The 56,105-nt window shown below is 59.4% G+C and carries 58 protein-coding genes, 1 tRNA gene, 3 pseudogenes and 1 riboswitch (2 of these 63 only partly in view); of the genes and pseudogenes, 29 read left to right on the top strand and 33 right to left on the bottom strand.

Annotated features, from left to right (window positions below):
* Positions 1-291 carry the final stretch of an IS66 family transposase gene (locus HB633_RS20090; protein WP_255581024.1) on the top strand. The gene continues 1,290 nt to the left of window position 1, outside the view, so 291 of the gene's 1,581 nt are visible here — the last part of the coding sequence; its start codon lies beyond the left edge, outside the window; it ends in the stop codon at positions 289-291.
* On the opposite strand, the gene HB633_RS20085 is transcribed toward HB633_RS20090, so the two are convergent.
* The 10 genes and pseudogenes from HB633_RS20085 to mutL all read right to left on the bottom strand — a co-directional run bounded on the left by HB633_RS20085 (position 224) and on the right by mutL (position 12,535).
* The gene (locus HB633_RS20085; protein WP_213779931.1) at positions 224-1,768 is read right to left on the bottom strand and encodes an IS66 family transposase; all 1,545 of its coding nucleotides are present in this window, start codon (positions 1,766-1,768) and stop codon (positions 224-226) included. The two genes, HB633_RS20090 and HB633_RS20085, sit on opposite strands and share 68 nt — an antisense overlap.
* Before the next feature lie 39 nt (positions 1,769-1,807).
* Entirely contained in the window at positions 1,808-2,152 is a 345-nt protein-coding gene (tnpB, locus tag HB633_RS20080; RefSeq protein ID WP_062173719.1) for an IS66 family insertion sequence element accessory protein TnpB, read from the bottom strand.
* Positions 2,149-2,331: an IS66 family insertion sequence element accessory protein TnpB gene (locus HB633_RS31150; RefSeq protein ID WP_254074197.1), complete on the bottom strand. Its 183-nt coding sequence runs from the start codon at positions 2,329-2,331 to the stop codon at positions 2,149-2,151. Before HB633_RS31150 ends, tnpB begins: the two co-directional genes overlap by 4 nt.
* Before the next feature lie 33 nt (positions 2,332-2,364).
* Positions 2,365-2,556: pseudogene (locus HB633_RS31145) on the bottom strand (transposase); the annotation flags it as partial.
* 883 nt (positions 2,557-3,439) lie between these two features.
* Positions 3,440-4,363, bottom strand: coding sequence for an alpha/beta fold hydrolase (locus tag HB633_RS20070; protein WP_213779929.1), 924 nt, complete (start codon positions 4,361-4,363; stop codon positions 3,440-3,442).
* A 470-nt stretch (positions 4,364-4,833) separates the two neighbouring features.
* Positions 4,834-6,246: pseudogene (gene rpsA, locus HB633_RS20065) on the bottom strand (30S ribosomal protein S1); the annotation flags it as partial.
* 625 nt (positions 6,247-6,871) lie between these two features.
* Complete coding sequence (locus HB633_RS20060) at positions 6,872-7,498, bottom strand: tyrosine-type recombinase/integrase (RefSeq protein ID WP_213779928.1); 627 nt, start codon at positions 7,496-7,498, stop codon at positions 6,872-6,874.
* Between the two features lie 238 nt (positions 7,499-7,736).
* Positions 7,737-8,873 carry a hypothetical protein gene (locus HB633_RS20055; RefSeq protein WP_213779927.1) on the bottom strand — a complete coding sequence of 379 codons (1,137 nt, stop codon included), beginning with the start codon at positions 8,871-8,873 and terminating at the stop codon, positions 7,737-7,739.
* Positions 8,874-9,608: 735 nt separating this feature from the next.
* Positions 9,609-10,559, bottom strand: coding sequence for a tRNA (adenosine(37)-N6)-dimethylallyltransferase MiaA (gene miaA, locus HB633_RS20050; protein ID WP_213779926.1), 951 nt, complete (start codon positions 10,557-10,559; stop codon positions 9,609-9,611).
* Positions 10,556-12,535, bottom strand: coding sequence for a DNA mismatch repair endonuclease MutL (mutL, locus tag HB633_RS20045; protein WP_213779925.1), 1,980 nt, complete (start codon positions 12,533-12,535; stop codon positions 10,556-10,558). Before mutL ends, miaA begins: the two co-directional genes overlap by 4 nt.
* Before the next feature lie 246 nt (positions 12,536-12,781).
* Here mutL and HB633_RS20040 point away from each other — a divergent pair, with 246 nt between their 5' ends.
* The 4 genes from HB633_RS20040 to HB633_RS20025 all read left to right on the top strand — a co-directional run bounded on the left by HB633_RS20040 (position 12,782) and on the right by HB633_RS20025 (position 15,794).
* Positions 12,782-13,441: a VTT domain-containing protein gene (locus tag HB633_RS20040; protein ID WP_213779924.1), complete on the top strand. Its 660-nt coding sequence runs from the start codon at positions 12,782-12,784 to the stop codon at positions 13,439-13,441.
* A gap of 401 nt (positions 13,442-13,842) precedes the next feature.
* The gene (locus HB633_RS20035) at positions 13,843-14,784 is read left to right on the top strand and encodes a peptidoglycan DD-metalloendopeptidase family protein (RefSeq protein WP_213779923.1); all 942 of its coding nucleotides are present in this window, start codon (positions 13,843-13,845) and stop codon (positions 14,782-14,784) included.
* A gap of 30 nt (positions 14,785-14,814) precedes the next feature.
* On the top strand, positions 14,815-15,369 hold the full coding sequence (bamE, locus tag HB633_RS20030; protein WP_213779922.1) for an outer membrane protein assembly factor BamE: 555 nt from the start codon (positions 14,815-14,817) through the stop codon (positions 15,367-15,369).
* Between the two features lie 26 nt (positions 15,370-15,395).
* Complete coding sequence (locus tag HB633_RS20025; RefSeq protein ID WP_213779921.1) at positions 15,396-15,794, top strand: hypothetical protein; 399 nt, start codon at positions 15,396-15,398, stop codon at positions 15,792-15,794.
* A gap of 18 nt (positions 15,795-15,812) precedes the next feature.
* On the opposite strand, the gene HB633_RS20020 is transcribed toward HB633_RS20025, so the two are convergent.
* Positions 15,813-16,535: a FadR/GntR family transcriptional regulator gene (locus tag HB633_RS20020; protein ID WP_213779920.1), complete on the bottom strand. Its 723-nt coding sequence runs from the start codon at positions 16,533-16,535 to the stop codon at positions 15,813-15,815.
* Between the two features lie 235 nt (positions 16,536-16,770).
* Here HB633_RS20020 and HB633_RS20015 point away from each other — a divergent pair, with 235 nt between their 5' ends.
* The 4 genes from HB633_RS20015 (at position 16,771) to HB633_RS20000 (ending at position 21,327) form a co-directional block, all read left to right on the top strand.
* Positions 16,771-18,096: an MFS transporter gene (locus tag HB633_RS20015; RefSeq protein WP_213779919.1), complete on the top strand. Its 1,326-nt coding sequence runs from the start codon at positions 16,771-16,773 to the stop codon at positions 18,094-18,096.
* On the top strand, positions 18,068-19,807 hold the full coding sequence (locus HB633_RS20010) for a GMC family oxidoreductase N-terminal domain-containing protein (RefSeq protein ID WP_213779918.1): 1,740 nt from the start codon (positions 18,068-18,070) through the stop codon (positions 19,805-19,807). Before HB633_RS20015 ends, HB633_RS20010 begins: the two co-directional genes overlap by 29 nt.
* Positions 19,804-20,889, top strand: a complete 1,086-nt coding sequence (locus HB633_RS20005) for a M24 family metallopeptidase (protein ID WP_213779917.1) — start codon at positions 19,804-19,806, stop codon at positions 20,887-20,889. Before HB633_RS20010 ends, HB633_RS20005 begins: the two co-directional genes overlap by 4 nt.
* Positions 20,890-21,003: 114 nt before the next feature.
* Positions 21,004-21,327, top strand: coding sequence for a DUF4148 domain-containing protein (locus HB633_RS20000; RefSeq protein ID WP_213779916.1), 324 nt, complete (start codon positions 21,004-21,006; stop codon positions 21,325-21,327).
* 46 nt (positions 21,328-21,373) lie between these two features.
* Here the strand turns inward: HB633_RS20000 and HB633_RS19995 are convergent, their stop codons facing one another.
* The 4 genes from HB633_RS19995 to HB633_RS19980 form a co-directional block, all read right to left on the bottom strand.
* Entirely contained in the window at positions 21,374-21,808 is a 435-nt protein-coding gene (locus HB633_RS19995) for a DUF3293 domain-containing protein (protein WP_213779915.1), read from the bottom strand.
* Positions 21,805-22,272 (bottom strand): Lrp/AsnC ligand binding domain-containing protein, encoded by a 468-nt coding sequence (locus tag HB633_RS19990; protein WP_213780020.1) that lies wholly within the window; start codon positions 22,270-22,272, stop codon positions 21,805-21,807. The genes HB633_RS19995 and HB633_RS19990 overlap by 4 nt, the downstream gene beginning before the upstream one ends.
* Before the next feature lie 33 nt (positions 22,273-22,305).
* On the bottom strand, positions 22,306-23,250 hold the full coding sequence (locus HB633_RS19985) for a glyoxylate/hydroxypyruvate reductase A (RefSeq protein ID WP_213779914.1): 945 nt from the start codon (positions 23,248-23,250) through the stop codon (positions 22,306-22,308).
* Positions 23,251-23,369: 119 nt separating this feature from the next.
* Positions 23,370-23,969: an amino acid synthesis family protein gene (locus HB633_RS19980; protein WP_213779913.1), complete on the bottom strand. Its 600-nt coding sequence runs from the start codon at positions 23,967-23,969 to the stop codon at positions 23,370-23,372.
* A gap of 144 nt (positions 23,970-24,113) precedes the next feature.
* On the opposite strand from HB633_RS19980, the gene HB633_RS19975 reads away from it, so the two are divergent.
* From HB633_RS19975 to proX, 9 genes are all read left to right on the top strand, one after another.
* Positions 24,114-25,943 (top strand): helix-turn-helix domain-containing protein, encoded by a 1,830-nt coding sequence (locus HB633_RS19975; RefSeq protein WP_213779912.1) that lies wholly within the window; start codon positions 24,114-24,116, stop codon positions 25,941-25,943.
* A gap of 92 nt (positions 25,944-26,035) precedes the next feature.
* Complete coding sequence (locus HB633_RS19970) at positions 26,036-27,016, top strand: flavin reductase family protein (protein WP_213779911.1); 981 nt, start codon at positions 26,036-26,038, stop codon at positions 27,014-27,016.
* A gap of 17 nt (positions 27,017-27,033) precedes the next feature.
* A complete protein-coding gene (locus tag HB633_RS19965; protein ID WP_213779910.1) occupies positions 27,034-28,545 on the top strand; it encodes an aldehyde dehydrogenase in 1,512 nt (503 codons plus the stop codon).
* Positions 28,546-28,616: 71 nt separating this feature from the next.
* A complete protein-coding gene (locus HB633_RS19960) occupies positions 28,617-29,711 on the top strand; it encodes an LLM class flavin-dependent oxidoreductase (RefSeq protein WP_213779909.1) in 1,095 nt (364 codons plus the stop codon).
* 3 nt (positions 29,712-29,714) lie between these two features.
* Positions 29,715-30,539 carry an alpha/beta hydrolase gene (locus HB633_RS19955; protein ID WP_213779908.1) on the top strand — a complete coding sequence of 275 codons (825 nt, stop codon included), beginning with the start codon at positions 29,715-29,717 and terminating at the stop codon, positions 30,537-30,539.
* The gene (locus HB633_RS19950; protein ID WP_213779907.1) at positions 30,536-30,892 is read left to right on the top strand and encodes an NIPSNAP family protein; all 357 of its coding nucleotides are present in this window, start codon (positions 30,536-30,538) and stop codon (positions 30,890-30,892) included. Before HB633_RS19955 ends, HB633_RS19950 begins: the two co-directional genes overlap by 4 nt.
* Complete coding sequence (locus HB633_RS19945; RefSeq protein WP_213779906.1) at positions 30,889-32,082, top strand: glycine betaine/L-proline ABC transporter ATP-binding protein; 1,194 nt, start codon at positions 30,889-30,891, stop codon at positions 32,080-32,082. Before HB633_RS19950 ends, HB633_RS19945 begins: the two co-directional genes overlap by 4 nt.
* Positions 32,075-33,004, top strand: coding sequence for a proline/glycine betaine ABC transporter permease (locus HB633_RS19940; protein ID WP_213779905.1), 930 nt, complete (start codon positions 32,075-32,077; stop codon positions 33,002-33,004). The genes HB633_RS19945 and HB633_RS19940 overlap by 8 nt, the downstream gene beginning before the upstream one ends.
* An 85-nt stretch (positions 33,005-33,089) precedes the next feature.
* Positions 33,090-34,127 (top strand): glycine betaine/L-proline ABC transporter substrate-binding protein ProX, encoded by a 1,038-nt coding sequence (gene proX, locus HB633_RS19935; RefSeq protein WP_213779904.1) that lies wholly within the window; start codon positions 33,090-33,092, stop codon positions 34,125-34,127.
* A gap of 82 nt (positions 34,128-34,209) precedes the next feature.
* Here proX and HB633_RS19930 read toward each other — a convergent pair whose 3' ends face one another.
* The 11 genes from HB633_RS19930 to HB633_RS30965 all read right to left on the bottom strand — a co-directional run bounded on the left by HB633_RS19930 (position 34,210) and on the right by HB633_RS30965 (position 42,412).
* The gene (locus tag HB633_RS19930; RefSeq protein ID WP_213779903.1) at positions 34,210-35,139 is read right to left on the bottom strand and encodes an MBL fold metallo-hydrolase; all 930 of its coding nucleotides are present in this window, start codon (positions 35,137-35,139) and stop codon (positions 34,210-34,212) included.
* 345 nt (positions 35,140-35,484) lie between these two features.
* A tRNA-Lys gene (locus HB633_RS19925) sits at positions 35,485-35,560 on the bottom strand.
* A gap of 204 nt (positions 35,561-35,764) precedes the next feature.
* Positions 35,765-36,514 (bottom strand): tol-pal system protein YbgF, encoded by a 750-nt coding sequence (ybgF, locus tag HB633_RS19920; RefSeq protein ID WP_075360017.1) that lies wholly within the window; start codon positions 36,512-36,514, stop codon positions 35,765-35,767.
* Positions 36,515-36,541: 27 nt separating this feature from the next.
* Positions 36,542-37,048: a peptidoglycan-associated lipoprotein Pal gene (pal, locus tag HB633_RS19915; RefSeq protein WP_047845194.1), complete on the bottom strand. Its 507-nt coding sequence runs from the start codon at positions 37,046-37,048 to the stop codon at positions 36,542-36,544.
* A gap of 44 nt (positions 37,049-37,092) precedes the next feature.
* Positions 37,093-38,388, bottom strand: a complete 1,296-nt coding sequence (gene tolB, locus HB633_RS19910) for a Tol-Pal system beta propeller repeat protein TolB (protein ID WP_213779902.1) — start codon at positions 38,386-38,388, stop codon at positions 37,093-37,095.
* Positions 38,389-38,523: 135 nt separating this feature from the next.
* On the bottom strand, positions 38,524-39,618 hold the full coding sequence (tolA, locus tag HB633_RS19905) for a cell envelope integrity protein TolA (RefSeq protein WP_213780019.1): 1,095 nt from the start codon (positions 39,616-39,618) through the stop codon (positions 38,524-38,526).
* Positions 39,618-40,064 carry a protein TolR gene (tolR, locus tag HB633_RS19900; protein ID WP_056354979.1) on the bottom strand — a complete coding sequence of 149 codons (447 nt, stop codon included), beginning with the start codon at positions 40,062-40,064 and terminating at the stop codon, positions 39,618-39,620. Before tolR ends, tolA begins: the two co-directional genes overlap by 1 nt.
* Before the next feature lie 10 nt (positions 40,065-40,074).
* Positions 40,075-40,752, bottom strand: coding sequence for a protein TolQ (gene tolQ, locus HB633_RS19895; RefSeq protein ID WP_056354982.1), 678 nt, complete (start codon positions 40,750-40,752; stop codon positions 40,075-40,077).
* A gap of 180 nt (positions 40,753-40,932) precedes the next feature.
* Positions 40,933-41,415 carry a tol-pal system-associated acyl-CoA thioesterase gene (gene ybgC, locus HB633_RS19890; protein ID WP_255581023.1) on the bottom strand — a complete coding sequence of 161 codons (483 nt, stop codon included), beginning with the start codon at positions 41,413-41,415 and terminating at the stop codon, positions 40,933-40,935.
* Positions 41,416-41,537: 122 nt separating this feature from the next.
* Complete coding sequence (gene ydfG, locus HB633_RS19885) at positions 41,538-42,284, bottom strand: bifunctional NADP-dependent 3-hydroxy acid dehydrogenase/3-hydroxypropionate dehydrogenase YdfG (RefSeq protein WP_213779900.1); 747 nt, start codon at positions 42,282-42,284, stop codon at positions 41,538-41,540.
* The gene (locus HB633_RS30965; protein ID WP_255581022.1) at positions 42,281-42,412 is read right to left on the bottom strand and encodes a hypothetical protein; all 132 of its coding nucleotides are present in this window, start codon (positions 42,410-42,412) and stop codon (positions 42,281-42,283) included. The genes ydfG and HB633_RS30965 overlap by 4 nt, the downstream gene beginning before the upstream one ends.
* 167 nt (positions 42,413-42,579) lie before the next feature.
* Positions 42,580-42,679, top strand: a riboswitch (ZMP/ZTP riboswitch).
* Between the two features lie 160 nt (positions 42,680-42,839).
* Here HB633_RS30965 and glyA point away from each other — a divergent pair.
* The 7 genes and pseudogenes from glyA (at position 42,840) to HB633_RS19850 (ending at position 47,434) form a co-directional block, all read left to right on the top strand.
* Complete coding sequence (gene glyA / locus HB633_RS19880) at positions 42,840-44,087, top strand: serine hydroxymethyltransferase (RefSeq protein WP_213779899.1); 1,248 nt, start codon at positions 42,840-42,842, stop codon at positions 44,085-44,087.
* A gap of 3 nt (positions 44,088-44,090) precedes the next feature.
* Positions 44,091-44,573 (top strand): transcriptional regulator NrdR, encoded by a 483-nt coding sequence (gene nrdR / locus HB633_RS19875; protein WP_213779898.1) that lies wholly within the window; start codon positions 44,091-44,093, stop codon positions 44,571-44,573.
* Between the two features lie 154 nt (positions 44,574-44,727).
* A pseudogene (locus tag HB633_RS19870) lies at positions 44,728-45,278 on the top strand (GspH/FimT family pseudopilin).
* Positions 45,275-45,682, top strand: a complete 408-nt coding sequence (locus tag HB633_RS19865) for a prepilin-type N-terminal cleavage/methylation domain-containing protein (protein WP_213779897.1) — start codon at positions 45,275-45,277, stop codon at positions 45,680-45,682. The pseudogene HB633_RS19870 and the gene HB633_RS19865 overlap by 4 nt, the downstream one beginning before the upstream one ends.
* A complete protein-coding gene (locus HB633_RS19860; RefSeq protein WP_218626806.1) occupies positions 45,679-46,464 on the top strand; it encodes a PilW family protein in 786 nt (261 codons plus the stop codon). Before HB633_RS19865 ends, HB633_RS19860 begins: the two co-directional genes overlap by 4 nt.
* Positions 46,461-46,997 carry a hypothetical protein gene (locus tag HB633_RS19855; protein WP_213779896.1) on the top strand — a complete coding sequence of 179 codons (537 nt, stop codon included), beginning with the start codon at positions 46,461-46,463 and terminating at the stop codon, positions 46,995-46,997. Before HB633_RS19860 ends, HB633_RS19855 begins: the two co-directional genes overlap by 4 nt.
* Positions 46,994-47,434 carry a type IV pilin protein gene (locus HB633_RS19850; protein ID WP_213779895.1) on the top strand — a complete coding sequence of 147 codons (441 nt, stop codon included), beginning with the start codon at positions 46,994-46,996 and terminating at the stop codon, positions 47,432-47,434. The genes HB633_RS19855 and HB633_RS19850 overlap by 4 nt, the downstream gene beginning before the upstream one ends.
* A 29-nt stretch (positions 47,435-47,463) precedes the next feature.
* Here HB633_RS19850 and HB633_RS19845 read toward each other — a convergent pair whose 3' ends face one another.
* From HB633_RS19845 to HB633_RS19835, 3 genes are all read right to left on the bottom strand, one after another.
* Entirely contained in the window at positions 47,464-47,979 is a 516-nt protein-coding gene (locus tag HB633_RS19845) for a DUF3318 domain-containing protein (protein WP_213779894.1), read from the bottom strand.
* 75 nt (positions 47,980-48,054) lie between these two features.
* Complete coding sequence (locus HB633_RS19840; protein ID WP_213779893.1) at positions 48,055-48,435, bottom strand: phage holin family protein; 381 nt, start codon at positions 48,433-48,435, stop codon at positions 48,055-48,057.
* A 196-nt stretch (positions 48,436-48,631) separates the two neighbouring features.
* Positions 48,632-48,934: a DUF883 family protein gene (locus HB633_RS19835; RefSeq protein ID WP_056355014.1), complete on the bottom strand. Its 303-nt coding sequence runs from the start codon at positions 48,932-48,934 to the stop codon at positions 48,632-48,634.
* A 401-nt stretch (positions 48,935-49,335) separates the two neighbouring features.
* Between HB633_RS19835 and HB633_RS19830 the strand changes: the two genes are divergently transcribed.
* On the top strand, positions 49,336-49,974 hold the full coding sequence (locus tag HB633_RS19830) for a peroxiredoxin (RefSeq protein WP_213779892.1): 639 nt from the start codon (positions 49,336-49,338) through the stop codon (positions 49,972-49,974).
* Between the two features lie 74 nt (positions 49,975-50,048).
* Here the strand turns inward: HB633_RS19830 and HB633_RS19825 are convergent, their stop codons facing one another.
* On the bottom strand, positions 50,049-51,239 hold the full coding sequence (locus HB633_RS19825) for an acyl-CoA dehydrogenase (protein WP_213779891.1): 1,191 nt from the start codon (positions 51,237-51,239) through the stop codon (positions 50,049-50,051).
* A gap of 97 nt (positions 51,240-51,336) precedes the next feature.
* Here HB633_RS19825 and HB633_RS19820 point away from each other — a divergent pair, with 97 nt between their 5' ends.
* Both HB633_RS19820 and HB633_RS19815 read left to right on the top strand, forming a co-directional pair.
* Positions 51,337-52,143: an IclR family transcriptional regulator gene (locus HB633_RS19820; protein WP_213779890.1), complete on the top strand. Its 807-nt coding sequence runs from the start codon at positions 51,337-51,339 to the stop codon at positions 52,141-52,143.
* Positions 52,144-52,238: 95 nt separating this feature from the next.
* Positions 52,239-52,727, top strand: coding sequence for an Lrp/AsnC family transcriptional regulator (locus HB633_RS19815; RefSeq protein WP_047845177.1), 489 nt, complete (start codon positions 52,239-52,241; stop codon positions 52,725-52,727).
* Between the two features lie 15 nt (positions 52,728-52,742).
* On the opposite strand, the gene HB633_RS19810 is transcribed toward HB633_RS19815, so the two are convergent.
* Positions 52,743-53,252, bottom strand: coding sequence for a flavin reductase family protein (locus tag HB633_RS19810; RefSeq protein ID WP_213779889.1), 510 nt, complete (start codon positions 53,250-53,252; stop codon positions 52,743-52,745).
* Between the two features lie 201 nt (positions 53,253-53,453).
* Between HB633_RS19810 and msrA the strand changes: the two genes are divergently transcribed.
* Positions 53,454-54,014, top strand: coding sequence for a peptide-methionine (S)-S-oxide reductase MsrA (msrA, locus tag HB633_RS19805; protein ID WP_213779888.1), 561 nt, complete (start codon positions 53,454-53,456; stop codon positions 54,012-54,014).
* Positions 54,015-54,067: 53 nt separating this feature from the next.
* On the opposite strand, the gene HB633_RS19800 is transcribed toward msrA, so the two are convergent.
* Together HB633_RS19800 and HB633_RS19795 are read right to left on the bottom strand one after the other, a co-directional pair.
* On the bottom strand, positions 54,068-55,204 hold the full coding sequence (locus HB633_RS19800; RefSeq protein ID WP_255581039.1) for a DUF72 domain-containing protein: 1,137 nt from the start codon (positions 55,202-55,204) through the stop codon (positions 54,068-54,070).
* On the bottom strand, positions 55,201-56,105 hold the 3' portion of the coding sequence (locus HB633_RS19795; RefSeq protein ID WP_213779886.1) for a cyclopropane-fatty-acyl-phospholipid synthase family protein. 310 nt of this gene lie beyond the right edge of the window; 905 of the gene's 1,215 nt are visible here — the last part of the coding sequence; its start codon lies off the right edge, out of view; the stop codon is at positions 55,201-55,203. The genes HB633_RS19800 and HB633_RS19795 overlap by 4 nt, the downstream gene beginning before the upstream one ends.

Raw genomic sequence — 56,105 nt, 5'->3', positions numbered from 1 at the left:
GACAACAACCGAATCGAAAACCTGATCAGACCCTGGGCGATCGGAAGGGCGAACTGGTTATTTGCAGGTTCCCTACGCGCTGGTCAACGAGCCGCTGCCATCATGAGTCTGGTGCGTTCCGCACAGCTCAATGGGCACGACCCATACGCATACTTAAAAGACGTCCTCACGCGGCTGCGTAAGCGTCTCGTGGGGGCCCTTCAGATTTTCGTAGACGAGCGGATCAGTTTGATGCCGGTGGGAACGAGGGCAGAAGTCTGGCGATGTTCCAAGGCAGTAGTTCGTCGATGACGTTGATTTTGTGGTCTGCGATGCGCGTCAGCACGTAGTCAAGATAAGCACGTGGATTGACGCCATTGAGCTTGCACGAGCCGAGCAATGAATACATCGCCGCGGCCCGTTCTCCTCCACTGTCGGAGCCGGCGAACATGTAGTTGCGCCTGCCGAGCGCCACACAGCGCAATGCATTTTCCGCAAGTACATTGCTGATTTCTGCCTGTCCATCGTCGCAGAACAACGTGAGCGCATCCCAGCGGTTCAAAGAGTAGTTAATCGCTTCGACCAGCGGTGCTTTCGCCCAAATCGTGGCAAGTTTTTCTCGCATCAACTTTTCGAGAGTCACGAGCAGCGGTTTGCTCTTTTCCAGGCGCACGCGCAATCGTTCATCCGAAGGCTTGCCGCGGATCTCAGCCTCAATACCGTATAGCTCGCCGATCCTGTCAAGCAATTGCGTGGTGGTTTCCGACGGCGTTTTCTCATGGACGTCAAAGACATACCGCCGAGCATGATCCCAACAAGCGGCCGGATGGATTTTCCCATCGAGGTACAGATCAGCATAGCCCGCATACGCGTCCGCCTGAAGGATGCCCTCAAATTTAGCAAGATGAGTTTGTGGGTGGATGCCTTTGCGGTCCGGTGAGTAAGCGAACCAGACGGCGGCCGGTTCTATGGAAGCCGAACGGCGGTCATCGCGAACGTAGACCCAGAGCCGACCCGTGCGGGTTTTCTTGTTGCCCGGCGCGAGCACCGGGATCGGTGTGTCATCCGCGTGGATCTTGGTGGCCGCCATAACATAGACGCGCAGCGCTTCGGTCAGCGGCCTGCAGAGTTCTTCGCACTGTCCAACCCAGCGCGCTGTGGTGGCGCGATCAAGGCGTACGCCTTCGCGCGCAGCGATCCCCGTTTGGCGATACAAGGGAATGTGGTCGGCGTACTTCGAGACCAGGATGTCAGCAAGCAAGCTCGGATGCGCCATGCTGCGCTCAATCGGCAGCCCCGGCATCGGCGGCTGTTCGATGTGACCGCAACTGGGGCAGGCCATCTTGCGTCGAATCGTGCGGATTACCTTAAACATAGCGGTGACGCGCGCCAACTGCTCGGACACGTCTTCGCCAAGCGCGCGCATGGCGCTGCCGCACTTGGGGCATGTCGGATCGGGTTCGAGCACGCGATCTTCGCGTGGCAGATGGGGTGGCAGAGCTTCCTTGGGCGCCTGCACGGAGATGCCCGAACTTGGAGATCGCGCGCGCGCCCGGCGAACGTCGGCGGCGCCTTGCCCAGTTGCCAGATCCTCTAGCTGTGTCTCGAGTTGATCCAACTGCCGATCCAACTGCTCGGATTTACGGCCAAAGTGCATCCGTTTGAGCTTGTCGATCTGAACCTTCAGGCGTTCAATCTCGCGATCCCGATCGGCAATTGATGCGAAGGCCTCGCTTAGCAAGGCCTGCAGGGTGACAACATCATCGGGGAGATCGGCGTCGCTCGGCATACGCCGCAGTTTACGAGTATCCCGTGCGGTTTACAACCGCTACGCCATCAATAATGCCGCTGTGCGACGAGGCTGGCGCCAATCGATCCCTTCGAGGACCATGGATAGCTGGGCGCTCGTCAAATGGATCTTGCCGCCATCAGCCTGTGGCCAGATGAAACGGCCATTTGTGAGGCGCTTCGCGAGCAGCCAGACCCCGTCATCAGTCGCCCATAGAATCTTGATCAAATCGCCACGGCGCCCACGAAAGATGAACACGTCGCCGCTCAGCGGATTTTCACCGAGCGCTGTCTGCACCTTGGCAGCTAACCCCGGGAATCCAGAGCGCATGTCGGTGATACCTGCTGCAATCCACACTCGCGTACCCGCCGGCAGGCCGATCACGATCTCAGACTCGCCAGCACAGCTCGAAGCGTCTCGACATCGACCGCGCCATCCACTTTGACCATTGCACGGCCAATTCGTACTTCGATCGTGCCGCCCGGTGATGTCGCCTTCGCCTTATCCGGTTCGATCAACGCCTCTGGCGCAACCACGCTCGCTACGTCTGTCACCACGCTCACGGGAATAAGCCCGCTAACCTTGCCCTGCTGTTTAACTCTATGTTCTCGTCGCCATCTGAACAGCAGGTTAGCGTTCAAGCCGTTCTCACGAGCAAGACTTGAAACCGACACACCGGGCTCACAGGCCGCATCGACCATTCGGCGCCGAAACTCCGGACTATGATTCGGGCAGCCTTTACGACTGCCCGAGTGCGATTTTTCTAATGTCAAATTAGTTCCCACCATTCAAGTAGTGGGAACCACTTTGGCGTCTCAAGGTAGCAAGATCAAGTGCGGCCCTCGCGCGACGCTTACGCGGCTGCCAACACAGCGGGCCGATAAGATCGCCGAATTGCTTCCGCATAACTGGGTACCACCTGTCCCCTGATTGAGCTCACCCTGACTTTGCCGGGCGCTTACGACGATCTGAACGCAGATGCTGAATGGCCGTAATTGGCCGATAGCACCAGTTCGATGAACGTGCCCCCGTGAGATCGTTTGAATTCTCAGGAGCAGCTTTCCGACGGTTTGTGTGAACGTGTACCGTCGGCCACTTTCTGCCGTTCGCCTGAGCCATGAAGTGGTCACTCGAACGGCTGGTCCATTTCGAAACCCGCCCGATGCTCGCCGCGCGCTTGTCGGCAGAAGCGGACATTGGAAGGCGGGCTGAATCCTGCGTCGGTGATGTGGGGGATTGCTGACGCAGACTGCGGCAAGCCGCTGGACGACGGCATTCTACATCGTGCATCTCACAGTTCCGACCCGAAGCGGTCTCAGTGACCGCATACCCTGAACGGCTAGCCTCTAGCTGTTGGTGGTCGATGTGTCGGGAACGGTAGCGTGCCGCTGTTTTGGAAGCACTCTGTTTCTAACACTGACGAAGAAATTTTGGCATTGTTGCAACAATGACGAAGCTAATGAATAGGACAAAGAAGAAAAGATTTCACGCTAACAATACTCGCCAACCCGGCGGTCTCCGACGTCATGTGGATGAGCGAGGTCGCAAGCGCGGTCAGACACGTATAACGGAAATTATTGCATTTTGTCGAACCGCTTGCAGGTTTTCACGAAAACTAAGCGCTTCTTGGTAGGGCTTAAAGCGCACCCAAGCGTGAAGATCTGGGATCATTCAGATTTGCGTTCCCAACGCGTCCGCACCTTGCTTAAGCCACCCCATCATTTTTATACTTAAATCCTGATTATTAATCAAATTGGAATGGTTTATTTGGGAAAATTCCGGATAATCGCAATAATGTTGATTATTGGGCAAGCAGTGCATGAAACCTACGGCCTGAAGAGAACTACTCGTCTCTGAGACTAGGCCATCGTTCTGTCCGGGACTTAGGAGTCGCTGAATTTTGGAATTCCAAGCACTGTTAAAAAGTCGATTATTGCCGAATTCGAGCCACTGCTTTCCTCCGGAGATTGTAAGAACTGGAATTTCACATGCTGCTGGATTTTCTAACTGAAGTCGGTCGAGGAGCATAGGCGCTGGATCTTTGCTAGTCAGCTCTTGTGCAGACAGGCACGCTTTTGCGGTCATTCCGGGCACTGCTTCCGTGACAAATTCACTCCACCTCAGGAAATAGTCGAGAATTTCACTGTTTCCTAAGGTACCACTGTGCGGAGTGCCAAGTGTGACCACGCGATTTATATACTGGCACGCGCCATTCCGATAGGTAAAGGCCCGCGCCACAAGACCGCCCATACTATGACACACAAAACTAAATTTCTTGCGCCCCAAAATTCCTTCTGCGCACATTTCAGATTTTGAAAGATTATTGATGCCTGCAATAAGAGAGTGCAACGTTTCTGCCGCCTTCTCAATTCCACGATAAGAATTATAATTAAATATAAAAGAATTAAATCCATTATCATCAAAATACTCTGCTAGGCCATTTAAATATGATCCATGCGCCGTGAACCCGTGAACAAAAATCACGTTATCGGCGTGATCAAAATCGGCCCCTTTGGCACGTAATCCCGTGCTAAATTTTATCAATTCATCGCCTACTCGCAAATGTCGCAGGGCTGGTGACTTATCTTCGCTCATAAACTTTCTACACCTACTAGAGTTACTTGCGATTCCACTACTTCTGTGTACGCGTCGTCAGCTTGATCTGCGTCGGGATCGATCAGTTCGAGACCATCTTTGATTTTCACGCGAACTCCATTCGGGGATTGACTAATAATTTCTCCCACGCTTCGAATCGCGCCACTAGCGTAAATGCCCAGAACCCCGACCATCGGTCTGACCTCTGACTCATAGGCCCAAGGCATTTCCCAGTAAGCACAAGCGACTTCACCTAACCGGTCGACGAAATCGTCAAGGGTCGAACACGGATCAGTTCGAAGAACAACACTTAGGCCAGTCGTGCATACACGTCCAGCGAAAGAGGATCCGTATTTCGCGAGAAGCGTCCGTAAATCGCTTACATCAATCGCGCAACCAGTCGCCCGTATTTCGACTCCCGTGGTCCGCCAAATCTTGGACGAGGCATCCAGCGACGGCGCATCCGGGGCGTAGCCTTGCTCGGAATGGCGAGCAGAGACTTTGCCCCGACGGTACTCCGATTTGCTTCCCGTTTGCAGACTGGACTGGCTCATCCCCAGCGAAATGCGTTCTTTCTCGACGTCGATGCCGAGAACGATCGCCTCTACTTCGTCGCCCTTCTTGTACTTGCGAACCGCTTCTTCGCCCGTTTCGCTCCACGACAGGTCCGAGAGGTGAACCAGACCGTCGATGCCGCCCGGCAAACCAATGAACACGCCGAAGTCGGTGACCGACTTGATCGCGCCTTCCAGCTTGTCGCCCTTCTTGAAGTTGCGGCTGAAGTCGTCCCATGGGTTCGGCTTGCACTGCTTCATGCCGAGGCTGATACGGCGGCGGTCTTCGTCGATTTCGAGAACCATGACTTCGACTTCGTCGCCGAGTTGCACAACCTTCGACGGTGCAACGTTCTTGTTCGCCCAGTCCATTTCCGACCCGTGAACCAGGCCTTCGATGCCCGATTCCACTTCGACGAATGCGCCGTAGTCGGTGATGTTGGTGACCTTACCGAACAGGCGCGTGCCCGACGGGTAACGGCGGGAAATGCCTTCCCACGGGTCGTCGCCGAGTTGCTTGATACCAAGCGAAACGCGGTTCTTTTCTTGGTCGAACTTGAGAATCTTCGCGGTAACTTCCTGGCCAACCGACAGAACTTCGCTCGGGTGACGCACACGACGCCATGCGATGTCCGTGATGTGCAGCAGGCCGTCGATACCGCCGAGGTCCACGAATGCGCCATAGTCCGTGATGTTTTTGACCACGCCTTCCACAATCGCGCCTTCCTTCAGCGTCTCGAGCAGCTTTGCGCGCTCTTCGCCTTGGGTTGATTCGATCACGGCGCGGCGCGACAGCACAACGTGGTTACGCTTACGGTCGAGCTTGATGACGCGGAATTCCAGCGTCTTGCCTTCATACGGGGTCGTGTCCTTGACCGGACGCGTGTCGACCAACGAACCCGGCAGGAACGCGCGGATGCCGTTGACCATGACGGTCATCCCGCCCTTGACCCTGCCCGTGATCGTGCCGGTGACGAGTTCGTTGTTGTCGAGAGCCTTTTCCAGCGACAACCGCGAAGCCAGGCGCTTCGCTTTGTCACGCGACAGGATGGTGTCGCCATAGCCGTTTTCCATTGCCTCGATAGCGACGGAGACGAAGTCGCCTGCCTGGACTTCTACCTCGCCCGCGTCGTTCAGGAACTCTTCGAGCGGGACGTAGGATTCGGACTTGAAACCAGCGTTGACGACCACGAAGTTGTGGTCAACACGCACGACTTCGACGGAGATCACTTTGCCGGCGCGCATGTCTTGCTTGGTCAGCGACTCTTCGAACCGCGACGCGAAAGATTCTGTGCTTACACCTGGACCGATGCGGGTATAGATGGTCATATTTATTCTCGCGGCCGCAAATCACGCTCCAAACTCCCAACTCGTTTTCGGAGGAAAGTTCCGTGCGCGGGTAGAAATTTAGTGTACCACTCCTGTTTCGGCACCTCGATTTGCCTGGGTTATCGAAAATGAAATTCAATAGTTAAATTATACCGATGCTATCCGTCCGTCGGCGAGTCTGTACCAGTGGTCGTCACTCTCGAAACCTGCTCTGTCCCGGATGTGCCAAAAAACGTCGCCGATGGTTTTGGGCGTGTCAGATTACCGATCGCAAAGGGGCTCAGCCCGTCCCAATCACAGCAATGGCCGAAAGTCCGCTCGACTTTGCAAATAGCCGTTGATGTCTTGATATTTCGACAGTCGCTCAGGGTCGAGAGTGTGAGTTCGCTGATGCAGGAAGCTGGCGTCCGACTGCGCGATGCCGCCATCGTCAGCAATCCGCCACATTGCTGACGTAGAACCCGGTCCATCCCAGTGCCAGCTCGGGCCGATCAAGCAACGTTCGTCATCGCGAATTGGATGGCCGCTTCCTGCGTGGAAGCGACGTCTGAATGTCCGAGCGACGCCGCGGGCGAATGACGCTTCATGGCCGGTCAGCGTCCGATTGCCGACCGGCCTCCCGTCGTTAAACGTCGGTTTGCTCGGCCATCTCGAGCGCGTCGTCAACCTCGATGCCGAGATTACGGACGGTACTTTCCAGCTTCGTATGACCAAGCAGCAGCTGAACACCCCTCATATTTTTCGTACGTCGGTAAATCAACGACGCTTTTGTGCGATGCATCGTGTGCGTCCCGTAGGCCGTGTCGTCAAGCCCGGTCGATTTGATCCACCGATGGACGATGCGCGCGTACTGACGTATCGAAAGATGCGGCGAAGCATGGATGCGGCCCGGAAACAGAAAATCGGATGGACACAGGGCTGCCGTTTTGATCCAACTTTCCACGCTGTCGCGGGTCTGCTCGGTGATTTCAAATTGCACCGGTCGCTGAGTTTTTTGCTGCATGACTGTAGCCCGTGGCGCCACCCGGTTGCCTAAGCAGACATCACGCACGCGCAACTTGGTCAGATCGCATGCCCGCAACTTGCTGTCGATTGCGAGATTGAACATCGCAAGATCACGGGTCTTCGCTCCCAGTTGCAGCCGAATCCGAATGGCCCAAATTTCCTTTAGCTTCAGCGGCGCCTTCTGCCCAGTAAGTTTGTCCTTATTCCACGGGACGCGCGTCGGGGCGTTGCTGGCATTTGCTTCCATGACGACTCTCCTTCAGGTGAAGGGAGGGTTAGTGTGCGCCGACTGTCCCGGGGGCGAGACCCGACCCACAAGCGACGTTTGATTTACCCCATACCGATCACACAAAGTCGAATGCGATTGAGTATCGGACGACACAACATTCAATCACCCTAGCGCTACCTTTTAAAGGAAGTTACGAGCTCCGAACGCTCGACGTTCCGAGGCGAGGCGAATGTTCGTAGATATGACCATGCCTGTCCTACAAGCCATACGTAGTATTTGGATAAAGCGATCGACTTTCAAGATCAAGAGGTGGCGGGCCGTCGTCGAGCAAATCGCTCTCCCCAACGTAACCGGGGTTTTTCACTGTAAAAAATTGCGCCTCTCCTGCCCCTATAAAAATCTGTCCGTCAATGAGTTGTATTTGTGCGGGCCGGTGCATATGCAATAGGATGCCAGCTAATTTTCCAGAATACTTCTTCTTTTTTATAACGCTCTCTGCAATCGAAATTGTTTTGCGCTCGGTTGCATTCGAAATTCGATATGCGCTTACGATCAGAAGGCCTCCTTCGGAATGGATAAGCTGCCTGCTGACCGTGCGCAATTGAGTTTCTATGCACCGTGTAACGTCGCTGGCTGATGGATCAATGGTAGGGCCTTGAAGGATCCGGGGTGCCTTAATCTCAAGCGATAGCTGCCTCTCCGTAGTAAGGCTGACGTACATGTCTGGAGTCGCGTGAGTATTCAGAGATGCGTTTAACAAGCCGACGTGATTTCCTGCTTGGCGTAATCCCAGCAAAGCAGAAAAAAGCGCATTAGTATGCATGAATTCGTTGCACAACCATTTGGGAAAATAGGCGAAGAAAGGATGATGTTCCCATGCGTCTAATTTATCAATGAAGTTGTGCACGATCGAACATGCGAGCGTATCCAACGAATTGGGCATTAAATCTATCGATCCTGTTCTATAGATGCCCTCAAGACGCACTATTGCCCATGCTGGCGGGCACTCGTGAAAATTACTTGTATTTTTCGCGCTAAACGCTCTGCGAACACTCCCAACTTGTCGGGAAAAATTGTGCGCGGTAAGGAGGTCAACACGCTGGATAAGAGCAGATAAGTCGTCGAAGTTCCGTGGAAATGCTACACCATCGCTTGGTCGCGGCGTATGAACAAAATTTTTGCTTTCCGCCGCATTGAAGGAGACGATGCAGGCCCCGCTGGGCAATGCGATGCCTTCCGTCCCCATCGCGTAAACCCCGGGATAGAGCCGAATCAAGTAGAGGGGGACAGGAGTCTCATCCGGAAGATTTGAAAATGAGTAGACGTTATTGCAAACTCCGCATCGAATGTCGATGTCGATTATGGTCTGATCGTCGACGCCGACCACCAGCAAGTTAGCGCACGTAGTGCAGCGTATAGCACTTGAGCCCGCTCCCCTGACTACGGGGTGACGACCCGACTGCACTAGAATGCAACGATCATTTGTCATATCTCGTCTTAGATTTTATAAGTTGTAATGCGGTTGAAATCTAAATAATGCGACCAAAGATACCCCTGTTTAAACTCCCGTTGCAAATCGAAGGTGCCGCTTCTAAGCTAAATTCAAAAAGCTCGTATGAAGAGGTAGCGATGCAACAGTTCGGACGTGGCTCCAAAGCGCTTCTAATTTAGGAATCCGGGGATTCAACCTGAGATGAATATACTTTATGACTTTATCTGTGGGCATCGCCACAGCGCCCCACTTTTCCATCCATCCTAGGTTTATTCATCCCCGTAAAAAGCGAAAGTCGGCGATTATAGCCACGACCATAAAAATCGCCTGCTGGCTGAAAGCGTGTGGAAACTGTTTTTTTTCGGTGGATGCGAGCGCCGGCAGCCTGACCAATCGAGCTTGGTAGGTCAGGTCGCGTTAACGTAATGTCTGGGCGCAAAAGCCCCTCAGGGCCTCAGCTTCCGTCATCTTTATGGCCTTCATCGTCCTGGCAACCCAACAATAACCGGCAAGGGAGCCAAACAAAGAGATTGTCGGCGATCTAGCTGGCGACAGCGACGGTCTCTTCCTGGCCGATAAGCGCCAATCGACCCGTCGGGTGGCTCCCGCAAGCGCGTCTTGAACCGTCGTGAAAAATTAGGACCGAGCGACCCGCTCAATCTCCCCCACCGCCATCTCCATCGCATCCTCCCGCGCACAATCCACCACCCGTCTCCGCTCAATCCCTCTTAACCAAGTCAACTGCCTCTTACACAACTGCCTGGTCGCAAAAACGCCTTTATCCCGCATCGTAAAGTAATCAACCACCCCATCCAAATACTCCCAAACCTGCCGATACCCCACGCATCGCATCGAAGGCATCGTCGGCGATAAATCACCTCTTGCCCGGAGCCTTTCCACCTCATCGATAAACCCACCCTCAAGCATCGCATCAAACCGCTTCTCAATCCGCTTATGCAGCACGCTTCTATCCGATGGTTCCAGCGCGATCGGCACAAACTCCGGCTCACCTTCCTGGCTCTTCTTCGGGTCTTTCAATATCGCCGATAAAGCCCTGCCGCTCAGCATAAAAACTTCCATCGCGCGCTGAATCCGCTGCGAGTCATTCGGCGCCAACCTTGCCGCAGTCTCCGGATCAACCACCGCCAATCGCGCATGCAAAGCGGGCCATCCATCGCGCGCGGCTTCTTCATCGAGCGCCGCGCGCACTTCCGGATTCGCCTCAGGCAATTCATTCAACCCGCGCGTCAATGCCATGTAATACAGCATCGTCCCGCCGACCAATAACGGAATCCGCCCACGCGCTTCAATCTCACCAACCAGCCTCAAAGCATCATTCCGAAACTGCGCGGCAGAATAAGCCTCGGTTGGATCGATAATATCGATCAAGTGATGCGGCGCAATCGCACGTTCTTCTTCGGTTGGCTTTGCAGTACCAATATCCATCCCGCGATAAACCAGCGCCGAGTCCACGCTAATAATCTCGACAGGAAACCGCTGCGCGAACGCGAGCGCCGCAGCGGTCTTCCCCGATGCCGTCGGCCCCAGCAAACAAGCCACGCGATGCACATCCCGCCGCGCGCTCATTGCCCGCGCATGAAAAGTCGATCGAGATCGCCGAGCGTCAATTGAAACCACGTCGGCCGGCCGTGATTGCATTGATCGCCGCGCTCGGTGGCTTCCATCTGACGCAGCAGGCCGTTCATCTCATCGAGTGTCAGCCGACGATTCGCGCGCACCGCGTGATGGCAAGCCAGCGTGCCGAGCAATTCATGCTGACGTTCGGTGAGAACGCGCGAGCCGCCATAAGCCTGCAAATCGGCGATAACAGCCCGAGCCAGCGACTGCAAATCGGCATCCTTTAATAACGCAGGAACAGCACGAATCGCAATCGATCCCGGCGACAGGATCGCGAGATCGAAGCCGAGCGCATCGAGCACTTCGCGTCCTTCTTCGACAACGCCCATCTCGACGGCGTCGACGGTCATCGTCACCGGGATCAGCAGCGGCTGAACGGCAATCGCCCGATCGGCGAGCGAGTTCTTGAACTGCTCATAAAGAATGCGCTCGTGGGCCGCATGCATATCCACGATGATCAAGCCCTGCGCGTTCTGCGCCAGCACATAGATGCCGTGAATCTGGCCGAGCGCGAAGCCGAGCGGCTGTTCATCCAAAGCCATATTCGGCGCGCCGGGCATTTCGGCGTACACGGGCGGCCTTGCCTCAGTAGGCGAATATCGCTCGGACGACGCCATCGAAGTCGTCCCGTCAGCCGTCCCCGCGCCGGTATCCCTTCGCCCGAACAACGCATCGTAAAGCGCCAACGGCTGCGCTACGGGCAGATTCCCCTGCGTCATCCGCGATTGCCGCAACCAGTTCGTGCCGTTTTCCGCTCTCGGCGCTGCCTGAGCTTCACCCGATCCCGCAAAAGGCCGCGCGCTAAACGATGCAACGCCGGTCGGCTGCAATTGCGCGGCATGCCCACCCGCAGTAGTTTCCGGCGACGCCCCCGCATTGCGCGCCAACGCCCGCTGCACGGCATGAAACACGTATTGATGAATCGAACGCGAATCGCGAAAACGCACCTCGATCTTCGATGGATGCACGTTCACGTCCACGGATTCAGGTGGCAAATCCAGAAACAGCACATACGACGGATACCGGTTCCCGTGCAGCACATCCTCATATGCGGCGCGCACGGCATGCGTGAGCAACTTGTCGCGCGCGAAGCGCCCGTTGACGAAGAAATATTGCTGATCGGCGCGGCCGCGGCTCGCGGTCGGCAAACCCGCGCAGCCATACACGGCGAGCGGTCCGGCGCGTTCATCGAGGGGAAGATGGGCCGTCGCGAAAACCTCGCCGAGAATCTTGGCGACGCGCGTGGCCGGATCTGACGCGTTCCAGTGCTCGACGGCCTTGCCGTTATGAATCACGGATATGGCCACATCCGGCCGCGCGAGCGCCACGCGCCGAATGACTTCCAGGCAATGCCCGAGTTCGGTCTGCTCACTTTTGAGGAACTTGCGGCGTGCGGGCGTGTTGAAGTACAGCTCGCGCACTTCCATGGTCGTACCGATGGTCCCGGCCGCCGGCGAGATCGCGCCAGTCTGGGCATCGATGCGCGTCGCATGCGGGCACGAGGCCGTGCGGCTGGTGATGAACAACTCGGAAACCGATGCGATCGATGCAATCGCCTCCCCGCGAAACCCGAGCGACGCCACCGCTTCCAGTTCGGCCAGCGAGCGGATCTTGCTGGTCGCGTGGCGCAACAACGCGAGCGGAAGTTCGCCGGGAGGAATGCCGCAGCCATCGTCCACGATCACGATCCGCTTCACGCCGCCTTCGTCGAGCGTGATCCGCAGGCTCGTCGCGCCGGCATCGAGCGCGTTTTCGAGCAATTCCTTCACCACGGACGCGGGGCGTTCGACCACTTCGCCGGCCGCGATCTGGCTGATCAACTGGTCGTGCAGGGGCTGAATCGCGCGCTGAAAGCGCGTCGTGGCGGGTGCGGACGACGTTGCGTCGGAGAAAACCGCGTCGGATGAATCGATGAGATCGGTCATGCCCAAATTATAAAGCCTCACGCCCGTGAACGATTTCAGGGCCAGACAGTCTCCATATGGCTTCGCGCCGCGAATCGGCCCGTACGCAAAAAAGCGCGCCGATTCACGCCAAAACCCGTAACCAAACGCGCCGTTGGTGAATTTTCGGGCAATGAGTTCGGTATCATGGCGCGACTGTTTTTTACGTAACGATGCCACCACGCGTGCACGTTGCCACCGCCAAATCCATCTTGATCGAGGCCCCATTTGGATACGCTGCTGTCATTCCTGAGTCTTATCCTCCACATCGACAAGTCGCTCGGCGTGTTTATCCAGCATTACGGCGGCTGGGTTTACGCAATCCTCTTCCTGATCGTGTTCTGTGAAACCGGGCTCGTGGTGTTTCCATTTTTGCCCGGCGACTCGCTGTTGTTCATCGGCGGCGCATTTGCGGCGAGCGGCTCGATGGACCTCGTTGCGCTGATCGTCCTGCTGCTGGTCGCGGCGGTTCTCGGGAACACGGTGAATTACTGGATCGGACGCGCAATCGGCCCCAAGGTTTTCGATACCAACATCCCCATCCTCGAACGATTCCTCGATCGCGAAGCGCTGCGCAAGACGCACGGCTTTTACGAACGTCACGGCGGCAAGACCATCGTGCTTGCGCGCTTCGTGCCGATCGTGCGGACGTTTGCGCCGTTCGTGGCGGGGGCGTCGGCCATGAACCATTCGCGCTTTCAGTTCTTCAACATTCTCGGCGCGCTGATCTGGGTTTTGCTGCTCGTGCTGCTGGGCTACTTCTTCGGCAATATCCCGTTCATCCGCCAATATCTGAATGTGATTGCGATCATCGGCGTGTGCGCCGCGATTGTTCCGATTGCGCTCGGCGCGCTCTGGAAAATGATGCGTCGCAAAGCCAAACCGTAAGCGTCGCCGCCGACCGCAATGCGCTCTTTCGCCGCAAAAACGTAAAAGGTTAGAATGCCGAATTGTCAGATCGATGTATCGAATATCGAGATGAACAATCCGGGTGTTTCATGAACAAACGTTAAATGTTTTATGCTGGCGAAGGTTGGCGAGGCAGGTTGCAAATGTTGGAACGAACGAGTCATACAACGGGATCGGCGCGCAATGACAATTGGCGCCGTCTCAAGCTGGCGGTGTTGGTGCTGGGTGTTTCGGCGCTGCTCGCGGGCTGCGGGATTTTTGGCTGCGGTGGCAGCGCAACGAACGGCGGGGCTTTCGGCGGATGCGGCGCCGGCATGCGGTTCTAGGCGCCCAAGCGCAGCCCGGATATATCGATAACAGTAGTCAGGGAAACGGCAAGCATGGCGGTATTGCGTTCAGGTAATTCGAGATTGGCAGCAGGCGGCCGGGGGAGCGTGGTCGGGGCGCTCGTTTCCATCGGCGTGGTGGTGCTGGTGGCCGGCTGTTCGTCGGCTATCACGCCGGCGCCCATTGTCGACCGGTCCACGGGCGGCGCGTCCGCGCCCGCGTCCATTCCTACAACCACGCCCGTCGCCGGGCCGGCTGCCGTTGCGCCGCCGGTTCAGCCGGAGGCCGGGCCAGGGTTTTATCGCGTGAAACCGGGCGATACGCTTTATGGCATCGCTCGAGCGCAAAAGCAGAAACCCGCCGACCTGATCAAGTGGAACAACCTGCCGGAAAGCAAGCAGGTGAATATCGACCAGTTGTTGCGCGTGGCGCCCCCGGGCAGCACGCCGGCAAGCACTGATGACTGGAGCAAGTCAGCTGCAGCAGCCAATTCCACGAAGTCGGGGCCGCCGATCATTGGCGGAGCATCGACGGCGGCGCCGGCCACGACGGCCACGACGGCCAGCAGCGCCGCAACGGCCAAGGAAGAAGCAGCCGATACCAGCACGCCTTCCGTCAACGCCAAGGGCGCATGGCTCGCGTGGCCGGCAGAAGGCAGCGTGATCACGAAGTTCGGGGAAAGCGGCAGCAAGGGTATCGATATTGGCGGGAAGGTGGGCGAGCCTGTGAAAGCCGCCGCCGCCGGTCGCGTGGTCTATGCGGGCAACGGTTTGCGCGCGTACGGCAACATGATCATCGTCAAGCACAGCAGCGACTACCTGACGGCGTACGCGCACAACAGCAAGTTGCTGGTCAAGGAAGGCGATACGGTGCGCCAGGGCACGCCGATTGCCGAAATGGGGACGGGGCCGACCAACAAGCCGCTGCTGCACTTCGAGTTGCGCAAGTCGGGGCAGGCGGTCGATCCGGTGCCATCGCTGAAAAAGGCGGGATGATCAACGGGGCGCATTGAGAGGTCGGCGCATATGAAAAGACTCATGCTTGCCGCCACGTGCGCGGCGGCCGTGCTGCTTGGTGGCTGCAACGAGAGCCAAAGCGAGGACGCCATGAACAAGTTGAAGTCGCTGTTCAACGCCGTCAAGCCGGACACGTTGTTGCTGAAGGACCTGACGCCTGGCGTGACCACCGAGGCGCAGATCCGCGACCAGATGGGCGAACCCGAAACCGCGCGCAACTTCACGGACGGTTCCAAACGCCTGGAATATCCTCGCGGGCCGGCAGGCACGACGACCTATTTCGTCGATATCGATACAGCCGGCAAGTTCGTATCCGTCACGCAGGTGCTGACGGCGCAGAACATCGCGAAGATCCGGCCGGGCATGACGCAGGACGAAGTGCGCCGGATTCTGGGCAAGCCGACCACCATTGCCGAATATCCGCTCAAGAAAGAGCGCGTGTGGAGCTGGCATTGGGAGGAGGGCGGCGTGACGCGCGACGCCATGTTCAATGCCCATTTTGGTCCGGACGGCATTGTGACCACCACCTCGCGATCCGAGGCGCTGGGCGGCGGCGCGCATTGAGAATTCCAAGAGCTCAAGTCAATCCCATGCACACTGAAAAATCAAAACACGCGCTCGAGCGCGAGGAATTGATGGCGCTGGCGGCGAGCTATCGGACGCAACGGGCGGCGTCGATGTCCGACTCGGCCGAGGGCTGGCAATGCGGGCGTGGCCACGCGTGGGACAGCACCTTGAGCGCGGCGCAGAACGTGCGCTGCATGAACTGCGCATCACAACGGCGCGAGCAACGTACCGAGCGGCTGAGGACGCTGGCGGCGGAGCGTGGTGGGAAGTTGGTATCGGCGGGTTATGTCGATGCCAGCACGGCGCTGGAATGGGAATGCGCGTTCGGCCATAGCTGGCAGGCACTGCCGGATCACGTGGCCCGGCGCTGGTGCGAAGAGTGTGCGAGCAAGCGCGTGTACGATCGTTCCGCGGCTTATTGATTTTTGCGGGACAAGGTCCTAGTACGCCGTATCCAGCGATACCCCCAAATGCTGGCGAAATACTTCCAGATGGTCATGCATCGCAGCGCGCGCCGCTTTGGCGTCCTGTTTTTCGATAGCCCGCAAAATCTTCTGATGTCCTTTCCAGGAACGTTCCGGCGCGCCCGGTAGCTCCTCGGTCAAAACATATCCGTCGCGAATTACTTCGCGAACCGGATCGAGCATTGTTCGCAAGAGGCGATTGTTCGCCGCTTCGCCAATGACGTCGTGAAACTCCACATCGAGTTCGGTGTAGGGACCGTGTTGATCGAGCACCTCGCCCATCTGCGCGACAAGCGCCTTCATCCGCTCGAGTTGCTCCGCGGTTCTGCGAGACGCGGCAAGCGCCGCGAGCTCTTCTTCCGCGCAGCGCTGCACCTCCAGCACCTCCCCAAGCATGTGCTGCCCACGCGGCGATGCAACGTGCGCGAACAGCACCATCGGATCGAGATAATGCCAGCGCGATTCGGGCAGCACAGTCATGCCCGAGCCGTGCTTGACCGCGATCAGGCGGCGGCTGACCAGCAGCTTGATGGCGTCGCGAATGGTCACGCGGCTCACGCCGAACTGCTTTTCCAGATGCGGTTCGGTGGGCAATGCCGAGCCCGGCGGATAAACGCCGTCGATGATGAGCTGGATCATCTCGGCGCCCACGCGTTCGCTGAGGGTCGAGCGTTTGATCGTGATGGGCGTTGCCGTCATGGTGAAAGTCTTGTGAAAAAAGCTTGCGGCGGCAGCCCTCGAAGGGGTTTCGAAGCCTCGCCGCATAGCCAATTTTAAACGATGCAACCCCTTCGAACCGTCTTGTGCAAGACCTGCACGAGTCATGGTAAACGATCATAAAGTCATATTATGACTTTATGAATTGTTGAATTATCATGCTTGGACCGACCGGCATTCAGCCGGCAATCATCGATACGACGAAGGAGACAAGGCCATGATGGAGACCGCGAGCACGCTGCAAAGGCGCACGGGCGTCGAGCGCTGGGGCATTCCCGCCGCGCTTTTCTGGGGCTATATCGCGGTGTTGATCTTCATGATCGGCGACGGCGTCGAGTCGAATTACCTCGCGCCGTATTTCACGCGCAATGGTTTCAGCATCGATTCGGCGGCGACCATCATCGCGTTCTACGGGGTGACCGTGACCGTGGGTTCATGGCTTGCGGGATCGCTTTCCACGTTGCTCGGGCCGCGCAAGGTCATGCTCGCGGGGGGCGCGATCTGGGTGATCTTCGAAGTGCTGTTTCTTGCGTTCGCGCTGCCATCGAAGAGTTTCTTGCTGATTGCGCTCACGTACGGATTGCGCGGTATCGCCTATCCAATGTTCGCGTACGCCTTCCTCGTCTGGATCCAGGCGGCCGCCCCGAGCGACCTCAAGGGCGCCGCGACCGGCTGGTTCTGGCTCGCGTTTACCGGCGGGTTGCCGACGCTCGGGTCGCTGGTCGCGGTTGTATCGATAGGCATGATCGGCGAGTACCCCACGTTCTGGCTTTCGCTCGGGCTGGTCGCGTGCGGCGTGCTGATCGCGGCGTTTGCAATACGCGAACCACGCGGGCGGGCGCCGTTTCTCGATGAGGCACACAGCGGGAAAAGCACCGGACGCATTCTGCTTGGCGGTATAGACATTCTCTGGCGGCGTCCGCGCATTGCCGCCGCAGCGCTGGTGCGCACCATCAACACAGCGCCTTACTTCGGCTTCTTCACCTTTCTGCCGTTCTTCTTCACCGAAAAAATCGGCTTCACGCAGCAGCAATACCTTTTGCTGATCACGATCATGGGTCTCGTCGGCATGAGCTTCAATCCGATCGTCGGACGGATAAGCGACCGGCTCGGCTGGCGGCGCGTGCTGACGTTCTTCGGGGGGATCGGCTCGGCCATCAGCATGTTGCTCATGTACTTCGTGCCGCAATACACCGGCCACAATTTCGCAATCGCCGTGGTCTGCGCGTGCCTCTACGGCATCACGCTGTGCGGTTATGTCCCGGCGGCGGCGCTGATGTCATCGCTTGCGGGACGCGAGGACAAGGGCAATGCCATGGCCATCTATTGCCTGAGCGCGGGGGTATCGACGTTTATCGGGCCGGTGCTTTATCGGGTGCTTAACAGCGCTGTCGGCATGGACGGCGTGGTGTGGACGTATGCCGTGCTGTATGTGATCAGTGCGCTGGTCTCGTGGTTCTTCCTGGTGTCGCCGGAAGATCCGGGCGAGTTGCGCGGCGCCTCGAACCGGCGCGATGCGCTCGAACGCACAAACGCTGCCTGAGCGCGAACGGTTCACGTTGAATCATCGATACAAGGACACAGGACATTCAATGCAGCATTACGACTACATCATCGTGGGCGCGGGGAGTTCGGCTTGCGTGGCGGCCGCGCGGCTCGTGCAAGAGGGCGGCGCACGCGTGCTGATGATCGAGGCGGGTCCGCGCGAATCCAGCCGCTTGCTCGGCGTGCCGGCGGGCTACATGAAGTTCCTCGCGCGAGACACGTATCTCACGATGCACAGCACCAAAGCGCAACCGCAACTCGACGGACGCGCGCCGATCGTGCCACAAGCCAAAGTGCTCGGCGGCGGCAGCGTGGTCAATGCGATGGTGTACATGCGCGGTCAGGCGGCCGATTACGATCGCTGGGACGCAGCGACGCGCGCGCCGGGGAAGGCTTCTATCGACTGGTCGTATGCCGCGATGCTGCCGCATTTCACCGCGCAGGAAGACAACGATCACCTCGCGGGTCCGTTTCATGGCGTAGGCGGCCCGTTGAAGATTTCCCACCTCGGCCATACGAGCCCGCTCAGCCGCGCCTACGTCAAGACAATGCAAGGCCTCGGCGTTCCGTACACGCCCGACTTCAACGGCGCGAACCAGTTCGGCGTGGGGTTCATGCAGCACACCATCGACTGGCGAACGCGCCAGCGTTGCAGCGCAATCGATGCATTCCTGCGGCCGGTGATGAACGACCCGCGCCTGACGATCCTGACGAACGCGCGCGTGACGCGAGTCTTGCTGGAAGGCGGCCGGGCGACGGGCGTTGAATATGTACATCGGAACCGCACGCAGACGGCGCGCGCCGATCGTGAAATCGTGCTCGCCGCGGGCGCGTATCAAACGCCCAAGCTGCTGATGCTTTCGGGCATCGGGCCGCGCGATGAACTCGAGCGCCACGGCATCGTGGTTCAGGTTGCGCTGGAGGGCGTTGGGAAGAACCTCCAGGATCACTATGAAGTGCCGGTGGTCGCGACGACCAAGGGCGCGTTCGGATATTACGGTCAGGATCGCGGCTGGCCGATGATCAAGGCCAGTCTGCAGTATCTGATGTTCAGGTCGGGACCGGCATCGACTACCGGGGTCGAGACCTGTGCGTTCTTCGATCCCGCCGGCAACAACGACGAACCGACTATCCAGATGTTCTGCGTGCCGACCATCTATCTTGATCGCGATGTGATGGGAACCGCACCCGGGCACGGTGTCACGATCAACGCGCTGCTGTTGCGGCCGCGTGCGCGCGGGTCGGTGAGGCTGGCATCGAATGATCCGGCGGCGGCGCCCGTGGTCGATACCGGCATCTTCAATCATCCGGATGATCTGCGCGTATCCATGTCTGGCTTCCGGTTCGCGCGCCAGGTGCTGGCAAGCCAGCCACTTGCCGATATGGTCGAGCGCGAGATCTTTCCGGGCCCCGAGGTAACAAGCGACGAAGCTATTGCCGCGCATTGCAAGCGCACCGTCAAGACCGGCTATCACCCGGTTGGGACGTGTCGCATGGGCCGCGACGATGATCCGCTTGCGGTGCTTTCGTCGGATCTGAAAGTGCGCGGCGTCGAAGGATTGCGTGTGATCGATGCATCGATGATGCCCACCATAGTCAGCGGCAACACGAACGCAGCGGTGATGGCCGTCGCGGATCGCGCTGCCGACTTGATGATGAACACATTGCGCATGACTGAACGTGGCACAGCCGTGCGAGACGCCGCATGACGAAACTTCAGACGCTGAAAAATGCGCTCGATGATTGGGATCTCGATGCCGTCCTGCTCAATCGTCGCGACTCGCTCGCATGGCTTACCGATGGCGCCAGCTTTCATGTGGTCGAGCGCTCGGAGCTGGCCGTCGCGCATTTGCTCGTGACGCGGGACGCAGATACGCAACCTGTGTTGCTTGCGCCGGACAACGAAATGCCGCGTTTCATCGATGAAGAGGTGATGCCGTTCGAGTGCCGCTACGTGACCCATCCCTGGTACGAGAACGGCGACGCGCAACTCGCGGCATTGTTGAAGGACAAGCACGTTGGCAGCGATACACCACGTCCATACGCGCTCGATGCGTTCTCGAAACTCGTTGCATTGCGCTCGGTGCTGACGTCTGCCGAGCAACTACGTTATGAGGAGTTGGGACGTGATGCTGCGAACATCGTGGAGAATATTTGTTCGCGTGTTGAGCCGGGATGGACAGAACGGCGAATCGAAGCCGAGCTTTTTGCTGCATGCGTTGCGCAAGCGATTCGACCGGTGTGCGTGTTGATTGCGGCGGATGATCGTATCGATAAATACCGGCATCCTTTGCCGCTTGCCAACGCCGTGCGCCGCCGCGTGATGGTCGTGCTCGGCGCGGAACGCCACGGCTTGAACGTCAGCCTGACGCGCATGGTGCATTTCGGCGCCGTGCCGGAGACGCTCGATCGTGCGCGTGAATCCACGCTTGAGATTCATGCAGACTTGCTCGATGCGACGCGGGCCGGGCAGTCGTACGAGCGGTTCTTCATCGATATGAAAAATGCCTATGCGCGAGCCGGTCACCCCGACGCCTGGCGCGCGCATCATCAGGGTGGTCCGACGGGTTATGCGTGCCGGGAAGCGATCATCACGCCATCGAGCGAGGGTGCAATGTCCAATGATCAGGCCTTTGCTTGGAATCCGGGTTTGCGCGGCGCGAAAAGCGAAGAGACGGTATTGCTGACGGCATCGGGCGTGCGCTGCCTTACGCGTGGCGACAACTGGCCCGTGCGCGTGATCTGTCGAAACGATGCCGAATTTGTCCTTTCGGATTGGCTCGTGAAGTAACGCTTTCAAACGCCACACAACGTCGCGGCAAAACTATTTTCAAATTCTCTGGAATAGACCGGGAAAAAATGGGTTCGCCCTATTACCAACCCGTTAAACACTCTGGAGTCGAAAATGAAAAAGATTGCCCTGTTCGTGATGTCCGCCGCTGTTCTCGTGTCGTCGAGCGCTTTTGCTCAAGGCCTGACCCGCGCCGAAGTTCAACAGCAACTGGTTACTGCCGAGCAAGACGGTTCGCGCCTTGTCAGCAACGCGTCGTACCCCGATGTCGCCCGGATCTATTCGAATCAAGTCGCCCAACAAGACGGCGCCAACGCATACGGCGGCGTGGCTGCGGGAACGAGCGCGAGTTCATCGCGGATTGCCAATGTTGGCGGTTCGAGCCACGAAACGTGTGTCGGCCCGGTCAGCTTTTGCAACCTGTATGCAGGATCGTAATGAATCGATGGACGGACGGCTTGCTGATCAAGCGTGAGCCGTCTGTTTATCGAAGAAGGATAAGTTGCGGCACTGCGTCGTCGCCACACCAGACGATTGCGTTTTGCCTGTAACGCGTGCCAAGTTCTTTTGCGTCGTCCAGTGAAACGCCAAGTACCAGAAAGCTCGGTTCGCCCGGCCATTCCCCCGATGGATGTTGTCCCATGCCATCGATGAACTTGAAGTGTTCCTTCTTGAGTTGATCGGCAAGCGTTGCTTGATGACGGGCGTTTTCAGCGTCATCGGCTTGAACACCCAGTGGATTTACCGCCGTGATAAATACGCTGCAATCCACGTCATGTGCGCGATGCAAATCAGCAAGCAACGCACTACGCACGCCAATGCATAACGTAATCGGCACATCGCCAAAGACGCGATACTCAGTCTCCTCGTAAGCGCGAATCGTATCGGCGCTGATCGACGAATGGGCTTTCACGTTCATTCCCAATCGGGCACGCTGTCGGGCATGCTTTTCACGACCTTCGTGACGATGTACGTAAAGTACTTCTCGATCCCGATCTCATCGGTAAGCAGCGAATCAATGAACCGCTGATAGTGATCGATATCGCGCGACACCACATGCAACATGTAGTCCACGCCACCGCCCGTGGCATAACACAACGCGACTTCGGGCGCGGCCAGCACGCGTTCCTCGAAGCGTCGCATGTCCTGCGCGGTGTGTTTGGCGAGCGTCACTTCGACCACGATCCGGCTTGCCTTGATCGCGCCGACCCAGTCGAGTTCCGCGCGATACCCCTTGATCACGCCGCTTTCCTCCAGCTTGCGCACGCGTTCCCACGCTGGCGATATCGACAGGTTCACTTCTTCCGCGAGCCGCGATTTGGTGATGCGGCCATCGCGCGCGAGGATGCGCAGGATGGCGATGTCATAGCGGTCTAGTTTGATCACCGGGCCCGTCTGGTTTTGTCGGTCAGTCGGTCAATAACCCCGCGCGGTATCGACGCTGCCAGGGACCTTTCCGGTTAGCCGGAACTGCGCGATGTTCCCCGCGATAACCTTGGCTGCCGTATCGAAATCCGTCGGTGCCGAGATGTGGGGGAGCACGCTCACACCCGGATGGTGCCAGAAGCGCGAATCGGGTGGCAACGGTTCTGTGTCGAAGACATCGAGGACCGCGTGCGAGAGATGGCCGTCATCGAGCGCGGCGAGCAGGTCTTCCGTCACCACGACCGGGCCGCGCGCGAAGTTGATGAGGGCGGCGCCGGGTTTCATCGCGTGAAGGCGATTAGCGTTGAGCAAGCCGCGCGTTTCCGGCGTCAACGGCACGAGGCACACGACGATATCGCTGAAACCAAGCATCTCGATGAGGCCATCGCTGCCCGAAAACGTCCGCACGTACGGAAGCGTTTTTGCCGACCGGCTCCATCCGGCGACGTTAAATCCCGCGTCGTTCAAGCGTAACGCTGCGGCGGCGCCGAGCGAACCGAGACCTAGTATTCCGACGGTAAGCGAAGACGGCTTGCGATACGCGAGTTGATTCCAGACGTGTTCGCGTTGCTGCCGTACGTACGCCGGCATGTCGCGCTGCAAATAGTAGGTCCATGCGAGGACGGCTTCGGCCATGGTCCGCGACATTTCGGGATCGATCATGCGAACGATCGGGGGACCATTCGCGGGAAGGCTTGCGACAAGTTGCTCCACGCCAGCCCAGAGGCTTTGTACCCAGACCAGACCGGGAAGCGCGGCGACATGTGCCGGATCGGGATTTGCGACGATCGCGATGCGAACGCGCGCGCGTTGTTCCCCGGTGAGATCGCGGAACAACGCGATGGATTCGCCGGGCATCGCAGACGAAAGCGCGGACAGGTAACTGACTTCGTAATCGGCGCGAATATTGGCGATCAGCGCGATGGGATCAGACATGAAAATTCCGGCGGCAGAAGACGAAACTCGGGCAAGTCCAGACGCCATGAGCGCCAGGATTTGCCCGAGACCAACGAAACGCGCGAGAACCCGGAAAGCAGGGCCCCAAAGACCTCAATTCAAACCGCCGCTTTCTCCGCTTCCATCTCGGCCATATCCTGAAAGCGATCGGCAATCCGCGGATGCGCGCGCCCGCCATCGGCAGCGCCAATGGCGATCAAAATCTCGTCCGGCCCCGGCGCGTCGGATACCTGGAAAGTCGCGGTAATGAAGTGCGAACGCTTGCCCGTTTCCGACTTGTGAATCATGGGCACCGACATCAGCGCCCCCGGCCCTGAACGCGTGTTCGTAAAGCTGAGAAACGCCGTGCCATTCACCGCTTCGCGATACATATTCCCGAACCGCAGCGTATGAATAAGCGCGGACCCATGCTCGATCTCCCCATTCACCCCAACAGTCGCGGCCTTGCCATAGGCCTCGACGCGATCGGCCGGCATGATCGCCACGAGCCTCTTTGTCATCTCGCGCCCGAGCACCGGCGCCAGACGCAAGATCTCCGGCCGCAAATCCTCGACAAATCCTTTCCCCGCCCACGGATTGCGAACAATAGCCGCGACCACCACCGTGGTGATCGGCCGCTCGGCGGCGCGCCCGCCCTCAATATGCGTTTCTTCGATAAAAGTCGCGATCTTGCGCAGCCCGATTTCCGTCACGTCCATAGCTCACTCCATTGGTTAGCAGTTCGTCATGGAAGCATCCTAACGACCAGAACGGAGCGAATCTTCCGTCGCTTCGTGGGATGAATCTTTTATTTTTCACTGCGTTCTGTCGTATATTAAAAACAGACAAAGGGACGTTGTGATATGCCAGATCAATTGTCGCGGATCATGTCGCTGCGTGATGTCGCGAGCCAAATCAACTCCGACGGCGACCTCGATACCCTCCTGCGCGACCTGATCCAGGCAGCATGCCGGCATGGTTCATGGGACCTCGGATCGATCATGACGCTGGATCTCGCGCACGGTTACGCGCTCGTTACCGCGCGCTTCGAGGCCAACGTCATGCTGCGCAGTCCGTCGGGTGATCGATGGGAACTCGCGACCAGTCCCGCGCTTGTCGCGTTGCAACGCTTCGAGCCCGTCTACATACGCGATGCGCGCGAATCCACCGAATTCCCCGGCTACCGGCGCGAGGCGCTCGAACGCGGTTACTGCACCGTGCTGATCTATCCGATGGCAAGCGTCGACGCCGAAGGCCGGCCGATGGTGCTTGCGGTTTCATCGCGAAAAGTGGTCGACGTATCGCCCGATGACCTCGCGTTCATGTCGATCATCGTGCATCTCGGGGCGATCGCGATCGAGCGCGCGCACCGGCATCGCGCGCAGTTGGCGGCGGCCGAGCAGCTGCGTCGCGTGCTCGGCGCGCAGGGGTCGCTGCTGCAGGAAGTGTTGGCGGGCGGGTCTATCGAAACGTTGACGGCCATGCTCGGCGACCTCCTCAACGCGCCTGTTCTCGTGCTCGATTTCTTCGCGAGCAGTTTGCTTGCATCGGCGTCGCCGGTGCCGAATGTTCACGACGATGCCACGTGGCGCACGCTCCTCGAAGGCGCCTCGGGCCGTCAGATTCTTGCCGAGGTACGCGATGCCGTGACCACGCGCCGCCCGGAAACCATCACGCTGCGTTTGAACGACAAGCTCTCGCTCGATGCCCGCATCGAACCCTTGATGGTCGATGACGAAGCCGTTGGTGCGCTGCTCACCTTCGATCAATCCGGCTCGAACGACCTGCAGAAACTGCTTATCGAAAGTGCGAAGTTTGCGTTGAGCGTGCAATTGATGCGCAGCGTCATCCGCTTTCGCTTCGAGACCCGTACGCTCACCGAATTGTTCTTCGAGATCGTCGAACGCCGATGGCGCGATGAGCAAGACATGTTGCGTCGCGCGCGCCGTCTTGGGCTTTCGCTGGCTGCGCCCATGCGCATGCTGGTGATCGATTTTCCCGACCGGACGAATGCATCCGCGGATCTTTCCGTGGATGGACATCGCGCCGTCGCGCTGCTCGCTGCGCAGCAACATATTGCGGTGCATATCGTGACGGTCGGCGGCGCGCTCGTGGGTCTCGTGCCGCACGAAGAGGGCGTGGAGCTTGAGCGCGTAACGCGATTGGCGCATCGGATAGCGGAGACGCTGGCGCGTTCGGTCGGCAGCGAACCGATTGTCGTACTCGGCGATACATGCGAAGGACTCGAAGCGCTCGCGAAGGAATGGGAGCGCTGCTGGCGCATGATCCGGGTCGCGCGCACCTTCGGCCGACGCGGCGCCATGACCGTGCCCGACTTCGGCCCGCTGCCCATGCTGATGGGTGCGGCGGATTCGTCGGATGTACGGAGCTTCATCGATGGTGCGATTGGCCGCGTGATCGAGCACGACAAAAAGCACAACACCGCGTACCTCGAAACGCTTGCCGCGTACGTGCGCGCGGGTTGCCGCAGCCAGCATTGCGCCGACGCCATAGGCCTTCACGTCACCACGCTCAGGTATCGCATGTCGCGCATTTCCGACCTGTTCGGCATTGAAGTCGAGACGCCTGAACAGCGCTTTTCGATCGAGCTTGCGCTGCAGCTGCACAGCCTCATCGACAACAGCAATTCCCCCGCAGCGCGTCACGAATCGATCCCCCGAATGCGAGGGTAATTAACTGCGATCGTCCTTCGATCCAGCGGAAGAATCCTTTTTTTGCATGGCTTAACTTCTATCTCAACGCAACGACGTTCGAGGTGAAGTACATGCAAGCCGAAGTCTCAGATAAACCTGTCGCCGTCGATCCCGTGGCCTTGCGCCGGGCGTTCGGCACCTTCGTGACAGGCGTGACGGTCATCACCACGCGTGATTCGGAAGGCCGTCCGCGTGGCATGACCGCGAACTCGTTCACCTCCGTTTCGCTGGACCCGCCGCTTTTGCTCGTATGCGTAGGAAAGAGCGCTTCGAGCGCGCCGGTCTTCCAGGAGACCGATCACTTCGCCGTCAATCTGCTGCACGAAGCGCAGACGGATGTATCGAATCTCTTCGCCTCCAAATCCGCCGATAAATTCGTGGCAGTCAGTCACGACGGCGTGCATACCGGCGCGCCCGTTTTGTCCGATTGTTTGACGTGGTTCGATTGCACCGTGCACGACCGCGTGGATGCGGGCGACCACACGATTCTTATCGGCCGGGTTCAGGCATTCGGCACGAGCCCGACCGCGCCTCTCGGTTTCTGTCGCGGCCGATACGCGCAAGTGAAGAACCCGCTGCCACCGGGCTGGCTGTCGTCGCACAACATGATCGTGGGTTATCTGATCGAGGCAGAAGGTTCGTTGCTGCTTGCGAAGGACGGCGAGAACGGCTGGACCTTGCCGAGCGCGCCGCATCGGCTGGTGAACGGGCGCTTGCCGATATCCGGCGGCGGCGATCTCGAACTGCTTCCCGATGACACATTCCTCTATTCCGTCTTCGATGCCGCCGGCAGCGACTCCGGGTACCTGATCTATCGCGCCCGCCTGGCATTGCCGCGCGCGGCTTGCGAGATCCCCGAGAACTTCAGCTTCTTCCCGCTCGACCAGCTTCCCTACGACGACATTCCCACGCCCGAAATTCGCGGCATGTTGAGGCGCTACGTGCACGAAAGCGCGGGCGGTCGGTTCGGCATCTACATGGATTCGCACGATGGCGGCCGTATCGCGATGGTCAGCGCCGCGCAGCCGCGCCTGCAGCAACCGCAACTCTGAACAAGGATCACGTACCGATGAAAACGACAGTCGAAAGCCTGCAAGGGTCGAAGCAAAATCTGTTCATCCACGGCGAGTTCGTTGCGCCGCAGAGCGGCCACTACGTGTCGAGCTACGACCCGACGACAGCCGAGCCCTGGTATCAATTCGCGCAAGCCAATGCCGACGACGTCGATGCCGCCGTGCGTTCCGCGCAAGCCGCGTTGAAGAACCCGGCGTGGCGCCGGATCACGCAAACCGATCGCGGCAAACTCGTGCGCAGGCTTGCCGAACTCGTGCTCGCCAACGCCGATGAACTCGCGCTGATCGAATGCCGCGACAACGGCAAGCTCATCAAGGAAATGCGCGCCCAAATGCGTGCGATCCCCGATTCGTATCAGTACTTCGCCGGCATGGCCGACAAGCTGCAAGGCGACACGATCCCCGTCAACAAGCTCGACACACTCAACTTCAATCTGCGTGAACCGATCGGCGTGGTCGGCATGATCATCCCGTGGAACTCGCCGCTGATGATGCTCACGGGCACGCTGGCGCCGTGTCTCGCGATCGGCAATACGGTGGTCGTGAAGCCTTCGGAACACGCGACGGCGTCGACGCTCGCGCTCGCGGAACTGGCGATTGAAGCAGGCATTCCGCCGGGCGTATTCAACGTCGTCACCGGCGATGGCGTCACGACCGGCGACGCACTCACGCGCCATCCCGGCATCGCGAAGTTCGTATTCACCGGCAGCACGATGACCGGACGCAAGATCGCCGGCAACGCGGCGCAGAACCTCGTGCCGTGCCAGATGGAACTCGGTGGCAAGTCGCCGCACGTGGTGTTCTCGGACGTGGATGTGGAACGCGCGGTGAACGGCGTGGTGTCGGGCGTGTTTGCAGCGGCGGGGCAGACCTGCGTGGCCGGTTCGCGCTGCTTTGTCGAAGCGCCGATCTACGAGCGCTTTGTCGAGGCATTGGTCGAGCGCACGCGGCGCGTGAAGGTAGGCCACCCCATGGCCGACGATACCGACATCGGTCCTCTCGCCTTGGCGAGCCAGCTCGACAAGGTCGAAGGTTACGTTGCGTCCGGCGTACACGAAGGCGCGAAGATCGCGGTTGGCGGACGCAAGCCGAAGGACTCGGCTTTATCGAAGGGATGGTATTTCGAGCCCACCGTCATGACGCAAGCACGCAATGAAATGCGCTTCATGCAGGAAGAAATTTTCGGGCCGGTCGTGGGCGTGGTTCCGTTCAACACGGAAGAAGAACTCATCGCGCTCGCCAACGATACCGAATACGGCCTCGCCTCCGGCATCTGGACGCAGAACATCGACCGCGCGTTGCGTTTTGCGCGCGACGTTGAAGCGGGCACGGTCTGGATCAACACGTATCGATCGGCGGCGTACATGTCGGCGAATGGCGGCACGAAACGAAGCGGCTACGGACGTCGCGGCGGCTTCGAAGTGATGCGCGAATTCTCGCGCGTGAAGAACGTGGTGATCGATTACTCGGGCGCGATGCAAGACCCGTTCGTGATCCGCCTGCGCTGAGCGCGCGCCGCTAAGCGCGCGCCGCTGAGCGCGCGCCGCTGAGCCTCAAAAAATTCCAAGAGAGACCCATCATGAAATTTGCCATCTCACTGAGCATGGAGCGTTTTTCGCCGGAGGACTCCATGTCCACGGCCATGTCGAACATGCTTGCACTCGCTCGCATTGCCGATGAAGGCGGCTTCGAGACGCTCTGGACCGCCGAGCATCACACCATCGAATGCACGATTTCACCGAATCCGTTTTCGATCCTCACATGGTTGTCGCAGCACACACAGCGCATCCGGCTCGGCACGGCGACGCTGGTCGCGCCTTACTGGTCGCCAATCCGTCTTGCCGGCGAAGCCGCGATGTGCGATCACCTGACCGGCGGCCGGCTCGAGTTCGGGATTGCGCGCGGTGCGTATCAGTATGAATTCGATCGCATGGCGGGCGGCATTCCGCAGCAGGAAGGCGTCGCGTATCTGAAGGAGATCGTGCCGGCCGTGCAGAAGCTTTGGGCCGGCGACTACGCGCACGATGGCCACTACTGGAAGTTCCCGCTGGCGACATCGGTGCCTAAACCGCTGCAACAACCTCATCCGCCAATCTGGGTCGCGACGCGCGATCCGGGCAGCTTCGACTGGGCTGTCAGCGTAGGCGCAAACATCCTGTCGACGCCCCTGTCCGCGCCGCCCGCGGAAGTCGCCGTGCTCGGCGAGAAGTTTCGCAAGGCCGTTGCCGATCACCCCGAACGTCCGCGTCCGCGTTTCATGATGTTGCGGCGCACATGCGTCTACGATCGTCCTGATGACTGGCAAACCGCTGTGCGCCATAGCGTGGATTTCGGCCGCACGTTCGAGAACCTGATGCAGAACATTGGCACCGTCACCGATGGTTTCCCCGAGCCCGTGCCCTACGAGACGGTGGCGAATCGCGCCAACTACGATCCGGCGAATATCCGCGACAACCTGATGTTCGGCACGCCCGAAGAAGTGATTCGCAAGTTGCAGATTTACGAAGATCAGGGCGTCGACCAGTTCTGTCTCGGCCTCTCATTCAATCTGCCTTTCGAGCTTCAGAAGAAGACGCTGCGTCTTTTTATCGATGAAGTCATGCCGCATTTTGCTGCGCGCGAACGTCAGCGCGAATTGCAGCGCGAGCTGTCCGTTGCGGCGGCGGGAGCCTGAACTATGGCCGATGCGAGTATTGCAACGACGTTCGATGGCCGTGGCATCGCGCTGAATTATCGGCTCGAAGGCGAGGGCTCGCGTGCGCTGGTTTGCATCCACGGCGTGGGTTCGAACCTCGAGGCATGGGAAGGCATTGTCGCGAAGCTGAGGGACACGTTCCGCATCCTGACGCTCGATCTGCGCGGTCACGGACGTTCGTCGCTGGTGAAAGGGCGTTATGAAATCGATGACTTCGTCAGCGATGTCCTCGCGCTCGCCGATCACGTCGGTTTCCATCAATTCGATCTCGCGGGCTTCTCGCTAGGCGGCCTGATTGCGCAGCGCCTCGCGCTGACGCATCCCGAGCGCCTAAAGAAACTCGTGTTGCTGTCGACCGTTTCTGGACGCACGCCGGAAGAGCGTGAGCGCGTCGCGGCGCGTCTTGCTGCGCTGCAATCCGGCGACCGTGGTTCGCATTACGATGCCTCGCTTTCGCGCTGGCTCACCGAAGGCTTCCAGCAACGCAACCCCGAACTCGTCGCACGTCTGCGGCAGCGCAACGCCGAGAACGATCCCGATTGTTATGCCGCGGCTTACCGCGTTTTGGCGCAGACGGATTTTGGCGGTTTCATCGATCAGATCAGCGTGCCGACCTTGATCGCGACCGGCGAAGAGGACCAGGGTTCGAACCCGCGAATGGCGCAGTACATGCATCAGCGCATTCCCAATTCGCAGCTTGAAATCCTGCCCGGCTTGCGTCACTCGATTCTGATCGAAGCGCCAGACGTGGTTGCCGCACTGATGCGCCGCTTTCTGGCGAGCGATGATCGGGAGACGCGGCAATGATCATCGAAGAGCGAATCTACCGGATCAGGAATGGCCGGATGGGCCGGTATCTCAAGCTCGTGCGCGACGAAGGCCTCGCCATCCAGCAGCCGATCCTGGGCAATTTGATCGGTTATTTCACGACGGATATCGGACCGCTCAGCCAGGTCACGCACATGTGGGCCTACGCCGATCTCAACGACCGTGCGCGCCGCCGTCAGCAACTCGCGGACGACCCAAGATGGCAGGAATTCCTGCCGAGGCTGTCAGAGAACATCGAGCAGGCGGAAAACAGGATTCTCGTGCCGACCGACTTTTCACCGTTGCGGCATCTGCCCGTTTCCGCCGGCTCTTCAGAGGAGAAGATGCGATGACTGAGCGTTTGAAGATCGAGCATTTGTACAAGGTGTTCACGGACAGGCCCGAGAAGGCGCTGGCCATGCTCAAGGCCGGCAAGAGCAAGTCCGAAGTGCAGGAAACGCTGGGTCACGTGGTCGGTCTCGACGACGTATCGCTCTCCATTCCGTCCGGCGCGATGTACATGATCATGGGCTTGTCCGGCTCGGGCAAGTCGACGCTCGCGCGCTGCATCAATCGCCTGAATGAACCAAGCGCGGGCAAGATCCTGCTCGACGACCAGGACATCTGCACGCTCGATGAAGCCGGTCTTCGCGATGTCCGCCGCAAGCGGATATCGATGGTCTTCCAGCATTTCGCGCTGCTGCCGAATCGTCGCGTGATCGAAAACGTCGAGTTCGGGTTGAAGCTGCGTGGCATGTCCGCCGCCGATCGCCGCAAACGCGCGGAAGAAGTGCTGAACGTGGTGGGACTGGCGCGCTGGGGTTATCACATGCCTCACGAACTCAGCGGCGGCATGCGTCAACGCGTGGGCCTGGCCCGCGCGCTTGCAACCGATGCCGACGTGCTCATCATGGACGAAGCATTCAGCGCGCTCGATCCGCTGATTCGCACCGAGATGCAGGACGAATTGCTGCGCCTTCAGCGCACGTTGAACAAGACCATCCTGTTCATCACCCACGACTTCCAGGAAGCGCTGAAGCTCGGCACGCGCATCGCGATCATGTCTGAGGGCAAGATGGTTCGCGAAGGCACGCCGCAATCCATCGTGCTCGAACCGGGCAGCGATTACGTCGCGGCATTCACGCGCGAAGTCGATCGCGGCAGATTGTTCGACGCCGGTTCGGTCATGACATCGCTCTCTGCGGTTTTGCGCGGCCCGAACGGCATCCTCATGGGCGACGCAACCGGCCAGCCGGGCCCGGGTTTCATGCTCGACACGGACGAACGCATTCTCGGCACCGTGACTGCTTCGGAGATGGAACAGGCGCGCGGCGGCGGCAGCATGCCCCGGCCCGACACGCGTTTCACTTGCGTGCCCGCGCACACCAAGCTCGTCGATGTCGCCGGCAGTTATCAGCAGGATAAGCACGGCGGCCCGATCGGCGTAATCGATGAAACCGGCCGCCTGATCGGCCGTCTGGAAGCAGGGCAGATCCTTGCCCGAATCGGCGCTGCGGGCGCCATGGGAGCACGCCATGTTTAAAGCCGACGATCTCGCAGTCTTGCCAATCGGCGATTGGATCCAGCACGGCGTCCAGTGGATCGCACAGAACCTGCGGCCGATGTTTCTCGTCATCAAGTGGCCCGTCGAGCGCTTGCTGACTTTCAACGACACGGTGCTTCACGCCGTCCCGTTTCCGTTGATGCTCGTGCTGATGTTTCTGCTCGCCTGGCGGCTTGCGAGCATGGGCGTGGCGATCTTCAGCGTGGTGGGGCTTGTTCTCATCGCAGCGATGGGCGTCTGGGCGCAAGCCATCACCACGTTGTCGCTGATCGCGACGGCCATTGTGTTCTGCGCGTTGATCGGCATACCCATCGGCATCTGGTGCGCGCGCAGCGACCGCGTGTGGCGCATCGTGCGGCCCGTGCTCGACATCATGCAGACCACGCCGACGTTCGTGTATCTGGTGCCCGTGGTGATGATGTTCGGCGTTGGCACGGTGCCGGGCGAAGTCGCTGTCGTGACCACCGCGATGCCGCCGTTGATCCGCTTCACGCATCTCGGCATCCGGATGGTCGAGCATGAAATTGTGGAAGCGGGTCTCGCGTTTGGCGCCGACCGTCGCCAGCTTTTGTGGGAAGTGCAATTGCCGCTCGCCATCCCGACCATCCTCGGCGGGCTCAACCAGACCGTGCTCACTGCAATGGTCATGTCGGTTGTGATCGCGATGATCGGCGCCGAAGGCTTGGGTCTCGTCGTGCTTCAGGGCTTGGGCCGGCTGGATGTCGGGCAAGCGGCGATTGGCGGCATCGCAATCGTGCTGCTCGCGATGATGCTCGATCGCATCACGCAGAAACTGGCGCAATCGAAGGGCGGAACGCGTAGCGCGCTGCTGCCGGTTTTGATGCGGTTTGTCCGTGGCGAGCGAGTGCCAAGGAACGCGGAAGCCAAGAAAGCTTTGTGAAGTTGGAAGTCAGGCAAAAATCAGGCAAAACCCAGGCGCGTCCGGCCGAGAGCCGGATGATCGACGATCACGATAAAGGAATTTGATGAGACCATTTGCATGGGCAGGACGGGCACTCGCAGTCGCGGCGGTAGTGGGTTTGACATCGGCTAGCGTGGGCGCATTCGCCGACACGTTGCCGGGCAACGGCAAGACCATTCGATACGCACAAAGCGATAGCCTCGGCGGCAATTACGTCGCCGCACAGATCGTGATGAAAGCCATGAAAGCGCTCGGCTACGACGTCAAACTCAGCACGATGAACACCACGCTGTTCTTCCAGGCCGCGGCGCAAGGCGATGTCGATCTAGCCACCGACGTGAATTTTCCCCAACGCGAACCCGGCTTCAGAGCGGTGGAAAAGCAGGCGGAGATCGTGGGCGGCGGGATGATCGTGGGTGGCGGCATCAATGGTTATCTCATCGATAAAAAAACCGCGGTGGCGCACAACATCACGAGCCTCGAGCAGATGAAAGACCCTAAGATCGCGGGACTTTTTGGCAGCGACGGCAAGGCGGAACTCATCAGTTGCGACCCGGGCTGGAGTTGCGGCGACGTGGTCGACTATCAGATCGACAAGTTCGGGCTCAAGCAGACGGTGCACGCGGTGCGCGGCAAATACGAAGCTTTGATGGTCGATGCCGTCACGCGCATCAAGGACGGCAAGCCGGCGTTCTTCTACGCATGGAACCCGTCATGGACCACGAACGCGCTGGTTCCGGGCAAGGACGTAGTCTGGTTGCCGACCCCCAGCGACGCGTTGCCGCCGAACGTTCCAAACAAGGCATCGGCGTTGGTGAACGGCGTGGAAGGGTGCGCGGGCGGGGCGAATCCGTGCCGCATGGCGATGTCGTCGTGGAACTGGGGATCGGTGGGCAACAAGGAGTTTATCGCCGCGAATCCGGCGGTGAAAACGCTGATCGAGCAGATCAAATTCCCGGGCAAGACGTGGTCGGGATGGGAATACGCGATCAGTAAAAATGGCGGGTCATCGTCCTTGATCAACAAGCTCGCCGACGAATGGATGACGGGGAACAAGCCGCAGTTTGATCAATGGGTGGCGACGGCCAGCAAGGTGCATTGAGCCGAGTCCTGGCCGGGCCGGAAGACGACGTAGCGATCTGATCCTCTCCGGCCCCGCTGATACAGGCAACGAATGCCACCGGTCACTTTTGGGTCAGTTCCTGGTATGTCGTGTCAGTAAACGTCGGAAACCCTTTTTCGACACCCGTCGGGGGCGGGTCGTTGAGAATTGCTTTCACTTCGTCCAGGCTCTTGTTTTGCGCCACCATGCGCGCTATTTCAGCCCTTCGTTGTACCGCAGCGTCAAGGCGAGGTTGCAGATCGTCGTGTTTAAGCGGCTCCCCATGCCCGGAAACGTAAATGTCCGCATCCAGCGCGATCAGGGCTTGCATCGTCTTGATCCAGCCCAGCGAGGAGCCGTGTTTTTCAAGGTGTATGCCAGGGTACGGGCCGGAGCCAGGCGTCAGGATGTCCCCGGCAAACACGATTTTCTTCGCGGGCAGGTACACGATCAGGTCGCCATCGGTGTGGGCCGGTGCGATATGCAGCAATTCCATTTGCACTCCGTCCACAACCAGACTTTCGTTCGTTGTCACGTTCTTCGTCGGCAGATAGTCCTTCAAGCCGGAAGGCGTTGGCGTTTTGTTCTCAGTGGGGTTATCGAGCGCCGCTTGCATGTCCACCCGCGTGTTGTCCTGGGCGATGATTTGCATTCCGCGCGGGTAGGCCGGCAACGCATCGACGTGGTCCGGATCGCTGTGCGTCAGGATCATGGTGTTCACCGGCAGCGGCGTGATCCCGGCGATGGCTTTGAGCATCTTGTTGGCGGACGGCGCGAACATCTGTGCATCGATCACGATCACACCGGTGTCGCCCACGATAAAACCGCTATTCGAAAAGCCTCCAGTCGCGTAATAGACGCCATCGCGTACGGGTTCGACCTTCAATGGCTTGACGGCAGAGTAGACAGTCAGCGCTTTGGCAAGTCCAGCTGGCGAGGACATGCAGTAGTAGGCCAGGCCTGCCAGTAACAGGACAATGACGGCGACAAGCGATACGACTTTACGAATCATTTCATCAACTCGGGTTCAAGTGGTCGAGAAGTTTTTTCAGGTGCTGATCCTGGCCGAAAGCTCAACGGTTTTTCGATACGCTCTACTAAGCGTCGGAAGAGCGAAGGCGAAGAATTGTAGATAATCGGCGTGTCAGGACGCACGGTCAAGAGCGTGCAGTATAGCGAGCCGGCCTCGAACCATGCAGTTGATCCCGGCAGTGCGAACCCTTTTTTACAGATATTTAGCCAGGCTCGTTTCGCAATTCGGCATGTGTTAGACCGCGAAATTGGCGCCTGTGTAATCTCGGCGTTAGCGCGCGTAAACGGAAAAAGGGCTCAGCTTTCGCTGAGCCCTTCTTGTCTTTGGTAGGCCGTACGGGATTCGAACCTGTGACCAACGGATTAAAAGTCCGCTGCTCTACCAGCTGAGCTAACGACCCAAAGAGCCGAAATTATAGTCATAGCGGCCGCTAGTTGTCAACGGTGCGTAAAAATCCGTCGCCTGTCGAAACAGACAAAAGGCAGTCAAATAACGGTCAAATAGCAGTCAAAATGCAAAGAAAAAGCCCGTAGCAACAACGCTACGGGCTCCTTCACGAGAGGCGCGATTTGGGGCCGAAAAGCAATGCCAAGCGGCCTTACGCTTACTTCACTTGCGACATCTTGCTTTCAGCTGACTGCGCGGCTTCGGTTCCACCGTACTGCGAGATGATCTGTTCCAGCGTCTTCTTCGCAGCGGGTTTTTGACCCTGCTCGATCTGGTTGTTCGCGATTGCGAGCAGCGCGTCGGGCGCCCGCGGATGCGTCGGGAAACTCTTCACCAGATTTTGCCAGGTCGCGGTCGATGCCTTGTAATCGCGCAACGCATACTGCGCGTTGCCCAGCCAGTACTGCGCAGTCGGCTGATATGGACTCTGCGGATACTTCGCCACGAACGTCTTGAACGACGCCGCCGCATTCTTGAAGTCACCGTTGCGGAACTGAGTCGATGCCGCGTTGAACGAATCAGTCTCGCCGGGCTGCACCGTACCCTGCACGCCATCCACCGTCTGCTGCTGCGGCTCGAGCTTCTTCAACCGGCCATCAAGGTCGGCGTAGTAGTCCTTCTGCTGCTTCTGCAACGTGGTCAGCTGGTTGGCCAGATCCTCGTTCTGGCCACGAAGCGTCGCGACCTGCTGATTCAACTGGTCGAGACGGTTCTGCTGATCGAGGATAGTGCGCTGAGCCGAGGACAACTGGCTCGACAGACCGTCTGTTTTCGTGCGCAGATCGAGCACGGCCTTGCGAGCTTCATTGTCGTCGAACAATGCTGCATGCGCCGATCCGCCGACCACGGCCGAGCCCAGCAAACAAGCAACTGCGACCGCGCGCAGCGAAGGGAAGCGATACAACATACGGCGACTCACCCGTGACTGGTTCTATTACTGTTGATAAGCGAGATCGGCGCGGCGGTTTTGTGCCCACGACGATTCGTCATGACCGGTAGCCTGCGGCTTTTCCTTGCCCAGACTCACGGCTTCCATTTGCGTGTCCGCCACACCCAGCAGCGACATTGCGCGACGCACAGCTTCAGCACGCTTCTGGCCAAGCGCCAGGTTGTACTCGCTCGTGCCGCGTTCGTCGGTGTTGCCCTGGATCAGGACGTGACGGTCCGGATGGCTCTTCAGATACTGTGCGTGTTGCTGCAACAGCGGCTGGTAGTCATCACGAACTGCATAGCTGTCGAAGTCGAAGTAAATGCTGCGCTTCGCGAGCGGGCTATTCGGATCGTTCAGCGGATCGACGTTGACCTGTTGAACTGCGTTCGCGTCGGGTTGCGTGCCGATCGCGCCTTTGTTTGCACCTTCATCCAGCTTGACGCCTGAATGACATGCGGCCAATGCACCGACCATCGCCACTGCAAAGCCGATACGAATTTTAGACATCATGGTTACTCTCCTTGTGTGTTGCTGCTTGAGTTATTGCATTAGGTTTACTGCATGAACGGACCCCAGGACGGCTCGCGTACGCTGCCCCCCTGAAGCGACAAGACTTGCCGCGTACGACCGTCGGTCGACACGGCTGCCAACACGCCACGCCCGTTCACCTGGGTGGCGTAGAGGATGTACTGACCATTCGCCGCGAAGCTGGGCGATTCGTCATGCGTGGTGTCGGTCAGGCCTGTTGCTGTACCGGACGCAAGGTCCAGCAGATACAGCTTGAAGCCGCCGCCAACGCGCGAAATGTACGCGACTTGCTTGCCGTCCGGGCTCACACGCGGGCTGGTGTTGTAGCTGCCCGTGAATGTGACGCGCTGTGCCGTGCCGGCGCTTTCGCCGTTCGCCGACATCTTGTAAATCTGGGGCGCGCCGCCTCGGTCGCTCGTGAAATAAATCGAATTGCCATCGGGAGAGTAAGCCGGCTCGGTGTCGATCGAGCTGCCCGTCGTCAGGCGGCGCAAACCGCTGCCGTCTGCGTTCACCTGGAAAATCTGCGTGTTGCCGGTGGTGGAAAGGGCGACCGCGAGCCTGCGGCCGTCCGGCGACCACGCCGGTGCACTGTTATTGCCCTTCTGATTCGATACGATCACGCGTTTGCCCGTCGGCAAATCGTGGATATAGACCACGGGCTTTTTCTTTTCGAAAGAAACATACGCCACCTTGGTGCCGTCAGGCGACCAGGCCGGCGAGATGATCGGCTCGGGGCTGGAGAGCGCAATGCGCGCGTCCTGGCCGTCGGAGTCGGAAATCTGCAATTGGTAACGCCCGCCGGTCTTGATCACGTAGGAAAGCCGTGTCGCAAACACGCCGCGCCCGCCGAGCAACTTTGCATAAATGTAGTCGGCAACCTTGTGCGCGCTCATGCGCAGGCCGCTTTCCGGGCTGACGAGCGAGAGGCCGCCGAGACTTTCCTGCTTGACCGTGTCATACAGGCGGAAGCGCACTTCGAACTGGCCGTTCGGCAGCTTCGTCACGCTGCCCGACACGAAAGCATCCGCGCCCTTGGCCTTCCAGCTGCCGAGATCGACAGAATCCGTTTCCGATACCGGCGTGCCGCCCGCGTCGACATTCGTGAACTTCCCGCTGCGCTGCAAATCCTGACGGATGATCGCGCTGACCTGCTGCGGCGAATTCGCTTCGTTAGCGAAAGTTGCGGTGGCGATAGGAAACTGAGTCGAACCTACGCCAGTCACGAGCACGTTCAGCTGCGCCTGTGCAGCGGAGGTTCCCGCCGCGATCAGGCAGGAGGCTACAAGCGTTTTCAGGCCAAGCTTCGTCATCAAACTCATGTATCTGATTCCAAAAAAGCAGTATTTAAACTATTGACGGCTGCACAACAGACCGCCAATCGCACAATTCGTTCCCAATCTTCACACGATGGGTCCGAACGTCCCAAAAATGTTTCACCGCGCCATCAAATCCCATCAGCCGCCCGCCGGGCGCAGGGTGATCGTGAATGCGGAAGGCGCTTGCCCGTTGGTATCGACGGGCATCGGGTCCGAGCGCTGGACCGCGCGCAACGCGGCTTCGTCCCATTGCTCGTTGCCGCTCGAACGTCGAATAGTCGCCGATAACAACGTTCCGGTCGGCGAACAACGCACCGCGACCACGGTTTCCAGTCCCGCCGTTTCTCCAGCCCACACGATATTCGGGCGCACTCGACGCTGCACCTTCTCGGCATATCCCGCCGATGTCGCCGTTCCGCCCGCGCCACTGCCCGTACCACTCTTGGCCAGGCCGTCGCCGCTCGAATTCGTGCCGCCACCCGCCTGACCTTGCAATGCGGCGAGCCGCGCGCTGCGTTCCTTGTCGAGCTTGGCCTTGGCTTGCGCGTCGGCCTGGGCCTTGGCTTTGGCCTTCGCCTCAGCTTGAGCCTTTTCGGCTTGGGCCTTGGCATCAGCTTGCGCCTTCGCTTTTGCGTCAGCTTGTTCCTTCTGCTGGTCGGCCTTCTCAGCCTCAGCCTGCTTTTCCTTGGCCTGCTGCGCCGCTTTCTGCTGATCGAGCTTCTGCTGGGCGAGCTGCTTCTGCTTATCGGCCTGTTTCTGCTTATCCTGAGCGGCTTTTGACGCCGCAGCAGCTTGCTGCGCCGCTTGTTGTGCCGCGAGCTGCTGGCGCTTGGCCTCGGCTTCCTGCTCGGCCTGTTGCTGGGCGCGCTGTTGCTCGGCGAGCTGCGCGGCGCGCGCCGCTGCTTCCTGCTTGCGCTTTTTTTCCTGCAACGCGATGTCAGCCTCTTCGTCCTTCGCCGGTGGCGGCGCGGGCTGTACCCTCACCGGAGGCGCGGGCGGCGGGGCGATGCGCGGCGTAGGCGCCGACAAATCCGGAATATCCGTCCACAGTTCGGCTTCCGCGCCGGCCGGCGTGTTGTTCTGCCAGTTCACGCCGTGATACAGCAGGATGCCGAGCAGCACGTGCATCAACGCGGCGAGCGCGAACGCCTTCCATGTGCCGCGCTCACGCGGCGGACGGATGGGGCGCGCGCTGGTCCGCGCGCCAGGGTTCCCGCTGGGCTGCCGATTCATCATTGCGATTTGACTAACAATCCGACTCGTTTGACGCCGCGCGCTTTCATGTCGGACATCACGTTCATTACGACTTCGTACTTCACGGTTTTGTCGGCGGCGATCACGACCGGCTGATCCGGATGCGATTCCTGCCGGTTCAGCACGAAGTCATTGAGTTCCGACTTCGACATGTTCTGCTGTTGCGCCGCGCCGCCGTCTTCCTTGTAGCGCACGTTCATGCTGCCGTCGGCCTTGATATTGACCACGACCGGCGGTGTTTGCTCTTGCGGCGCGGCGTTGCCGACCGTCGGCAGGTTGATGATGGACGGCGAGACGAGCGGGGCGGTCACCATGAAAATGACGAGCAACACGAGCATCACGTCGATGTACGGCACGACGTTGATGTCGGACATGGCGCGCCTTGAACTGCCGCGCATGCTGGAACGCATTGGACCTCCGGCCATTCTGAACTCCTTAGTGAGCCTGGCGCTGCAAGATGTTCGAGAACTCTTCGATAAACGTTTCGAAGCGGATCGCGAGGCGGTCGATATCGTGTGCGTAGCGGTTGTAGGCGACCACGGCAGGAATTGCGGCGAACAGGCCAATTGCCGTTGCCACGAGCGCTTCGGCTATACCCGGCGCGACGTTGGCAAGTGTTGCTTGTTGTACGTTGGCGAGGCCGCGGAAAGAGTTCATGATCCCCCAGACCGTGCCGAACAAACCAATATACGGGCTGACTGAGCCGACCGATGCGAGAAACGCGAGATTGACCTCCAGCCCGTCCATTTCACGCTGGAACGCGGCGCGCATGGCGCGGCGGGAACCGTCGAGAATGGCGGCCGGATCGTTCATGCGGCGTTCTTTGCCCTTCAGGAATTCGCGCATGCCGGACTCGAAGATCCGTTCCAGTGCGCCGATGGTGTGACGGTTGTTCGCCGCGCTTTGATACAGCGCCTGCAGGTCGCCGCCCGACCAGAAATCGCGTTCGAAGCGCTCGGTCTGAGCGCGGGCGCGCCGGATGGCGAACCATTTACGAATGATGTACGTCCACGACAACAACGACAGTATCAGCAACAGCGCCATGACGGCCTGAGCCAACAGGCTGGCATGAATGACGAGAGAAACGATCGACAGGTCTTGTGTAGTGTTCATAAAAGTCCGCTGTTACGTCCCAAAGGGGCGTCCGAGTTGGTTCCGGTCAGGAAAATCGTTAGCGCCGGAGTGCGCTCGGTGCTGCTGTGCTTGCGTGCGAAAAATCCCGCAGGCTCTATTCAGTTCAGGTCTGGATGGAGTCAAAGATGCTTTGTCTACATAGGATTTTTCTGAACAAGGTTATTTAAACGATATTGGTGTCGGCACGGTTGACGCGCATCCTGCACGTGGACCGCCGCGCAGTCCAGCCAGCACCGACGCGGGAATTCCCACGGGGCGAATGGATTCGAGACTGACCGACGCGACCCGGATCTCACCGGCCGCCAGCAACACGCCGTCGCGCCACGCTTCCTGGTGAAAATCCACCGATGCCCGTCCAATACGCTCGATCCTGCTCACCACATGAAGAACATCGTCGAGCCGCGCGGGCGCCGAATATTCCACCGCCGTTCGCTTGACGACGAACAATACGCCATCTGACTCGGACAGCTTGCGTTGATCGATACCGCACGCGCGCAGCCACTCGGTGCGCGCCCGTTCGAAGAACTTCAGGTAGTTCGCGTAGAAGACGATGCCGCCGGCGTCGGTGTCTTCGTAGTAGACCCGCAGCGGCCAGTCGAAAGTCAAAGGGCCGGTCGCCGGTTGATGCTCGCTGGTTGACATATTCATCCACGCATTTTACCGGAAGCTGTAAACCCGCCGCCGAAACGCGCTGTAATTTGCTGTTTCCAGGCAACAACTTACGATTGGTTTCATCGAAGTCGTTGCCGGGCAGCGGCGCTCATTCAGCCGCGATGAATACTCAACCCGCCGAACGATTGCGCGACCGGCATCATTTCGATGGCATTGATGTTCACGTGAGCCGGCAACGTGGCGATCCAGTAGATGGCGTCGGCGATATCCTCGGCCGTCAGCGGCTGCACATCTTTATAGACATTCGCCGCCTTCGCGTCGTCGCCCTTGAAGCGCACGTTCGAGAATTCGGTCCCGCCACACAATCCTGGCTCGATATCCGTCACGCGCAACGCCGTTCCGGCCAAGTCGGCGCGCATGTTCAGGCTGAACTGACGCACGAACGCCTTGGTTGCGCCATATACGTTGCCGCCGGCGTACGGGTAGGTAGCCGCAACCGAACTCAGGTTGAACACGTGACCCCGATTGCGCTCGACCATGCCGGGCAACAAGGCATGCGTGACTGTGACTAGACCTTTACAGTTCGTATCGATCATGTTGTTCCAGTCATCGAGGCTCGCGCGCTGTGCCGGCTCCAGGCCGAGCGCCAGTCCGGCGTTGTTCACGAGCACATCGATATCGGCGAATTCAGCCGGCAGGCCGGCCGTGACGGACTTGATGGCAGCTTCGTCGCGGACATCGAGTTCGACGGGCAAAAGTGCTTCACCGAGTTCCTTCGACAATTCCAGAAGCCGGTCTTTGCGGCGCGCCGTGGCAATGACGCGATGGCCGCCTTTTACAAACGTACGGGCGATGGCGGCGCCGAAGCCGGCGGAAGCGCCAGTGACAAATACGATCATGTGCGGATTCCCGTTGTCAGGTTGCGTTCAGGTTGCGGAAAGGTCAGGTCGCGCCGCGCCCGAGCGCGCGCGGGAAAGCCGGACAGCGTACTTCCATTGATGCGGCGCGGCAAGTTGTCAGCTGTCATTTCCTTTTTCCTCATCAAACCTGTTCGCGGCGCTCGCCGCAGGCAAATTTGGTGCCCGACCACCTGCGAATGACGGTTTCGCCAACGGGCGACCTGATAGAACCGAGCAATTTCAAGTGTTTAGCAGCTGTTGCCTAATCTCGGACGCCCCATTAAACTAGGGCGCTCCAGCCCTGCGTAACTGGCGACAAGGATCTTCGGGTCCAAGGTGGATTAACCCACCGGGAAGCGCAGGGTGCCGTTTTGCCGTTCGCCTGGGCAGCTGAGATCCGCACGCATGTGTTGCGTTGCTGGTGGCTGTCCGTCTCGCGTAAACGGAGCGTCTCTCTTCCGCCTCGCCTGGACCCATCGTGCTTCGCGCTCTCGCGGCGCAGACATTTTGCGCACGCGCGATCCGGTCAACTGACACCCATTCAACGGAAAACGTATGTTTGATAGAGCTAAAAGCACCATCGCCCAAGTCGATCCGGAATTGTTTGCAGCGATCGAGAAGGAAAATACCCGTCAGGAAGATCACATCGAGCTGATCGCGTCGGAAAACTACACGAGCCCGGCAGTCATGGCCGCGCAAGGCTCGCAACTGACGAACAAGTACGCCGAAGGCTATCCGGGAAAGCGTTACTACGGCGGCTGCGAGTACGTAGACGTGGTCGAGCAACTGGCAATTGATCGCGTAAAGCAACTTTTTGGCGCCGAAGCAGCAAACGTGCAGCCGAATTCCGGTTCGCAGGCCAATCAGGGCGTGTTCTTCGCCATGCTGAAACCTGGCGACACCATCATGGGCATGAGCCTGGCCGAAGGTGGTCACCTGACGCACGGTTCGCCCGTGAACATGTCGGGCAAATGGTTCAACGTGGTCAGCTATGGCCTGAACGAAGCTGAAGACATCGACTACGACAAGACCGAAGAGCTCGCCCGCGAACACAAGCCGAAGCTGATCGTGGCAGGCGCTTCGGCTTTCGCGCTGAAGATCGATTTCGAGCGCTTGTCGAAGATTGCGAAGAGCGTTGGCGCCTATTTCATGGTCGACATGGCGCACTACGCCGGTCTGATCGCGGCCGGCGTTTATCCGAACCCGGTGCCTTTCGCCGATTTCGTCACGACCACGACGCACAAGAGCCTGCGTGGCCCGCGCGGCGGCGTGATCTTGATGAAAGCCGAATACGAGAAGCAGATCAACTCGGCTATCTTCCCAGGCATTCAAGGCGGTCCGCTGATGCACGTGATTGCCGGCAAGGCAGTCGCGTTCAAGGAAGCGCTGTCGCCGGAATTCAAGACGTATCAGCAACAGGTGGTCGACAACGCCCGTGTCCTGGCCGAAACGCTGGTCGAACGCGGATTGCGGATCGTCTCGGGACGCACCGAAAGCCACGTGATGCTGGTCGATCTGCGCGCGAAGCACATCACCGGCAAGGCAGCGGAAGCTGCGCTCGGCAAGGCGCATATCACGGTCAACAAGAACGCCATTCCGAACGATCCGGAAAAGCCGTTCGTGACCAGCGGCGTGCGTCTTGGCTCGCCTGCCATGACCACGCGCGGTTTCGGCGTGGCAGAGGCCGAGCAGGTCGGAAACCTGATTGCCGACGTGCTGGATGCGCCGGAAGACGAAGCGAACCTCGAGCGCGTGCGCGCGAAGGTCGCTGCGTTGACCAAGCAATTCCCGGTGTACGGCTAAGCCATGCGCTGCCCTTTCTGCCGTCACGAAGACACGCAAGTGGCCGATTCGCGTGTCTCGGAAGATGGGGCGGCGATTCGCCGGCGGCGGCGTTGCCCCGCCTGCGACAAGCGTTTCACCACGTATGAACGCGTGGAGCTCGCGTTGCCGTCCGTGGTTAAAAAGGACGGCAGCCGTACCGAGTTCGATCGCGCGAAAATTGTGGCGAGTATGCAACTGGCACTGCGCAAGCGCCCGGTTGCGGCTGACGCCATCGACGCCGCCGTTGCGCGCATCGAATACCAGTTGCTGGGCAGCGGCGAACGCGAAGTTCGCAGCGACCGTCTGGGCGAGCTTGTCATGAACGAGCTGCGCCAGCTGGACACCATTGCCTACGTGCGTTTTGCTTCGGTCTACAAGCGTTTTGAAGACGTGTCCGAATTCGAAGACGTGCTGGAAGAATTTCGCCGCGCCGCGCCGCGCAAAGCCAGTCCCCGCAAACGCTGAGCGTTTCTGCATTTCCCTTCCCCTCGCATTGAACCCGTAATCGTTTCGACAGTATGTCGAGGCTTTTGCACGTCCGATACTCAGCCGATCGGCTAATGGCGGACGCGGAAAATTCTCTTTAGATTGATTGCTTGCCCGGTTCAATCAATGAGGGATGCAGATGAATTTCCGATGTTCACCCGGCTTTACGCTGGTCGAGCTTGCCGTCGTGCTTGCGGTGATTGCGATCGTCGCGACGTTTTCCGCGCCGTCGTTTGTCGCGTGGCACAAGCGCGATCAGGTCGATGCGAGAGCGCGCGCCATGTTGTCCACGCTCACGCTCGCGCGCTCCGAAGCAATCCGGCGTGGCGCGCGCATTACCTTGTGCCGCGTCGACGCCGCACGCGCGTGTCTTCTGTCCGGGAAAGCATGCGAGGCGGCCTGACTGACTGGGCATGCGGCTGGGCGTTGTTCGCTGATCGCGATGGTGGGCGGACGATGATGCGCATGCAACCGGCTTTGGCCGGCGTCGCCGTGGGCGGAACGGGGAGCGAGCTTTCGTTCACGCCGCCGTCGGGGCAGATCATCGGCGGGTTTCGCAGCTTCGACTTCAGTGCCCGAGATGGCGCTTTGGCGTCGCTTGGTGCGCGTGGACGCCGGTGTATCAGGATTGCCACTGGCGGACGCGCGCGTCTCACGCAGGGCGCATGCGGGGCAGCTGCATGAACTCATCAAAGCGAGGGTTTGATCGAGGTGATTCGCTGATCGAAGTGTTGATCGCACTGGCGCTTTCCGCGGTAACGGCGCTTGGCATTATCGACGCGCAGATGTGGCTTGCTCGCAACGAGCGGTCAATGGTGATGCGTGAGATGGCGGTATCGATTGCGGATTCTGTTGTGGAAGGAATTCGCCGCGATGCCGACCGCGATTCGATCGTGGCGCAATGGCGCTTGCGGGCTGCAGCGGCGTTGCCGGAAGGTGGCATCGATGTGCTGGATCGCGGCAACGGCGTGCATATCGCGGTGGTCAAGTGGCGCTCGCCGGCATCCGGTAACGGCGATGAACTTTCGTGCGCCGAACCCGGTGTCGGTGCAAAGCTGGCCTGCGTAACCGTGGCGTTCGCACGATGACGATTCCCAGGAAAACGCAGCGCGGCCATACGCTGCTCGAACTCGCGATATCAGCGGCGCTCGGGATGTTGATCGTTATCGCGACCATTTCGCTGTATCGCGGACAGCGGCTGGCCTACGATCGCGCAACTGAAAGCGCCCGCCTGCGGGAGGCGGCAAGCAATGCGCTCGATCTGATCGCACAACAGGTTCAAATGGCCCGCTTCATGCCAGCGGGGCTGGATGCATCGGACGCGTCTACGGCGTTGTTCGGGTGCTCTTCGGGTCGTCCTGTTGGAAGCGACGCGGCGCCGACGTGCGAGACACTGAGCAGCCGTTCGGACGGCATCCTGATCCGCTACGGCGCAGATACGATTTCGACATGGCCTTCGTCGTCGGGCTCGCCAACGGATTGCCTCGGACAGATATCGGCGGGTGAGCGGATCACGAATCGCTACTACGCCAAAGCCAGTTCTTCGACCGTCGAGCCGGAGCTCTATTGCGAGGGCAGCGGCAAGCCGGGGACGGGGCAACCGATGGTCGAGGGCATCGAGCGGCTGAGGATTGGCTATTGGCTTCAAGGTGCGCCGCTTTCCGTGGATGCCGCCGCGATCTCAAAAGACCGATGGCCGTTCGTCACGGCGGTGGACGTCTGCGTGCTCGCGCGCGGCGACACGCCAAGCGCGACGGCGCGCCCGCGTTATGTGGATTGCGATGGTGTTTCGGCTGTATCTGCCGATGGCCGCGTCCGGCAGGCGTTTCGCAGACGGGTCGCGTTGCGCAATGGACCGGAGCAGCCATGAAGATGCGAACCGGCCAACGCCGGCACTCGAGCGGCATCGCGCTGCCCATTGTCTTACTGATTTCGTCGATGCTGCTCGTCACCGCCGCCGCGTGGTTCGAAGCCGCGTTGGTTGGCGCGCGGGCAACCGGCAATTCGGAGGATCGTGTGCAGGCTTTTCACAGCGCCGACAGCGCGTTGCTGCGCTGCGCCCGGATTGCGCTCGACTCCTTGCCTGAGCCGCGCGACATCACCAGTCCGCTTGGCAGCGAGCCGGAGAAATGGCGGCTGAAGGCGTCGTTCGAAGGGGCTTCGGCGAATGCGATAACGCCTTTTTCGACGTGGCCGCACGCAGCGAAGCCGCCGCAATGCCTGATCGAACCATGGCCAGCCTCAACGGAAAACAGTGGTGGAGCATTCCTGATCACCGCGCGTGGATTCGGCCGGCGCGTGGGAGAGGTGTGGTTGCAACAACAACTTGAGATCGCCGAAAGCGGCGCGGTCGGGCACTGGCGGCGCGTGGTCGCAAAACCTTTTCAGACGAACTCGCCATGAGCACAGCAACATCCACATTCAAGGGCTTCAGCCTGCTTGAACTCATGATCACGCTCGGCGTGGCGGCGGTCATCGCCATGTTTGCGATGCCGGTTTATCAGCAGCAGGTGGCGAAGGGGAGTCGGCTGGACGCGGTTGCTGCGCTTTATCGCGCTGCGCACTACGTGGAAAGCACGCGAACCGTTTCAGGTAGCGATACCGCGCAGAAATTGCCGGCTGGTTTCGATCAGTCGCCGGCAAGCGGCACGCCAATCTATGTATTGCGGATATTGGGCGAATCAGAGATGAACGGCGGTTATTCGATTGAAGCCGAGCCCGTCTCGGCGACCAACGACGCCTGCGGCACTTTTTCTCTCGATGCCACCGGCGCGAAGTCAAACCGTGCCGCCGAAAAACTCACGCCGCCCAAGGTGGCGGCGTGCTGGAGCGGCAAATGACGCCAGCTCTAAAAATACATGCGGATATATCAAGCGTCGGGGTCGACGACCGTATCCGCCGGTGTGTTGGCCGGGGTGGACTTCATCTGTTGCCACACCCGGTAAGCCTCCCAGCCGACCAATCCCAGTCCGCCCCATTTGAGCAAAGGCTTCGCGCTTGCGAGAAGCCGGGTGCGTACCGGTTTTGCGAGCACCAGCGAAGCCAGCGAACCGACCACGGGATATTGCTTCAACAACAGGCTCAGGTTGCCGGCATTGAACAGACCGCCAAGTCCACCACCGCCCGCGCCGCCCGTCATGCGGCTCATGAACCCGCCGACGCCCGATGTGCGCCCACGCTTGCCGCGTCCGGGCATGATCAGGTTCAGTACGCTGAAGTGCTTGACCTTGTAGCGCAGGTCGGCGCTTGCCTGCGCCAGTTCCATGCGCTCGACGTCAGCCCGCGCGATCAGCAGTTCCTTGCGCAATGCGCGCATGTGGGGCGTGCTCAACTTGTGCGCGTTTGCTCGCTTTTGAGCTTTGAAAGTGTCGTCGGTTTGACTCATGGCGTGGCTGGCTCGTGGAAAGTCATCGATAAATACAGTACCCAACATGCAGCGCAGCTACGTGCGCACTGCGTGTCAGTTAAACGTGTCGCGGTCCTTCTTGAATTCGGCAAGGGTGCTTTCAAACACGTTCGGCGCATTGCTCAGTCCGGCGCGTGCGCGAAGCGCACAGGCGACTGCTACCAGGATGTACACGGCGGTAATTGCCGCCAGCGATTGCCATCGGTAAGTGTCCCAGAATGCGATTGCGATCAGTACCGTCAGCGTGATGAGCGCCATCATGGTCAGCATCATCGCAGCGAGGCCGAGGAAAAGGACGCCGAGCAGCCGTTCCTTTTCTTCCGAGAGTTCTATGCCGATCAGCTCCAGCCGGGTCTCGAAGATAGAGAAAACGGAGCTGACGATGCGGCGCAACGGCCCTTGCGTATCGTGCTGAAATTGCCTTTCTGTCGTCATGGCTTGAGCGCGAAGAGCGCGTTATTTTGGCGCAAAAATGTCCGGGCGGATTCAACAAGCATCCATCCGGTCTGTCGAGCAAAGCACTGGCGAACCGGCGCTGCTCTTGGCTTGTCAGGCAATGTTCGGGCCGGGTCCGCTCGCGAGAGCAGCCAGAGGCCGATAACGCGGCGAACCGGCGAACTTGACGGTGGGATTAACGGCGATTGATCAAGAGGCCGATGACAACGCCAATGCCCCCGGCAATTCCAATGGACGCCCACGGACGTTCGTGCACGAAGTCGTCGGTGGCGCGCGCGGCCTTCTTGCCTTTTTCGATCACCACGACCTGTGCATCCGCGGCCTTTTCCTTCGCTTGCTTCAAGCGGGTCAGAGCGGTCTCGCGCAACTCGGATGCACGCTCGCCAGTGGCACTCGCGGCCTGCTTCAACAGGTCTTCGGCGTCTGCGAGAACGGTTTTGATATCCGACATGAATCGCTCCTTATTGATTTCTGACATTGATGGCTCCAAACGGGTGAGGCTACGCCAATCGTACCAAAGAAGCGGTGGGTGACCAGCGTCCATCCGGCCCCGAAACTCAAGGCTTGCAGTTTTTGTTCCCGATGCACAAATCCGCTCAACGTGGACGCTCCACGCGCCGGCTCCAGTGTCTTGCGCGAAGATAGGGTTCGCAATGCACGAAAATTCAGCGGCGTTGCCGCCTGCGTTGCGCCCGCCATGTCCCGAAAAATTACAAAAGTGCATGACGATCTGACGGAATGTTCGTTCGTTGTGCAGGTCTAGTCACGTATGCTTTAATTTTGGTCGGGCCGCCTTTTCTGTTTTCACGAATGGCATAGGCTAATGGCAGTGTTCGCCGCGAGATGAAACTCGCGGTTTCTAACTTCAGGAGATACAACATGAGCTTGCGTCTTGGCGATACAGCGCCCGACTTCGAGCAGGACTCCAGCGTCGGCCGCATCAAGTTTCACGAATGGCTGGGCAATGGCTGGGGCGTCCTGTTCTCGCATCCGGCTGACTTCACGCCGGTTTGCACCACGGAACTCGGCCTGACAGCGAAGCTGGCTGGCGAGTTCGAGAAACGCAACGTGAAGGCGATCGCGTTGTCGGTGGATAACGTGGAATCGCACAAGGAATGGATCAAGGACATCAACGAAACGCAGGCGGCCAACGTTGGTTTCCCGATCCTCGCCGACGGCGACCGCAAAGTCTCCGAGCTGTACGACATGATTCACCCGAATGCGAACGCCACGCTGACGGTGCGGTCGCTTTTTGTCATCGATCCGCAGAAGAAGGTGCGTTTGACGATCACGTACCCGGCGAGCACGGGACGCAATTTCGATGAAATCCTGCGCGTGATCGATTCACTGCAACTGACCGACAGTCATCAGGTCGCAACGCCGGGCAATTGGAAGCAGGGCGACGACGTGGTGATTGTGCCGTCGCTGAAGGACGAAGAGGAAATCAAGCGCAAGTTTCCGAAGGGGTACAAGGCCGTGCGCCCGTATCTGCGCCTGACGCCGCAACCGAATAAATAAACCCGTCGCTTAAAAGCAAAAGCCAACGCCTTAAAAGCGTTGGCTTTTTTACTGGGCCTTCCCCAATCGCCGGTTCAGAAAAACGCCTGAATCCCGGTTTGCGCGCGACCAAGAATCAGCGCATGGATGTCGTGCGTACCTTCGTAGGTATTCACCACTTCGAGATTCACCAGATGGCGGGCAACGCCAAATTCGTCCGAAATTCCGTTTCCACCCAGCATGTCACGCGCAAGACGCGCAATGTCCAGCGCCTTGCCGCACGAATTACGCTTCATGATCGACGTGATCTCGACCGCCGCCGTGCCTTCGTCCTTCATGCGGCCAAGGCGCAGCACGCCTTGGAGGCCGAGCGTGATTTCGGTTTGCATATCGGCGAGTTTCTTCTGGACGAGCTGGTTCGCGGCGAGCGGACGCCCGAACTGCTTGCGATCCAGCGTGTATTGCCGCGCCATGTGCCAGCAGGCCTCGGCTGCGCCGAGTGCGCCCCAAGCGATGCCGTAGCGCGCCGAATTCAGACAGGTGAACGGTCCCTTGAGCCCGCTAACATTGGGCATCAGGTTTTCTTCCGGCACGAACACTTCATCCATCACGATTTCGCCCGTAATCGATGCCCGCAAGCCAACCTTGCCGTGAATCGCCGGCGCGGTGAGGCCTTTCCAGCCTTTCTCCAGGATGAAACCGCGAATCAGGTCGCGCCCGTCTTCTTCGAGCTTCGCCCAGACCACGAAGACATCGGCGATCGGCGAATTCGATATCCACATCTTCTGGCCGGAAAGCGAGAACCCGCCATCGACCTTTTTGGCGCGCGTGGTCATGCTGGCCGGGTCGGAACCCGCGTTCGGCTCGGTGAGGCCGAAACAGCCAATCCATTCGCCCGTCGCCAGTTTCGGCAGGTACTTCTCTTTTTGCGCGTCGGTGCCGAATTCGTTGATCGGCACCATGACGAGCGATGACTGCACCGACATCATCGACCGATAACCCGAATCCACGCGCTCCACTTCGCGTGCGATCAGGCCGTAGCTGACGTAGTTCAGGCCAGGTCCGCCGTATTGCTCGGGAATGGTCGGGCCGAGCAGGCCGAGTTCACCCATTTCACGGAAGATCGCGACGTCGGTGCGTTCATTGCGGAAAGCTTCAAGCACACGCGGCTGCAGTTTGTCCTGCGCGTAAGCGTGCGCGGCGTCGCGAATCATGCGTTCTTCGTCGCTCAACTGCTGATCGAGCAGCAACGGATCTTCCCAGTTGAAACGGGCGGCATCGGCCATGGTGTTCTCCTGTTCTCTTTCCCAATTTTTCGGACTTGACTGATGTTCCGCTAAGCGGAACAATGTTTTGCAAATTAATGACCGAGTCTAGCATTCGATGCCTTCGAGTTCCATCGGGATAACCAATTCACCGGGTTCATCGGAAGGAATCGATGAACGCCGCTTTGTCGTCGCGCTGGCCCGCGGGCTGGAGTTGCTTCGGGCGTTCCGTCCCGGAGAAACCTTGTTGGGAAATCGCGATTTCGTCGAACGGACCGGTCTTCCTAAAGCCACCGTCAACCGTCTTGCCTACACGCTGACCACGCTCGGCTACCTGCGTTTCGATGAACCCGCCGGCAAATACGCGCTCGACACCGGCGTGCTGTCGCTCGGCTTTGCGCTGCTCGCCGGTGCGGACGCACTCGAACTCGCGCGGCCGCACATGCGCGTCCTGGCGCGGGAGATCGGCGCGGCTGTGTCGCTGGGATGCCGCGACGGCCTCGACATGATCTACCTGGAAACCATCCGCAGCGAGACGGCGCTGACGCTCGGCCTCGCGCCGGGATCACGTCTTTCCATGCTGACCAGTTCCATGGGCCGCGCCTATCTGGCCGTGCAGGAACCGGACCTGCAGGCCGCGTTGCTGGATGAACTTGGCGCGGCGGCGCAGGCAAATGGCGAAGACGGTGAGCGATTGGTGAAAGCGGCGCGAGACGCCATCGCCGATTACGCGCGTGATGGCTGTTGCTACTCGTTTCGCGACTGGCACGCCGATGTGAACGCGATCGCCGCGCCCGTTCGCGATCTCCGCAACGGCCGCTGGCTGGTGCTGAGCAGCAGCGGGCCGGCGTCGTCTATGGATGAGGCTTATTTTCGAGATATTGTCGGGCCGAAGCTCCGCGCACTGGCCGCGCGGCTCGCATAAAGGTCCGAACCATCGAAACGTGATTTAGAAAAAACCTCCCAAAACGGTCGCTCTTAGAACATAATTCGATGAAACAGCCGCAGGGAGACTAAAAAATGACAGGGTTCTCGCTGGATGCAACCGATTGCCGTATCTTGTCTGTGCTGCAGGAAGATGGACGGATCAGCAACCTGGATCTGGCCGAACGGATCTCACTTTCGCCGTCTGCGTGCCTGCGCCGCATGCGGTTGCTTGAAGAAGAAGGCGTGATCGCGAGCTATCGCGCGTGTCTGGACCGGGAACGACTTGGCGTTGAGCTCGAGGCGTTCGTGCACGTGTCCATGCGCAACGATCAGGAAAACTGGCACGAGAAGTTCGCGGCTGCTGTGCGCGAATGGCCGGAAGTGGTGGGTGCGTTCGTGGTGACCGGCGACACGCACTACGTGCTGCGCGTACTCGCTCACAACCTCAAGCATTACTCAGACTTTATTCTGAGCAAGCTCTACAAGGCGCCGGGTGTTATCGATATTCGTTCGAACATCGTGCTTCAAACCATGAAGGACGAAGCAGGCGTTCCGGTTGCGTTGATCGACCGGACGGGCTGAGGTCGGCCGCCACTTTTACAACGACCCAAGTTTATGGAACTGCCCCGCCTGGAAAACCAGCGGGGCTATTTCTGCTGCGTTCTCGTGCACGCCGCATCGTTCGACCTGACCCACGAAAATCACGTGATCGCCCTCCTGGTAGCGGCTGCGGTTATGGCATTCGAACCACGCGAGCGCACCGTCGAGCACAGGCATTCCCGTGTCGCCAGCCGCGTGCGAAACACCCGCAAAACGATCGCCCTTGACCGTCGCAAAGCGCTTGCACAGATCCACTTGCGTGGCGGCGAGCACATTGACCACGTAGTGACTGTTCGCCTGAAACACGGGCATGGATGCCGATTTCGTCGCGAGGCTCCACAGTACGAGCGGCGGATCGAGCGATACAGAATTGAACGAGCTCGCCGTGATGCCGATCAGCTGACCGGACTCGGCGCGCGTCGTGATGACGGTGACGCCGGTGGCGAACTGGCTCAGGGCATCACGGAAAGCGGTTGCATCGAAATTCGGCGGATTGGCGCGTTTCATCAGGGCGGTTCGTTTCGATGTCATCGGAAGATTGCAATTGTTGCGATTCTAGCGGAATCGACTACGGTGCTAATAATGAAGCCGCCGTCGTATAAGCCTCACCGGCAACACGGATACACGAAAACCAGTAAGCTGGAAGGGTTGATTCAAAGGGGTTCCGCATGCATCTTGGTCACAGCGGAACACGAACCAGGAGCCAGCATGACGCAACATGACGAGCAGGCGAAGCGCGAAACCGCCACCATCGGCGGTGGGTGTTTTTGGTGTACCGAAGCGGTGTTTTTGGGCGTGGAAGGGGTGTTGTCGGTGGAGTCGGGTTACGCCGGCGGTCAGGTGAAAGACCCGTCGTACGAACAGGTCTGCGACGGCACGACCGGGCATGCCGAAGTCATCAAGGTCGACTTCGATCCTGCCGTGATCGGCTACAAGGAAGTGCTGGAGATTTTCTTTGCCACACACGATCCGACCCAGCTGAACCGTCAGGGCAACGACGTTGGCACGCAATACCGGTCGAGCATTTTCACGCACTCCGACGAACAACGGAAAATCGCGCTGGACGTGATCGAGGAGTTGCAGAAGGGCGGCATCTTCGACGGCAAGATCGTCACCGAAGTCACGCCGTTGAACGGCAACTATTATCCGGCCGAGGATTACCATCAGAACTACTTCGAGCAGCATCCGAATCAAGGATATTGTGCGTTCGTGGTTGCGCCGAAAGTGGCGAAATTCAGGCAGAAATTTGCCAGCAGGCTCAAGCGCTGATCGCGGCCGGTGCAAAGTAAAACGAGGCGGGCTTCGGGAAACCGGAGCCCGTTTTATTTTTTCCCGAGCCAGATTGTCAGCGCGGCCACGAGGTTGCGCGCGATCTTGAAGCACGTCAGCGGCGCCGATCCCTCGGCCTTGTTGTTCACGGCGATCACCACGGGTTGACCGGCGAGCGCGTATCGAACCGCAAGTTCGGCGAGGGCTTCGTGCGTGTCGGGGTCTTCATCGACGAGTTTGTCGAACGGTTCGTACTTCGCTTTCGCCTGCTCGTATTTGAAGCCGCCGTGCAAACTCCATCGCACGATCAGCGGGCCGAGTCCGCCTTCATCGAGTAGCGCAAGCGCCTTTGCCTGACGCCGTGGATCGGGCATGCGCGCGTGGATGCCGACGCAATAACGCACGTTTGCATCGCGCAAGACGCGGATGAAACGCGGCGTCAGCATGATCGCGTCGCGCAGTTCGACGGCATAGCAGCTTTCGCCGGGCAGCGGCGGCAACGCCTGGAGAAACGCGGACAGGCGATCGAGAAACGTGGTTGGATCAACGATCATTGCGTCCGGAAGCGGCGAAATCTGGAACACGAGCGCGCCGGCTTTATCGCCGAGACCGGCCATGCACGGTTCCACGAATTCGCTGATCGCGATGTTTGCATCCAGGAACGCGGGGTTATCGCCGGCGGGCATGCCTTTGTCGCCGCGCACGGTGGCGTCGGTGACGGAGGCGGGCGCCTTGACGATAAACCGGAAATGCGCCGGAACCTGACTGGCGTAACGCGCGTAATCGGCGATCGACAAAGGCCCGTAAAAAGACCGGTCTATCGATACACATCGCAGCAGCGGATGCGCGCCGAGCGCGTTGAGGCCATCGCGGGAAAGCTTGGCTGACGAATATTCGTCGCCATACACAATGTCGCGCCAGCCGGGAAACGACCACGTCGATGTCCCGATGTGAACCTTCGGCGGAAGCTGTTCCGCGAGCGATTGAAGCTCGGGCGAGGCGAGCGCGGGCAGAACGCCGCCGCGTGATTTCGAACGCGGAGAAAGTGTTTTTGCCGGCTTCGCTTTTGGAGCTACCGCCCCTTCCGGCTCGATAGCATCACCAAACAAATCAACGTCAACAGACCCCGCGTCCGGTTCATCACCGGTCGCGGGGTCATCAGAGGCTGCAGAATCAGGCGTTGAACTCAGAGCGATTTTTCGTAAATGTACCGGCGCGACCACGGCAGCGTTTTCGCGCTGCGCCCGGCCTTGCGGCAGACGATCTGGTAGATCGAGACATCGTCATTTTCGAACGCATATGCGCATCCCGCAAGGTACACGCGCCAGATGCGGAATTTTTCATCGTCGACGAGCGATTTCGCCTTCTCCGCATTTGCTTCGAAATTCTCAGCCCAAATGTCGAGCGTGCGCGCGTAATGGCGACGCAAGCTTTCCACATCCACCGCTTCCAGACCACCCTCCTGCAGCGCTTCGAGCGCAAGGCCGATGTGCGGCAACTCGCCGTCCGGGAACACGTATCGATCGATGAACTCGCCGCCGCCCAACGCCGTCTCGCCGCTGTTGTAGTCCGTCGATGTAATGCCGTGGTTCATTGCAATGCCGTCGTCGACCAGCAGTTCGCGCACCTTAGAAAAGTAGCCGGGCAGGTTCTTGCGCCCGACATGCTCGAACATGCCCACGCTCGTGATCCGGTCGAACTGGCCTTGTACGTCGCGATAATCCTGCAGCCGGATCTCGATCTTGTCTTCGAGCCCTGCGTCTTTAACACGCTTGGTGGCGAGATCGAACTGGTTTTGCGAGAGCGTTACGCCCACGCATTGCGCGCCGAATTTCTGCGCCGCACGCAAGACGAGCGCGCCCCAGCCGCAGCCGATGTCGAGCAGGCGCTGACCCGGTTGCAACTGGATTTTGGTCAGAATGTGATCAATTTTCTTGATCTGCGCGGTGGCGAGGTCTTCATCGCCGTTCTCGAAGTACGCGCACGAGTAGACCATGTTCTTGTCGAGCCAAAGCTCGTAGAACTCGTTCGATACATCGTAGTGGTACTGAATGGCCTTTTTGTCCGACGCCTTCGTGTGGTTGAAGTAGC

Source organism: Caballeronia sp. dw_276 (assembly GCF_018449635.1).
Lineage (GTDB): Bacteria > Pseudomonadota > Gammaproteobacteria > Burkholderiales > Burkholderiaceae > Caballeronia.
Note: the sequence above shows the minus strand (reverse complement) of the source record. Positions and strands in the feature narration are given on the sequence as shown.

Coding starts and splice junctions, on each gene's coding strand:
- HB633_RS20085 (WP_213779931.1), bottom strand. CDS start 1,768: ATGCCGAGCGACGCCGATCTCCCCGATGATGTTGTCACCCTGCAGGCC.
- HB633_RS20070 (WP_213779929.1), bottom strand. CDS start 4,363: ATGAGCGAAGATAAGTCACCAGCCCTGCGACATTTGCGAGTAGGCGAT.
- HB633_RS20060 (WP_213779928.1), bottom strand. CDS start 7,498: ATGGAAGCAAATGCCAGCAACGCCCCGACGCGCGTCCCGTGGAATAAG.
- miaA (WP_213779926.1), bottom strand. CDS start 10,559: ATGAGCGCGCGGCGGGATGTGCATCGCGTGGCTTGTTTGCTGGGGCCG.
- mutL (WP_213779925.1), bottom strand. CDS start 12,535: ATGACCGATCTCATCGATTCATCCGACGCGGTTTTCTCCGACGCAACG.
- HB633_RS20035 (WP_213779923.1), top strand. CDS start 13,843: ATGGCGGTATTGCGTTCAGGTAATTCGAGATTGGCAGCAGGCGGCCGG.
- bamE (WP_213779922.1), top strand. CDS start 14,815: ATGAAAAGACTCATGCTTGCCGCCACGTGCGCGGCGGCCGTGCTGCTT.
- HB633_RS20025 (WP_213779921.1), top strand. CDS start 15,396: ATGCACACTGAAAAATCAAAACACGCGCTCGAGCGCGAGGAATTGATG.
- HB633_RS20020 (WP_213779920.1), bottom strand. CDS start 16,535: ATGACGGCAACGCCCATCACGATCAAACGCTCGACCCTCAGCGAACGC.
- HB633_RS20015 (WP_213779919.1), top strand. CDS start 16,771: ATGATGGAGACCGCGAGCACGCTGCAAAGGCGCACGGGCGTCGAGCGC.
- HB633_RS20010 (WP_213779918.1), top strand. CDS start 18,068: ATGCGCTCGAACGCACAAACGCTGCCTGAGCGCGAACGGTTCACGTTG.
- HB633_RS20005 (WP_213779917.1), top strand. CDS start 19,804: ATGACGAAACTTCAGACGCTGAAAAATGCGCTCGATGATTGGGATCTC.
- HB633_RS20000 (WP_213779916.1), top strand. CDS start 21,004: ATGAAAAAGATTGCCCTGTTCGTGATGTCCGCCGCTGTTCTCGTGTCG.
- HB633_RS19995 (WP_213779915.1), bottom strand. CDS start 21,808: ATGAACGTGAAAGCCCATTCGTCGATCAGCGCCGATACGATTCGCGCT.
- HB633_RS19985 (WP_213779914.1), bottom strand. CDS start 23,250: ATGTCTGATCCCATCGCGCTGATCGCCAATATTCGCGCCGATTACGAA.
- HB633_RS19980 (WP_213779913.1), bottom strand. CDS start 23,969: ATGGACGTGACGGAAATCGGGCTGCGCAAGATCGCGACTTTTATCGAA.
- HB633_RS19975 (WP_213779912.1), top strand. CDS start 24,114: ATGCCAGATCAATTGTCGCGGATCATGTCGCTGCGTGATGTCGCGAGC.
- HB633_RS19970 (WP_213779911.1), top strand. CDS start 26,036: ATGCAAGCCGAAGTCTCAGATAAACCTGTCGCCGTCGATCCCGTGGCC.
- HB633_RS19965 (WP_213779910.1), top strand. CDS start 27,034: ATGAAAACGACAGTCGAAAGCCTGCAAGGGTCGAAGCAAAATCTGTTC.
- HB633_RS19960 (WP_213779909.1), top strand. CDS start 28,617: ATGAAATTTGCCATCTCACTGAGCATGGAGCGTTTTTCGCCGGAGGAC.
- HB633_RS19955 (WP_213779908.1), top strand. CDS start 29,715: ATGGCCGATGCGAGTATTGCAACGACGTTCGATGGCCGTGGCATCGCG.
- HB633_RS19950 (WP_213779907.1), top strand. CDS start 30,536: ATGATCATCGAAGAGCGAATCTACCGGATCAGGAATGGCCGGATGGGC.
- HB633_RS19945 (WP_213779906.1), top strand. CDS start 30,889: ATGACTGAGCGTTTGAAGATCGAGCATTTGTACAAGGTGTTCACGGAC.
- HB633_RS19940 (WP_213779905.1), top strand. CDS start 32,075: ATGTTTAAAGCCGACGATCTCGCAGTCTTGCCAATCGGCGATTGGATC.
- proX (WP_213779904.1), top strand. CDS start 33,090: ATGAGACCATTTGCATGGGCAGGACGGGCACTCGCAGTCGCGGCGGTA.
- HB633_RS19930 (WP_213779903.1), bottom strand. CDS start 35,139: ATGATTCGTAAAGTCGTATCGCTTGTCGCCGTCATTGTCCTGTTACTG.
- ybgF (WP_075360017.1), bottom strand. CDS start 36,514: ATGTTGTATCGCTTCCCTTCGCTGCGCGCGGTCGCAGTTGCTTGTTTG.
- pal (WP_047845194.1), bottom strand. CDS start 37,048: ATGATGTCTAAAATTCGTATCGGCTTTGCAGTGGCGATGGTCGGTGCA.
- tolB (WP_213779902.1), bottom strand. CDS start 38,388: ATGAGTTTGATGACGAAGCTTGGCCTGAAAACGCTTGTAGCCTCCTGC.
- tolA (WP_213780019.1), bottom strand. CDS start 39,618: ATGAATCGGCAGCCCAGCGGGAACCCTGGCGCGCGGACCAGCGCGCGC.
- tolR (WP_056354979.1), bottom strand. CDS start 40,064: ATGGCCGGAGGTCCAATGCGTTCCAGCATGCGCGGCAGTTCAAGGCGC.
- tolQ (WP_056354982.1), bottom strand. CDS start 40,752: ATGAACACTACACAAGACCTGTCGATCGTTTCTCTCGTCATTCATGCC.
- ybgC (WP_255581023.1), bottom strand. CDS start 41,415: ATGTCAACCAGCGAGCATCAACCGGCGACCGGCCCTTTGACTTTCGAC.
- ydfG (WP_213779900.1), bottom strand. CDS start 42,284: ATGATCGTATTTGTCACTGGCGCTTCCGCCGGCTTCGGCGCCGCCATC.
- HB633_RS30965 (WP_255581022.1), bottom strand. CDS start 42,412: ATGACAGCTGACAACTTGCCGCGCCGCATCAATGGAAGTACGCTGTCC.
- glyA (WP_213779899.1), top strand. CDS start 42,840: ATGTTTGATAGAGCTAAAAGCACCATCGCCCAAGTCGATCCGGAATTG.
- nrdR (WP_213779898.1), top strand. CDS start 44,091: ATGCGCTGCCCTTTCTGCCGTCACGAAGACACGCAAGTGGCCGATTCG.
- HB633_RS19865 (WP_213779897.1), top strand. CDS start 45,275: ATGAACTCATCAAAGCGAGGGTTTGATCGAGGTGATTCGCTGATCGAA.
- HB633_RS19860 (WP_218626806.1), top strand. CDS start 45,679: ATGACGATTCCCAGGAAAACGCAGCGCGGCCATACGCTGCTCGAACTC.
- HB633_RS19855 (WP_213779896.1), top strand. CDS start 46,461: ATGAAGATGCGAACCGGCCAACGCCGGCACTCGAGCGGCATCGCGCTG.
- HB633_RS19850 (WP_213779895.1), top strand. CDS start 46,994: ATGAGCACAGCAACATCCACATTCAAGGGCTTCAGCCTGCTTGAACTC.
- HB633_RS19845 (WP_213779894.1), bottom strand. CDS start 47,979: ATGAGTCAAACCGACGACACTTTCAAAGCTCAAAAGCGAGCAAACGCG.
- HB633_RS19840 (WP_213779893.1), bottom strand. CDS start 48,435: ATGACGACAGAAAGGCAATTTCAGCACGATACGCAAGGGCCGTTGCGC.
- HB633_RS19835 (WP_056355014.1), bottom strand. CDS start 48,934: ATGTCAGAAATCAATAAGGAGCGATTCATGTCGGATATCAAAACCGTT.
- HB633_RS19830 (WP_213779892.1), top strand. CDS start 49,336: ATGAGCTTGCGTCTTGGCGATACAGCGCCCGACTTCGAGCAGGACTCC.
- HB633_RS19825 (WP_213779891.1), bottom strand. CDS start 51,239: ATGGCCGATGCCGCCCGTTTCAACTGGGAAGATCCGTTGCTGCTCGAT.
- HB633_RS19820 (WP_213779890.1), top strand. CDS start 51,337: ATGCCTTCGAGTTCCATCGGGATAACCAATTCACCGGGTTCATCGGAA.
- HB633_RS19815 (WP_047845177.1), top strand. CDS start 52,239: ATGACAGGGTTCTCGCTGGATGCAACCGATTGCCGTATCTTGTCTGTG.
- HB633_RS19810 (WP_213779889.1), bottom strand. CDS start 53,252: ATGAAACGCGCCAATCCGCCGAATTTCGATGCAACCGCTTTCCGTGAT.
- msrA (WP_213779888.1), top strand. CDS start 53,454: ATGACGCAACATGACGAGCAGGCGAAGCGCGAAACCGCCACCATCGGC.